This window comes from Ciceribacter ferrooxidans (assembly GCF_004137355.1).
Classification (GTDB): domain Bacteria; phylum Pseudomonadota; class Alphaproteobacteria; order Rhizobiales; family Rhizobiaceae; genus Allorhizobium; species Allorhizobium ferrooxidans.
In genome coordinates this window covers 283,500-338,889 of record NZ_SDVB01000311.1, presented here as the reverse complement: position 1 = coordinate 338,889, position 55,390 = coordinate 283,500, and the positions used below count along the sequence as shown (strand labels likewise).

Genomic DNA, 55,390 nt, shown 5'->3' with positions numbered 1-55,390 from the left:
GCGTAGCGGGCGAACACAATCGAGGTCATCCATCGAACCCGTTTACTCGTAGGTGTATCGGTCCCGTTCAGTGCCACGAGGCCGACATCCGATAAATAGTCATAAGTCAGCAATACTCGCTCGGCCTTTCAACGAGAAGTCACGATGGGGTGAGGCGATCGTTTGTGATTGTCGATTCAAGAAAAAGCCGCCGGGAGCCTGTCCCGGCGGCTCGTATTCTCATGCGAGCGGAAGTCAGGCGGCCAAATCGCGCAGGACTGTCTGCAGGATGCCGCCATTGTTCACATAGGTGACCTCGTCCAGCGTATCGATGCGGCAGATCAGCGGGATGTCCTTCACGGTTCCGTCTGAGTAGGTGATCTTGGCGATCTTCTTCTCGCGCGGCCTGATCTCCCCGTCGAGGCCCTCGATGGTTACCAGCTCATCGCCCTTCAGATTGAGGCTCTGCCAGGTGGTACCGTCCTCGAAGACGAACGGAACGACGCCCATGCCGACCAGGTTCGAACGGTGGATGCGTTCGAACGACTGGGCGATGACTGCGCGAACGCCGAGCAGGTTGGTGCCCTTGGCCGCCCAGTCGCGGGAGGAGCCGTTGCCGTATTCGACGCCGGCGAAGATGACCAGCGGGATACCCTCGGACTTGTACTTCATGGCAGCGTCGTAAATCGACATCTCTTCCTTCGACGGATAGTGGATGGTGTAACCACCTTCCTTGCCGTTCGGGCCGAGCATGTGGTTACGGATGCGGATATTGGCGAAGGTGCCCCGCATCATCACCTCGTGGTTGCCGCGACGCGTGCCGTACTGGTTGAAGTCGGCAACCCCAACGCCATGTTCCATGAGATAGGCGCCGGCCGGCGAGGCGGCCTTGATCGAACCAGCCGGAGAAATGTGGTCGGTTGTGATCTTGTCGCCGAAGAGGCCGAGCACGCGGGCTCCCACGATATTGGACACGCCGGAGCCGGTCTTACCCATGCCGACGAAGTAGGGCGGGTTCTGCACATAGGTCGACTGATCGTCCCAGGCATAGGTCTGGCCGGCCGGAACCTGCACCGCCTGCCAGTTCTCGTCGCCCTTGAATACGTCGGCATACTTCGATTCGAACAGCTCGCGGGTAACGTACTTGGCGATGAATTCCTGGATCTCGTGCGAGGTCGGCCAGACATCCTTGAGGTAGACCGGGTTGCCGTTCTGGTCTTCGCCGAGCGGCTCCTTGGTCAGGTCCTTCTGCACCGTGCCGGCGAGCGCGTAAGCGACGACGAGCGGCGGGGAGGCGAGATAGTTGGCCTGGACGTCCGGCGAGATGCGGCCCTCGAAGTTGCGGTTGCCCGAGAGTACACCTGCAGTGATCAGGCCCTTGTCATTGATCGTCTTCGAGATCGGCCCCGGCAGCGGGCCGGAATTGCCGATGCAGGTCGTGCAGCCGTAGCCGACGAGATTGAAGCCGAGCTTGTCGAGATCAGCCTGCAGGCCGGACTTGGCGAGATATTCACCGACGACCTGCGATCCCGGTGCGAGCGAAGTCTTGACCCACGGCTTGGACTTGAGGCCCTTCGCAACGGCGTTGCGGGCGAGAAGGCCGGCAGCGATCAGCACACTCGGATTCGAGGTGTTGGTGCACGACGTGATGGCGGCGATGCAGACATCACCATGTCCGAGATCGAAGCTTTCGCCTTCAACCGGGTAGCGGGCGTCGATCTGACCCGGCTTCTTGTAGTCGCTCTCAAGAGCGGTCGCGAAGTTCGGGGCGATGGTTTCGAGCGGCAAGCGGCCTTCCGGACGCTTCGGGCCGGCCATGGACGGCACGACGTCGCCGAGGTCGAGTTGGAGCGTGTCGGTGAAGACGAGGTCGGAACCGTCACCTTCGCGCCACATGCCCTGTGCCTTCGAATAGGCCTCGACGAGGGCGATACGATCCTTGCTGCGGCCGGACATGTCGAGGTAGCCGAGCGTTGCCGAGTCGACCGGGAAGAAGCCGCAGGTCGCACCGTATTCCGGACCCATGTTGCCGATCGTGGCGCGATCGGCGACCGGCAGCGTGTCGAGGCCGGGACCGAAGAACTCCACGAACTTCGAAACGACGCCCTTCTTGCGCAGCATTTGCACGACTGTCAGCACGAGATCGGTGGCGGTGACGCCTTCCTTCAGGGTGCCGGTCAGCTTGAAGCCGATGACCTCGGGCAGAAGCATGGACACTGGTTGGCCGAGCATGGCGGCTTCGGCTTCGATGCCGCCCACGCCCCAGCCCAGCACGCCGAGGCCGTTGATCATCGTGGTGTGGCTGTCCGTGCCGACGCAGGTATCCGGATAGGCGATCGTCTCGCCGTCCTCGTCCTTCGTCCATACCGTCTGGCCGAGGTATTCGAAATTCACCTGGTGACAGATGCCGGTGCCCGGAGGAACGACGCGGAAATTCTTGAAGGCCTGCTGGCCCCACTTCAGGAAGCGGTAGCGCTCCCCGTTGCGCTGGTATTCGAGCTCGACGTTTTTCGCGAAGGCCTGCGGCGTGCCGAATTCATCGACGATGACCGAATGGTCGATAACGAGATCCACAGGAACGAGCGGATTGATCTTTTCAGGATCACCGCCGAGCGCCTTGATACCGTCGCGCATGGCGGCGAGGTCGACGACCGCCGGAACGCCGGTGAAGTCCTGCATCAGCACGCGGGCCGGGCGGTAAGCAATCTCGGCCTCGGTGAGGCCCTTGTTGCTGAGCCACGCGGCAACGCTTTCGATGTCGGCCTTGGTGACCGAACGGCCGTCTTCGTTGCGCAGCAGGTTCTCAAGAAGCACCTTCATCGAGTAAGGGAGCTTCGAGACGCCTGCGAGGCCGTTCGCTTCCGCCTTGGGAAGGCTGTAATAGACGTAATCTTTGCCATTCACGGTAATCGTGGATCGGCAATTGAAACTGTCGAGTGATTTGGACACGGACATGAACCCCGCTTATTCTGATAGCCAACACATTCGTGCGGACGCCTATGCACTTCATGCACATCAGGATGCGGGTACGGCCATTTCCGCTGTCCGCACGTGAAAGTCGCAAACGCAACCCAAGTTCGGCACAAGGATGATATTCACGCCGACCGCTGGCGTGGTTGCAGGTCTTATAGATAATTTCTAAGAAGGGCACCAGACCAACGAATGGCGAATTTCTACAAATTTTTGCAGGCCCCGAAGGGCCTCCGCTGGAAGGCTGAAACATGCGGCTGAGCGCCGAAAATCTCTCCGCGAAGCGCGGCGAGGACTTTATCTTCGAGGACATTTCTTTCGCGCTCAACGCGGGCGAAGCCATGATTCTGACGGGGAGGAACGGGTCGGGAAAATCGACGCTCCTTCGGGTGTTGGCAGGCTTGCTGAGACCGGAGCGAGGTCGCGTCGATTTTGTCGTCGCGGGAGATCACGAAAGCCGCCCTGCTCGCGAGGCAAGTCATTATCTCGGCCACCGCAATGCGATGAAGCATGAGCTTACGGTGGCGGAGAACCTCGTCTTCTGGAAGCACTTCCTTGGCGACTTTGGCGGCGGCAATGGTGCGTCCGTAGAGAATGCCGCCCATGCGGTGGGCCTTGAGGGCATCACGCATCTTCCCTTCGGCTACCTGTCGGCCGGCCAGCAACGGCGCTTCGCGATGGCTAAGCTGCTGGTAGCCTACCGTCCGGTCTGGATTCTCGACGAGCCGACCGCGGCCCTGGACGCCAGCGCCGACCGTATGTTTGCCGGTCTGGTGCACGATCATCTCGCAGCCGGCGGGATTGCGATCGCCGCGACACACCAGCCACTTGGCCTCAACGCCGCCCGCGAATTGAAGATGACGGGGTTCTCCGGCGCCCCCGGAGGTGTTTGGCAATGATGGCGCTCTTCCTACGTGACCTCAAGCTTTCCGTCAGAGCCGGCGGTGGCGCACTGATCGGCGTCTTGTTCTTCATGACGGTCGTCGCCGTCATCCCGTTCGGTGTCGGACCTGATTTGAACCTGCTTTCCCGCATCGGACCGGCCATCGTCTGGATCGGAGCTCTTTTGTCCGCGCTGCTCGGACTTGACCGCCTTTTCCAGGCCGAGCGGGACGACGGTTCGCTGGATCTGATGCTGATGCAGGAGTCTCCGCTGGTCGTGACGGTCTTCGTCAAGTGTCTGGCACACTGGACTGCGACGAGCCTGCCGCTCGTCATCGCCTCGCCTTTGCTTGGCCTTTTCATGAACATGAACGAGGCCGCGATCGGGGCCGTGATGCTGACTCTCCTCGTCGGTTCGCCCGCGATCACGTTCATCGGTGCGGCAGGTGCGGCCGTGGCCGTGGCGCTTCCGCGCGGTGGCCTGCTCGTGTCCATCCTCGTGCTGCCGCTCGCCATTCCCGTTCTGATCTTCGGTGTCAGTGCATCTTACGCTGCCGTCGAAGATCCCGCCCCATTTATGCCGCCCTTTCTGTTTCTGATCGCCATCGTGCTCTTCTTCGCCGTGATTGGCCCTGTGGCCGCTGCCGTCGCCTTGCGCAATGCGTCGGATTGATTGGTATCAATTGCAGCAGAACGGCAGTCAGGTTAGAAGTGTTCTATGAACCAAGCGAGCCTTACCATCTCCAAGATCACCGACCTTGCAAACCCCACCCGTTTTCTCGCACTTGCCAGGCGCGTGATCCCCTGGCTCGCGATCTTGACCGCGCTGTTCTTCGCGATCGGCCTCTATCTGAGCTTCACGACCGAGGGTGACTATCAGCAGGGCATGACGGTGCGCATCATGTATGTGCATGTGCCGGCTGCCTGGCTTTCCATGATGTGCTACACCGTCATGGCTGTGTCGGCGATCGGAACGCTCGTCTGGCGCCACCCGCTGGCCGACGTGTCCCACAAGTCTGCGGCGCCGCTTGGCGCAGCCTTCACGTTCATCGCTCTCGTTTCCGGCTCCCTGTGGGGAAAGCCGATGTGGGGCACGTGGTGGGTCTGGGATGCCCGGCTCACCTCGGTGTTCGTGCTGTTCCTCATGTATCTTGGGCTGATCGCGCTCAACCGTGCCGTGGATGACCCTTCCAAGGCTGCGCGGCTCAGCGCCGTGCTTATCTTGGTGGGCTTCGTGAACATCCCTATCATCAAGTTCTCGGTTGAGTGGTGGAATACGCTGCACCAGCCGGCAAGCGTGGTACGCATGGGCGGTCCGACGATCGACGCGGAATTCCTCCGACCGCTGCTGGTGATGGCGATCGCCTTCACCCTTCTCTTCTTCACGCTGCACATCGCCGCCATGCGCAACGAGATTTGGCGTCGCCGGATCGCCGTCCAGCGACGACTCGCCGCACGTATGGCAGGGCGGGAGACCTCGCAATGAGCCACGACTTTTATATCTACGTGTCGTACGGCGTGACCGCTCTGGTCATTCTGGCTTTGATCGGCTGGGTCTGGCTGGATGGCCACGCACGGCAGCGTGAACTGAACGAGCTGGAAGCGGCGGGTGTGCGCCGCCGTTCGGCGGCGACAACTGGTGATCGGCAAGCATGAGTGAAGGACTGCGTGAATCCCCGGAAAAGGGCAGGAGAGGCATCGGCCGCTACGCTTTGGCAGTGGTGCCGCTGGCCGTCTTTCTGGTCATTGCCGGCACTGCTGGCAAAATGCTCTACGATCAGGATTTCAACGGCAAGAGTACGACGGAAATTCCTTCCGCTCTGATCGGAACCAAGGCGCCTGAGCTTCAGTTGCCCATGCTCGACGGGGCTCGCGTTCCTGCGCTGACGTCCCAGGTCATCGCCGGCAAGCTGACACTGGTCAATGTCTTTGCGTCCTGGTGCGTTCCTTGCCGGCAAGAGCATCCGATCCTGAAGGAGCTCGCAAAGGATCCACGACTTACCGTCGTTGCGATCAACTACAAGGACACGGGCGAGAATGCGCTGAAGTTCCTCGGCGAGCTTGGAAATCCCTATAGCGCCATCGGCGTCGATCCCAACGGCAAGGCGGCGATCGATTGGGGTGTCTACGGCATTCCGGAGTCCTACCTCGTCGACGCCGATGGGACGATTATCTATAAGCGTGTGGGTCCCTTCGATGCGCTGTCGCTCGAGAAGGGGCTATACCCTGCGATCGAGAAGGCGCTGGCAAAAGGCTGAATCAGAGGCCGGCTTGCCATACCCTGATGGCCTCGATGGGCCAGAGAAGCATCAGCACGTTCAGCGTCAAGTTGTCACGGATCAGCCATCCCACGTAGATCTCCAAGAATACAGCGATCGAGACGGTCAGCCACACGGGAGCGCGTGCGGCGAAAAGGAAGCCGACGACCATGAACAGGGTGTCCATGGTGGAGTTCAGGATGCTGTCACCCTGATAGCCGATCGCCATGGTCGCCGTGCGATATCGGTCGATGACGAGCGGGGAATTCTCCACCAGCTCCCATGCGGCCTCGATAAGGGTCGCAAACGCAAGTCGCATGGACAACGGCCGTCGTCTGAAGAGGACGAAAGCGAGAAGATAGAACAGGAAGCCGTGAATGATGTGCGACGGCGTGTACCAGTCTGCGAGATGCTGTGAGTTTCCTGCAGTGTTCACACCGGGCTCGAAGAACTTGATATAGCCGCATTCGCAGATAGGTATCCTGCCCATCAGGTGAAGGATGCCGATCTGCGCAAGGACGGTCAGGCCGACGGCGAATAGCCAGAGGCGGGTCGCTTTGTAACGATCCTGCGGATCGAGCGCGGTGATCGTCACTTCGTCCCCTCCGTCTGTTCCTCGAGTGAGTGACGCATGATCAGCGGCATTTGCGCGAGCGTGAAGAGGATCGTCATCGGCATCGTGCCCCAGACCTTGAAATTGACCCACACCTCGTCAGAGAAGTTGCGCCACACCGCCTCGTTCAGGACGGCAAGGAACAGAAAGAATATACCCCAGCGCAGTGTCAGCTTCCGCCAACCGATGACATCGAGCTGGAAGGCCGCGTTGAAGACATAGCCGAGCAGTGACTTGCCGAAGAAAAGCCCGCCGAGCAGGGCCGCGCCGAAAAGAGTGTTCACGATCGTCGGCTTCATCTTGATGAAGGTCTCGTCCTGCAGCCAAATGGAGAGCGATCCGAAGACCATTACGACGATACCCGACACGAACGGCATGACTGGCAGATGACGAAAGGCGATCTTCGAAACGATCAGAGATGCGACTGTCGCGGCCATGAACAACGCGGTTGCGATGAAGAGCGGCCCCCCCACAGTGGCGAGCACCGGGAACGTCTTCGCAAGCCATTCGCCGCGAAGATTACCAAAGAAGAAGATGAGCAACGGGCCCAGTTCGAGCGCTAGCTTGAGGAGCGGGTGGTGCTTCTCCGCGGCAGTCGGTTCTGTGTCACTATGGCTGGATGTCATTGTCTTTGCCTGTCATTCTTTCTCGCTTGAGCGATGCCCGGTCGTCTTCCCGCCTCTTGCGTCAGCTTCCGAGACCTGCAATCGCATTGGCGAAATCGTCCGCCTCGAATGGTTCGAGGTCGTCGATACCCTCGCCGACACCGATGAAATACACCGGGAGCCTGTGCTTGGCCGCGATCGCGACGAGGATACCGCCGCGCGCGGTTCCGTCCAGCTTTGTCATCACGAGCCCGTTGACGCCGGCAATGTTGCGGAAAATCTCGACCTGCGCCATCGCGTTCTGACCGGTGGTCGCATCCAGTGTTTGGAGTACGGTATGCGGCGCGTTTGGGTCGAGCTTGCCGAGCACTCGGACAATCTTCTCAAGCTCCGCCATCAGTTCCGTCTTGTTCTGCAGACGACCGGCGGTATCGATGATGAGGACGTCGGACTTCTCCGCCTTGGCCTTCTCGAACGCTTCGTAGGCCAGCCCGGCGGCGTCGGCGCCAAGCTTGGTGCCGATGAAGGTCGATCCCGTTCGGTCCGCCCAGATCTTGAGTTGCTCGATTGCGGCGGCGCGGAAAGTGTCACCGGCCGCCAGCATGACCTTGAGGCCGGAGCCTGAGAGCTTCGCCGCCAACTTGCCGATCGTTGTGGTCTTGCCGGTGCCGTTGACGCCGACGACCAGGATGACGTGGGGCTTGTGACTGAGGTCCAGCTCGAGCGGTCGTGCAACGGGCTTCAGAACCTTGGTAATCTCGCTTGCCATGATGCGGGCGACGTCTTCGCCGGTGACATCCTTGCCGTAGCGCTCGGAAGACAGCGTGTCGGCGATGCACATCGCCGTCTCGACACCGAGGTCGGCCTGGATGAGCAGGTCCTCGAGGTCCTGAAGAGTGTCTTCGTCGAGCTTGCGCTTGGTGAAGAGGGCGGTGATCTGTCCGGTCAGCTGCGAAGACGTACGGAACAATCCAGTGCGCAGACGCTGGAACCAGGAGAGCTTCTGAACAGGCTCGTCCGGCACGCGCTCCGTCGCAGTCGTACCCAGTGTAAACCCCTTCGGAAGAGCCGGTTCGGCGAGACCCGCGTGTTCCTCCTCGCCGACCGGAGGCATTGCCTCGGGCACTTCTAACTTGATCGTTGCGTCCGCATCCGACGACGACTCCGGTGCTTCGTCATGGTCGGCGGGGCGGGGGGACACACCTTCTTGCTCGGGCAGCGGGTTCTCCGCTGCGTCCTGGGACATCTGATCGACGGCGGTCTGCTCTTCCCCGATCTGCTGCAGTGACTCGTCGGAGGCCGGAGCGTCCTGTGCCTCTTCCGCAGGCGCCGCGCCGCTCGGCTTGTCCTTGCCGAAAGTGAAAACCTTCTTGATGAAGCCGAGCGCCATGAACAGTCCGTTCGAAATCAGGCAGCCGAGCGGCCAGCCAGTTGCATTTCCAGGTTCTTGCCATTGTGACCAGTGATTTTGACCGTCACAAGATCGCGTGGCGCAAGCCCGGAGGCGTCGACCAGCGAGAAGTTTTCCGTATGGCCCATGCCGTTGTTTTCGACAAGGATCGTCTGACGCGTTCCGACCATTGACGACAGATGCGCGGTATGGAGGATCAGCGCACGTTCGCGCATGCGGGCCGCTCTCTCCTTCACCACTGCACGATCGAGCTGCGGCATGCGCGCCGCCGGCGTGCCCGGACGCGGACTGTACGGGAAGACGTGGAGATGTGCGATCCCCATCTCCTCGGCAAGGCTCGCGGCATTCGCGAACATCTCCTCCGTTTCGGTCGGAAAGCCGGCGATCATGTCCGCTCCGAATGCAATGTCTGGCCTCAACGTACGGACTTTTCTTGCGAAATCGACTGCGTCCGCACGGCTGTGGCGACGCTTCATCCGCTTGAGGATCAGGTCATCCCCGTGCTGCAGGGAGAGATGGAGGTGGGGCATGAAGCGCGGTTCGTCGGCGATGAGATCGAACAAGTGACCGTCGACTTCGATACTGTCGATTGACGAGAGGCGCAGCCGCCGGATCTCCGGCACCTGCTTAAGGAGTGTCTTTGCAAGCAGGCCGAGACTCGGCCTGCCGGGAAGATCATTGCCATAGCTCGTCGCGTCGACGCCGGTCAGCACGACTTCGCCGTAGCCGTTCTCGACAAGCCTGCGAGCCTGTTCGACGACCGCCCCCATAGGAACCGAACGGGAATTGCCGCGTCCGTAAGGTATGATGCAAAAAGTGCAGCGGTGGTCACAGCCGGTCTGCACCTGAAGAAAGCCGCGGACGTGGCCGTCGATATGCGCGACCATCTGAGGCGCCGTTTCCGTGATGCTCATGATTTCGTTGACGCGAACCTTCTCCTCGACATCGACCCCGAAATCCGGCACTGCCCGATAATGCTCGGCCTTGAGCTTCTCCTCGTTGCCGAGGACGGCGTCGACTTCGGGCATTGCGGCAAAGCCCCGGGCATCAGCCTGGGCGGCGCAACCGGTCACCACGATCCGGGCATTCGGGTTTTCGCGACGGGCACGGCGGATCGCTTGGCGAGCTTGCCGAACGGCCTCGCCTGTGACCGCGCAAGTATTGACGAGTATCGTATTGCTGAGGCCGGCCTTGGCCGCTTCAGCCTTCATCACCTCGGACTCGTAGGTGTTGAGCCGGCAGCCGAAGGTAATGACGTCGATGCCGCTCACGAAGCGGATGCTCCGCTTTCGGAGGATGTGCTGCGCTGCCAGACGCCGGTCGCTGGGTCGAGCGTGCCGGACCATTCCCATTCGGCCGGGCCGGTCATGACGACGTGGTTGTCGCGTTCGCGCCATTCGATCGTCAGCGCCTGCCGGTTCGGGCTGGAGGCGACGGTAACAGTCACCCTGCGGCCCGTCCGGCCGGTGCGTGCGCCGCTGACGGCCGCCGCACATGCGGCTGAACCGCAAGCGAGTGTCAGTCCCGCTCCGCGTTCCCAGGTACGGGTCGTCATCGCGTCGGGCGCCGTCACCTGTGCCAACGTGATGTTTGCCTTTTCAGGGAACATCGGATGGTTTTCGAGAAGCGGGCCGAAACGGTCGAGATCGAACGTCATCGGATCGCGATCGACCCAGAAGACTGCATGCGGATTGCCCATCGACACGGTCGAGGGCGAATGCAGTATCGGAGCGTCGATGGGCCCGATCTGCAGCTCTATACGGCTGGTATCATGGAACTCTTCTGCGAGAGGAATGCGGCTCCACTCGAAAACGGGCTCACCCATATCGACGGAGATCGTGCCGTCCTCGTGTTCGACTGCGTTGAGAATTCCAGCGATCGTCTGAAAGGTGAAGGTTTTGCGACCGGTCTCGGCTGCAAGCGCCTGTACGACGCAACGCGTACCATTGCCACAGGCCTGCGCGCGCGTGCCGTCGCAGTTGAGAATGTCGATATACGCGTCGGTGCCGGAAAGCTTCGGATCGTGGATCGCCATGATCTGGTCGAATGTGGTTTCCGGACTGCCGGCAAGGCTGACGGCCGCTGCCGGCGAGACCCGGTCGGCACGGCCGCGCATGTCGATGACCAGGATCTTGTTGCCAAGCCCGTTCATCTTCGCGAATTCGACCGTTGCTGCCGTCATGCTGATACTTTCGATGGTTGTCGCCGCTTATATGGCGGAAAAGCGCCGGAATTACCAGTGTGCTTCATGATCGGCCGGAGCCTTGCTGGAATGAACTGTCGCTGTCCGGTACGGCCAAAAAAAGGGGGTGCGTGCGGATTCGAGGGGGCCGTTCGTCAAGTGGGGGCTGAAATACTTGACTCCGGCGCGGTTTTCCTGTTTATCGCCCGCAAATCTGCGACGAGATTGAGACTCCGAGCCGCCGACCGGGACCCGCCAAGGTATAAAGAGATCCCGGAGGTCAACACCCGACAGCGCGTTGCGCCCTCGGGTGCTTTTTGGTTTTGCGTCTTGTCTTCGATGGAGAAAAGACCAACGTTTCGGTAACTCGCGACGAAACCGAAACGATAAGGAAGAGCCGATGTTTGAAAACCTCCAGGACCGCCTTGGATCCATCCTGAATGGACTGACCGGCCGTGGCGCATTGTCCGAAGCGGATGTCTCCGCCGCGCTGCGCGAGGTGCGTCGTGCGCTTCTGGAGGCGGACGTAGCGCTCGAGGTCGTGCGCTCCTTCACCGATAGGGTTCGCGAAAAGGCTGTCGGCGCCGCGGTGCTCAAGTCGATCAAGCCCGGGCAGATGGTCGTCAAGATCGTTCACGACGAACTCATCGAAATGCTGGGCTCCGAGGGGGTTTCGATCGATCTCAATGCGCCGGCTCCCGTCGTCGTCATGATGGTCGGCCTGCAAGGCTCCGGCAAGACCACGACCACGGGCAAGATCGCCAAGCGTCTGACCGATCGCGAGAAGAAAAAGGTCCTGATGGCCTCGCTGGACACGCGTCGTCCGGCTGCCCAGGAACAGCTGCGCCAGCTCGGGGTGCAGACCGGCATCGACGTGTTGCCGATCATTGCCGGCCAATCGCCGACCGATATCGCAAGCCGCGCCGTGCAGGCCGCCAAGCTCGGCGGCCATGACGTCGTCATCCTCGACACGGCCGGCCGCACGCATATCGACGAACCCTTGATGGTCGAGATGGCTGAGATCAAGGCCAGGTCCAAGCCGCACGAGATCCTTCTTGTTGCTGATGCGCTGACTGGTCAGGATGCCGTCAATCTCGCCCGCAATTTCGACGAACGCGTCGGCATTACGGGCCTCGTTCTGACCCGCATGGATGGCGATGGTCGCGGCGGTGCCGCGCTTTCGATGCGCGCCGTCACCGGCAAGCCGATCAAGCTGATCGGCGTCGGCGAAAAGATGACGGAGCTCGAGGAGTTCCATCCGCGCCGCATCGCCGACCGCATCCTCGGCATGGGCGACATCGTTTCGCTGGTCGAGAAGGCGGCGGAGAACATCGACGCCGAGAAGGCAGCCGCCATGGCCGCCAAGATGGCCAAGGGTAAATTCGACCTCGACGATCTCGCAGATCAGCTGCGCCAGATGCAGAAGATGGGCGGCATGGGCGGCATCATGGGTCTTATGCCCGGCATGGCCGGCATGAAGGACAAGATGGCCGCCGCCGGGCTGAACGACAAGCTGTTCGGCCGCCAGATCGCCATCATCCAGTCGATGACCAAGGCCGAGCGAGCCAATCCTGATATTCTGAAGCACTCCCGCAAGAAGCGCATCGCCGCCGGCTCCGGCACGGATGCCGCCGAAATCAACAAGCTCCTGAAAATGCACCGTCAGATGGCCGACATGATGAAAATGATGGGCGGCAAGAAAGGTGGCGGCATGATGAAGCAGATGATGGGCGGCTTGGCCTCCAAGATGGGGCTCGGCGGCATGGGCGGGATGCCGGATCTGTCGAGCATGGATCCGAAGCAGATCGAAGCACTGGCCAAGCAGGCGGAAGCGGCTGGGATCAAGCCGGGTGCACTACCGGGGCTTGGTGGCGGATTGCCGGGACTGGGCGGAAAGCTCCCCGGCCTCGGTGGCGGGTTCCCGGGCCTTCCCGGATTGCCGAAGAAGAAGTGAGACGAGACATCACCATGATCGCTCCACACGTCAAGGAACAGCTCGCAAGCTACCGCCAGTCGATCGACAACATCGACGCCGCTCTCGTGCATATGCTCGCCGAACGCTTTCGTTGCACGAAGGCGGTCGGCGTTCTCAAGGCTCAATACGATTTGCCGCCGGCCGATCCGGCGCGCGAGGAATACCAGATCGAACGTCTTCGCCGCCTGGCGCAGGACGCCCATCTGGATCCGGATTTCGCAGAAAAGTTCCTGAATTTCATCATCAGGGAAGTTATCCGGCATCATGAAGCAATTGCTGCCGACATCGGCAGCAATTCGGAAAAAACCGCCTGAACAGTCGGCGGAAAAGAAAAGCCCAAGGAGTAAAGAAATGGCACTGAAAATTCGTCTCGCCCGTGGCGGTTCCAAGAAGCGTCCGTACTACCAGATCGTCGTTGCCGACGCCCGTTCGCCCCGTGACGGCCGTTTCCTCGAAAAGGTCGGCGCATGGAACCCGATGCTTCCGAAGGACAGCGAGAAGCGCATCGAACTGAACGTCGAACGCATCAAGGAATGGGTTGCAAAGGGCGCCCAGCCGACCGATCGCGTTCTGCGCTTCATGGCTGAAGCCGGCCTCGCCACCCGCGATGCCCGCAACAACCCGGAAAAGGCAAAGCCCGGCAAGAAGGCTCTCGAGCGCATCAAGGAAAAGGAAATGAAGGCCGCCGAGGCTGCCGCCGCTGCTGCCGAAGCGAGCGCCGCGGAATAATTTCCATTCCTTTGAAGTCCGACGGGCGGCAGTATCTTGCCGCCCGTTTTTCGTTTCTTTTCGCCATGCTTCGTCCTAAAAAGGCGGCATGTCGACGATCTTGGATGGCGAGTACCCATGACCACCCTCAAGAATCCCGTTCTGATGGCTACTGTTGGAGCTGCCCAGGGGCTAAGGGGAGAGGTCCGCGTCAGAGCCTATACCGCCGACCCGATCGCTCTAGGCGATTACGGCAATCTCCGCAGTCTGGATGGCCGCGTTTTCGAGATACTCGAGATTCGCGAGGCCAAGAACGTCGTGGTGGTGCGATTCCGAGGCATCAACGACCGCAATGCCGCCGAGGCGCTGAATGGACTCGATCTTTATATTGAGCGGGAAGCGCTTCCCGACGGCGAACTCGACGATGACGAGTTCTATTACGCTGACCTTGAAGGACTCGACGTTTACGACGGCGACGGAAAGCATTATGGCGCCGTGTCTGCGGTTTTCGACTTCGGGGCGGGTGACCTACTGGAAATCAAGGGACCGGGCAAACGGCCCGTCCTCATCCCGTTTTCGGAGACAGCGGTGCTCGAAATAGACCTCGAGAGCGGTCGTCTGTTAATCGATCCCGTAGCGGCCGGCCTCGAGGAGGAGAGCAAGCCGCGTAAAAAGGGGCCTGGTTCCGACGGCTCGGTCGAAGGGTGAGCGGCTGCGCATGGGCTTTCGAGCGACGATCCTTACCCTCTACCCCGAAATGTTCCCGGGTCATCTCGGTTTTTCGCTCGCTGGCCGCGCCCTGCAGCGTGGCCAATGGACGATGGAAACCGTTCAGATTCGCGACTTCGCGATCGACCGGCACCGGACGGTCGACGACACGCCGGCCGGCGGTGGTGCGGGCATGGTGCTCAAGCCGGATGTGCTGGCGCGAGCGATCGACGACGTGGCGAAGGATGACCGCCCGAGGTTGTTGATGAGTCCGAGAGGCCGGCCGCTGACACAACGACGGGTAAGGGAGCTCGCCTCGGGCGAAGGCATTGTGATCGTCTGCGGCCGTTTTGAAGGTGTCGACCAACGCGTGATCGAAGCTCGCGGTCTCGAAGAAGTCTCGATTGGCGACTATATCCTCTCGGGAGGGGAGCCGGCGGCGCTTGTCGTTCTCGACGCTGTTGTCCGCATTCTACCGGGGGTGATGGGCAACGAGCTATCCGGGGTCCACGAGAGCTTCGAAGGCGGTCTCCTGGAGCATCCGCAATATACCCGCCCTCAGGAGTTCGAGGGGCGAGAAATCCCCGCGGTGCTGACGTCGGGCAATCACGGCGCAATCGAGAAGTGGCGCCACGAACAGGCGCTTGCCCTCACGAAGGAAAGGCGAGCGGACCTTCTGGCTACCGATGCCGCATCTCAGCCGGTGAAGAAGTAATAGCCGGCGAGCATCAGTCCCAGAACCACGACGGTCCAGCGCAGCAGCGTCTGAGGAGCACGTCTGGCGACACCGACGCCGGCATATCCGCCCAGCGCTACAGCAGGCACCATGATGGCGGCGTGGAGCCACGAAATTGCGCCGGCAGACGTAAAGACGATGATTGCCACTGCGGCGATCACGATCGAGAGGAAGTTCTTCAGTGCGTTTAGACGATGATAATCGCCGCCGCTGGCAAGTCCCAGCGAGGCGAGCATCATAATGCCCATGCCGGCGCCGAAGAAACCTCCATAGAAGGACGTTGCCGTTTGCAGCGCAAGACCGAGAGGGCTCGCGGGATGGCTCTCACCCGCGTTTTTCGGTCGAAGCTTGGGTCCCGCGGCAAAGATCGCAGTCGCTGCAATCAGCAGCCACGGGACCATAGCCCTGAAAGCAGGATTCGATAGCGAAACGAGGAAGAGTGCGCCGCCAAGGGAACCTGCTGCCGAGACGAGCGCCAGCGCGACCGCACCTTTTCCAATCGCTCTCAGTTCGCGCAGATACGCAAGTGTCGAGGTGATGTAGCCAGGGAACTGAGTGATTGACGAGGTCGCGTTAGCGGCAATTGGTGGAAGACCGGCGAGTGTCATGGCTCCGAAGGTCAGAAACGTACCGCCGCCGGCGATGGCATTGACCACCCCCGAAAGGAAACCGGCGACGAACAGAAGCAAAACGACGGCCAGGCTCACGATATCACTCCTCCAGAGGCAGGTGGCATGCATATTCGTTCTCGTCGCCGCCGACAAGCTCGCCCGGAAAGGACAAATGAGGCTGCAGGGGGTGACAACCAGGTTTGTTTCGTGTAATGGCACGCGCGGAAATGGGCTTCTGCCCGTCTGCCAGCAAACAAAGGACCGCGTATCCGCTCAGATCCTCCGGGGTCAATATTCCGAGGCACGACCAAGGAATCATCGTCGAGCGCTCTGGCCGTTTCAGAAGAAATCGAGGTTAGACATGAACATCATTCAGCAGTTGGAAGCCGAACAGGCCGCCAAGATCGAAGCCAAGCGCAAGCTTCCGGAATTCTCCCCGGGCGACACGTTGCGCGTCAACGTTACCGTCAAGGAAGGCAACCGTACCCGCGTACAGGCTTATGAAGGCGTGTGCATCGCTCGTTCGGGCGCCGGCATCAACGAGAGCTTCACGGTTCGCAAGATCTCTTACGGCGAAGGCGTCGAGCGCGTATTCCCGGTTTACTCGCCGCTCGTCGACAGCGTCGAAGTTGTCCGTCGTGGTAAGGTTCGTCGCGCCAAGCTCTACTACCTGCGCGATCGTCGCGGCAAGTCGGCCCGTATCGTCGAGAACACCGGCACCCGTGCTCGCAAGCTCAATGAGAACGAACGCGCGGCGGTCGCCGAGGAAAAGGCACGCATCGAGGCCGAGAAGATCGCAGCTGCCCAGGCTCTGGCTGCCGAGAAGGCTGCTGCCGAGGCCGCTGAAAAGGCCGCAGCTGCCGAAGGCGCGGCAGAATAACATCCTGCGGGGACGGCTTTCGGCCGTTCTGCTCAATTTGAAAGGCCGGAGCATCGGGACAGATGCTCCGGCCTTTTTGTTCACGGGTAGTTTCGGTCCGTTTTGCCTGACGCAAAGCTGTTCTGCGGTACCGACTGCGCCATAGAACTGTAATTGCGCAATGTCCCGGATGCCGGGCGTCCTTGCCCTTGCATGGGCAGAAGAAGTTGTGACACTCTGCCGCTGCCACATTTTCAGGAGAATACCGATGCCGTCCAGACGCGCTCTTCTCGCCGGGCTCGCAGCCCTCGTTGTCGCGCCCCTGTCGACCTTTGCCGCCGACCTGCCGGATCTCGGCGGCAGAACGGTCGTAGTGGTGACCGAGAACGCCTATCCGCCGCTGCAATTCGTCGACCCGAAGAGCGGCCAGGCGATTGGCTGGGAATACGACGCGATGAACGAGATCGCCAAGCGTTTGAACATCAAGGTCGAGTACCAGAACACCTCGTGGGACGCGATGATCCAGGCGGTGTCGGACGGCCAGTACAATATCGGCATGACCGGGATCACCATCAAGGACGACCGCAAGGAGAAGGTCGACTTCTCCGACCCCTATATGCGCTCCGAGCAGTTCATGCTGGTGCGCGGCGACGAGACGCGTTTCAGCGACGGCAAGAGCTTCGCCGCCGTCGAGGACGCGCTGGTCGGCGCGCAGCCGGGCACCACGCCCTTCTACACCGCCGTCTACGAGGTGCTGGACGGCAACGAGGCCAATCCGCGCATCAAGTTGTTCGAGACCTTCGGCGCGACCGTCCAGGCGCTGAAGGCCGGCGACGTCGACGTGGTGCTGACCGACGGCACGGCGGGTAAGGGCTATGTCGATGCCTCGAACGGCGGGCTGAAGCTGGTCGGCGGGCCGCTCGGTTCGGAGGATTTCGGCTTCATCTTCACCAAGGGCTCCGACCTCGTCGTCCCGGTCAATGCGGCGATCGCCGCGATGAAGGCCGACGGCACGATCGACGGGCTGAACAAGAAGTGGTTCCTCGACTACAAGATGGGCGAGTGATCCTCGATGCATCCTGATGCGGGCGCGAGGCGCTGATGGGTTTCCAGACGCTTCCGTCCAGTGACGACAAGGGCGACCGGCCGTGGTGGCTGGCCGCCCTCGTTCTGATCGGCCTGGCGCTGGCCGCCGTCATCGCCTTCAACGATCTCTATGCCCAGGTCTTCACCGTGGTCGGCAAGGGCGTGTTCGTCACCATCTTCGTGACGCTCGTCGCCTTTTTCCTGGCGACCCTGCTCGGGCTCTGCATCGCCCTTCTCGGCCTGTCGGACAGCCTGGTGCTGCGCCAGATCGCGCGCTTCTATGTCGAGGTGATCCGCGGCATCCCGATCCTGGTCCTATTGTTCTACATCGCCTTCGTCGGCGCGCCGGCCTTCGTCGCGCTCTACAACTTGGCGGTCTCGCCACTCGTTTCCGCCGGCTGGCTCGAGCCGATGGTGGTGCGCGACCTCTCTCTGATGTGGCGGGCGATCATCGCACTGATGATCGGCTATTCCTCCTTCATCGCCGAGATCTTCCGTGCCGGCTTCCAGTCGGTCGACAAGGGGCAGATCGAGGCGGCGATGTCGCTCGGACTCAACCGCTACCAGCGCTTCCGGCTGATCGTCTTTCCCCAGGCGATCCGGGTGATCTTTCCACCCCTGTCGAACGACTTCGTGGCGATGGTGAAGGATTCGTCGCTCGTCTCGGTGCTCGGCGTCGCCGACGTGACGCAGATGGCCAAGGTCTATGCGGCCGGCTCGTTCCGCTTCTTCGAGACCTATTCGATCGTCACCTATGTCTACCTGGTGCTGACCATCGGGCTGTCGCTGGTGCTGCGGCGGATCGAAAAGCGCATGCGCGAGCACGGCAGTGGCGAGCGGTGAGCCCCGGAGACGGCAACTGCGCGGGTGGCAAAATCATTGCCGGGCGAGGGCGAAACTGCTATGAGGCGTGCCATGGGATCGAAATTCGGATGCCTCGCGCCTGATATCTACGTGCTGCAGGACCACAAGCGTCTGCCGGCACGCTTTTTCGCGCGTGTCTCCGGGGCGCTTATCAGCCTTCTAGGCTGAGCCTTCGCCACGTCGCCGCGCGTGCGGCGTCCTGCCCGCATTCCCTTTTCAAAACTCAGACGGATCTTCAGCCATGAGCGCACCCCGGACCCTCTACGACAAGATTTTCGACGACCACCTGGTCGACCGCCAGGAAGACGGCACCTGTCTTCTCTACATCGACCGCCACCTCGTCCATGAAGTGACGAGCCCGCAGGCGTTCGAAGGCCTGCGCATGGCGCACCGCACGGTGCACGCGCCGCAGAAGACGCTCGCCGTCGTCGACCACAACGTGCCGACCACGCCGGATCGCCATACCGGCATCAAGAACGAGGAAAGCCGCATCCAGGTCGAGGCGCTGGCGCACAACGCCGCCGAGTTCGGCGTGGAATATTATTCCGAGAACGACAAGCGCCAGGGCATCGTGCACATCGTCGGCCCCGAGCAGGGTTTCACGCTGCCGGGCATGACCATCGTCTGTGGCGACAGCCACACCTCGACGCATGGTGCCTTTGGCGCGCTGGCGCACGGCATCGGCACGTCGGAAGTCGAGCACGTGCTCGCCACCCAGACGCTAATCCAGTCGAAGGCGAAGAACATGCTGGTGCGCGTCGACGGGAAGCTCCCGGAAGGCGTGACCGCCAAGGACATCATTCTCGCCATCATCGGCGAGATCGGCACCGCCGGCGGCACCGGCCACGTCATCGAGTTCGCCGGCGAGGCGATCCGTTCGCTGTCGATGGAAGGCCGCATGACGGTCTGCAACATGACGATCGAAGGCGGCGCCCGCGCCGGCCTGATCGCACCGGACGAAAAGACCTTCGAATACATCAAGGACAAGCCGCGCGCGCCGAAGGGCGAGGCCTGGGACCAGGCGGTTGCCTATTGGAAGACGCTGCACACCGACGAGGGCGCGCATTTCGACAAGGTCGTCGTGCTCGACGCTGCCAACCTGCCGCCGATCGTCTCCTGGGGCTCCTCGCCGGAAGACGTCGTGTCGATCCAGGGCGTCGTTCCGAATCCGGACGAGATCGCCGACGAGAACAAGCGTGCCTCCAAGTGGCGTGCGCTCGACTATATGGGCCTGAAGCCGGGCACCAAGATGACCGACATCGCCATCGACCGCGTCTTCATCGGCTCGTGCACCAACGGTCGCATCGAGGATCTGCGCGCCGCCGCCAAGGTGCTGGAAGGCAAGAAGGTGGCGCCGACCGTCTCGGCCATGGTCGTGCCGGGCTCGGGTCTCGTCAAGGAACAGGCGGAAGCCGAGGGCCTCGACAAGATCTTCAAGGACGCCGGCTTCGAATGGCGTGAGCCGGGCTGCTCCATGTGCCTCGCCATGAACGACGACCGGCTGAAGCCGGGCGAGCGCTGCGCCTCGACGTCCAACCGCAACTTCGAGGGTCGTCAGGGCTACAAGGGTCGGACACACCTCGTCTCGCCCGCCATGGCCGCGGCTGCCGCCGTTGCCGGCCACTTCGTCGACATCCGCGAGTGGAAATAACGACGTCGTCGCATGGCGTTACCGGATGCCGCTCCGAACGGGGCGGCATTTGCTTTTCGCAACTTCCGAACCTGTGGCATGCTGTGTGTGCGGAGAGCGACGGAAGGGAGCAACGGCAATGGATGGCGACGGCCGGCGGAACGCGACTAAAGTACCGCGGCGGCTCCTCCTGTTGCGCCACGCGAAGTCAGATTGGCCAGGCGGGACCGAGGACTACGAACGTCCGCTTGCAAAGCGCGGACGAAAGGCGGCCTTGCTCATTGCAGACTACCTCGTGACGAAGCACATGAAGCCGGACCTGGTGCTCGTCTCTGGTGCGCGACGAACGCGGGAGACTTGGGCTATTGTCGAGAGCCGGCTGACGAAGACCGCCGAGATACGCATTCTCAAGACACTGTACGACGCGCCCGCAGAGCGCATTCTTGCCCTTCTGAGGGATATTGATCCCAGATACCGTGAAGTGTTGGTGCTCTCCCACAATCCCGGCCTCCAGGAGGCCGCACTCCTACTCGCCGGCAACGGTGAAGGGGATGCTTTGAAACGCCTGCGAGAGAAGTTTCCCACGGCAGCGCTCGCCTGCATCCTGTTCGACGTGGAAGGCTGGAGCCAGATCGGTGAGGGGAGTGGATATCTGGAGCGGTTCGTCTTACCGCGATCGCTCCCATAAATCGGAGACCGCAGAGCCTACAGGATGCGGATACGTATACCCCTACGGAGATGACGGATGAGGCGCAGCATGTCCCTCCGCGCAATCGCGACGCAGCCCTCGGTGGGTGTATAGCCGGGGTGCGCCAGATGAAAGAAGATAGCCGACCCGCGTCCTCGCTGGCGTGACGAGACGTTCCAGTCCATGATGAGGCATATGTCGTAGAGTGAATCGTCACGCATCAGCCGCTCGTGGCTCGCAGCGAAGGGGGCCGAAACCGGCCGGTTGTAGGCGGGATGTTGCGGGGCGTCACACCACAGCATGTCGGCTTTCGTCCGGATCATGGGCAGGGCGGTGGCGAGATTCTCGATTCTATCACCCCGGAAATAGCCGCTCAGCAGCCGCATCGTCGCGCGGGGGGACCCTCCATCACCTTCCCTCTTGCAAGAAACGGTGCCGGTGCGGCCCAAGGCGGCGGGCAACCGAAGGACACCGAACTGCAGGATGGCACGCGAGCGATCACGCGGCGCGGTACGAAGCACGATCGGTTGACTGCGGCCGGCAGACTGGTTGCGAAGGGACGACTTCACGAGATTTTGCCTTGCCTGTGACTCGTTGTATTCATAGCAGCGGAAACGATAACAAAGCGTCTGGTGCTGCCGAACCCGGATTTTCCATCCGGTGCGGAAAGCGGACGCAACACAAGAGGCGAAAACATGACGGCGCGGACGATTCTTCTTGTAGACGATGACGAGGACCTGCGGCAAACGCTCATCGAGCAATTGTCGCTTTATGAGGAGTTCTCTCTTCTTCAGGAAGAGACCGCTGCAAAAGGTATTCAGACGGCTCGTAACGCGCAGGTCGATCTTCTCATCATGGATGTCGGCCTTCCCGACATGGACGGGCGAGAGGCAGTGAAGTTGCTGCGCAAGAACGGATTCAAGGCGCCGGTCATCATGCTCACGGGACACGACACGGATTCGGACACCATCCTCGGGTTGGAGGCGGGCGCGAACGATTACGTGACGAAGCCATTCCGTTTTGCCGTACTGCTTGCGCGTATCCGGGCCCAACTTCGTCAGCATGAGCATAGCGAAGATGCCACCTTCACCGTCGGTCCCTATTTGTTCAAGCCGAGCCAGAAGCTGTTGACCACGGAAGACGGCAAGAAAATCCGCTTGACCGAGAAGGAGGCTGCAATCATCCGTTATCTCTACCGGGCGGGCCAGAAGGTGGTCACTCGTGACGTGCTTCTGGAGGAAGTCTGGGGCTATAATTCCGGCGTAACCACCCATACGCTCGAAACCCACGTCTACCGACTGCGCCAGAAGATCGAGCAAGATCCCTCGAATGCCGAGATTCTGGTGACGGAGAACGGTGGCTACAAGATCGTCCCCTGATTCGGAAAGACCGCAATGGCGCTGAGCGACGACATCGAACTGCTTTCATGTGTGCCCCTGTTCCAGGGGCTCGACAACGACCAGTTGCGCCTGATTGCCTTCGGTGCGGAGCATCGTACCGTCGCAGCGGGGCAGGCATTGTTCCGCGAAAGGTCTCCGGCTGAATGCGCTTATGTCGTGTCGAGAGGGCGGCTGGAATTGTCGACCTTCGGGCGAGGAGGAAAGCCGAAGGTTGAAGCGGTCGCCGAACGGGGAACGATGCTTTCCGAACTGGCGCTCGTGACCATGGTCGAGCGGAAGTACACGGCGATTGCGCTGGAGGACTGCGAGGTGATCCGTATCACCCGCGCCATGTTCCACCGCTTGCTGGAGGAGTATCCCGCCATGGCCGCAGTCGTGCAGGAGCGCATCCGGCTGTCGCTGCGCTCGCTGGTCGAAGGAAGCGCCGCACTGGCGCCACGCTTCGAATAGAAAGGTCTTCAGGCCGAAAAACGTGCCGTCACGGGAACATGATCAGACGGCCTGTCCCAGCCGCGTGCCTCCTTCAGGACCTCGATCCTGTCGAGGTGCGGTCCAAGGTCCGGGGAGGACCAGATATGATCCAGGCGGCGCCCGCGGTCGGCCGCCGCCCAGTCCTTCGCGCGATAGCTCCACCACGTGTAGAGCTTCTGAGAAGGATCCACGGTCTCGCGCATGAGGTCGAGCCACCCTCCGCGGCTGACGACCTCCAGAAGACCTTCGGTCTCGACCGGCGTATGGCTGACGATCTTCAGCATCTGCTTGTGGGACCAGACGTCGTTCTCGAATGGCGCGATGTTGAGATCTCCGACCAGGATTGCTGAAACGCCTGGCTCCGCGTCAGCTCGCAAGGCCTTCATCTCGTCGACGAAACTCAGCTTGTGCGCAAACTTGGGATTGGCAGCTGGGTCCGGCTCGTCGCCTCCCGCCGGGACGTAGAAATTATGCAGCCGGATACGTCTGCCGGCCCATTCGAAAATCGCCGAGATGTGGCGAGCGTCGCCCATTCCGCAATAGTCTTGGCGATGATCCTCGCTGAGTGGCAGTTTCGAAACGGTGGCGACGCCGTGATAGCCCTTTTGGCCGTGGACGATGATGTTGTCGTATCCAAGCTCCCGAAAGGCGTCTGCCGGGAACTCTTCATTTTGGCATTTGATTTCCTGGAGGCACAGGATGTCGGGTCTGAACTGCTCGAGGAATTGCACGACGATTGGCAACCGCAGTCGCACCGAGTTGATGTTCCACGTGGTGATTGAAAGAGCCACGGTGTTTTTCTCCTTCTCGGGGACCGCGAGCCGCCCTACGGACGTGCCTGAAGAACTTAGACGTTCTATCCGTCGTGAATAGCCGAAAGCCGGGGGCGCCAACGGGCACCACCGCTCTTCTCCACAGACAATCCGGTGATGTCAGCGTTTTTGGCTGTGAACGTCGCTGTAGGGAATTTCAAAGACGCTGGGGTCGAACGCCGTTCCCGTCTTCACATTGAAGATCATGACGGTGGTGTCCTTCGCTTGAGCGTCCGTGATGGTCCACTGGCGCAGGTCGAAGGTCTTGGGATCGAACATGAGGGTGATCGTTGAATCGCCGAACACGGTCCTGTCGCCGAGGACGATCGTGGTCAGATCCGATTCTTCCTTGACGTCGCGGACCATCTGGTGCCCGAGATCGATCCTGTCGGACAGGAGCAGGCTGAGCGGCGTCTTCGACAAGGGATAGAGATCCCAGGTCTTCAGCTTCGTGTTGCCGATGACGACGTTCTTGCCATCCGAGATCACCCGCATCGGTGAGGGCTTCTCATAGTTGAAGCGTAGTTTCCCCGGGCGCTCGATGAAGAACTTTCCGCCGGTTTGTTCGCCGCGCGGGCCGAACTGCACGAACTCGCCCATCATTGTCTTAACCGATGAAAAATGGTCGGCGATCTTCTGCGCGGCGTCCGAGGCGTTGGCAACGGCAAGAGCGGGCAGGGGCAGGGCGGCAGCCATGAGCATCGCGGCTGCGCCGGCGAGAAGCGCCCTGCGCTCGGTTTTCACGTGAATCATTGGATACTCCTTGATTTGTCCCTGCATGGCCGAGAAACGCGGCGCCATCATGACGATGCCGGTCGAGCCAGCGGATGGTTTCGGACGCCGGCGTCGGGCAGCGAGACCGCCACTAGCGCTCGATGATGTCTGCCTCTGTGGGCACGAGAATCTCGCGCTTTCCGGCGTGGTTTGCGGGTCCGATGATGCCTTCCTGCTCCATGCGCTCGATCAACGATGCTGCGCGATTGTAGCCGATCCCAAGGCGTCGCTGAATGTACGAGGTTGATGCCTTGCCGTCGCGGAGCACGATCGCCACAGCTTGGTCATAGGGATCGTCGGAGTCGGCCAGGTTTGCGGTTCCTGCAGGTCCGGAATCGTCTTCGTCCTCTTCGTCAGCCGTGATCGCGTCGAGGTATTGCGGTGCGCCCTGTGTCTTGAGGTAGGCCACGATCTCTTCGACTTCGTTGTCGGACACGAAGGGGCCGTGCACGCGTTGAATCCGGCCGCCGCCGGCCATGTAGAGCATGTCGCCCATACCGAGCAGCTGTTCGGCGCCCTGCTCACCGAGAATCGTGCGGCTGTCGATCTTCGAGGTTACCTGGAAAGAGATACGGGTCGGGAAGTTCGCCTTGATCGTACCAGTAATGACGTCGACGGACGGCCGCTGTGTCGCCATAATAACGTGAATACCAGCGGCGCGCGCCATCTGGGCGAGCCGCTGCACCGCCCCTTCGATGTCCTTGCCGGCGACCATCATCAAGTCGGCCATCTCGTCGATGATGACGACGATATAGGGAATCGGCTGGAGGTCGAACTCTTCCGTCTCGTAGATCGCCTCGCCCGTCTGCCGGTCGAAGCCGGTCTGGACGGTTCGCGTGAGAATTTCGCCCTTGGCGAGCGCCTGTTCGACGCGGCTGTTGAAGCCGTCGATATTGCGGACACCGATCTTCGACATCTTCTTGTACCGCTCTTCCATCTCCCGGACGGTCCATTTCAGAGCCACGACCGCTTTCTTGGGATCGGTGACGACCGGTGACAGCAGATGCGGAATTCCGTCGTAGACGGAAAGCTCGAGCATTTTGGGGTCGATCATAATCAGGCGGCACTTTTCCGGCGGGAGCCGGTAGAGCAACGATAAGATCATCGTATTGATGGCCACCGATTTACCGGAGCCGGTGGTGCCGGCCACCAGAAGATGCGGCATCTTGGCAAGGTCCGCGATCACCGGTTCGCCGCCGATGGTCTTACCGAGGGACATTGCCAGCTTCGCCTTGCTGGCCTCAAAATCATGACTGGCGATGAGTTCGCGCAGATAGACCGTTTCGCGGGTCTGGTTCGGAAGTTCGATGCCGATTGCGTTTCGCCCCGGGACGACGGCGACGCGGGCTGCGATAGCGCTCATGGAGCGGGCGATATCATCGGCGAGGCCAATCACGCGTGACGACTTGATGCCCGGGGCAGGTTCGAGCTCATAAAGGGTGACCACAGGTCCCGGCCGAACATGGATGATTTCACCCCTGATGCCGAAATCTTCCAGGACGCCTTCCAGCATGCGGGCGTTCTGTTCCAGCGCGTCCGCCGAGAGCGTCGCGTCGCGACCAATGCTTTTCGGTTCCGCGAGAAGATGCACGGAAGGAAGCTGAAAGCCTTCGGGACGGATGAAGGAGGTCTGTGCCTCCCTCTCGACCCGTGCGCCGGGCTTCGGACGTGCGGGAGGTGCGGCAACACGCGGCGAAGCGCGACCGCTCAAGGATGACCTGGTGTTGCTCGATGATACCTCGCTCCAGTCGTCATCGTCGCCGTCCGGCAGAATGTCTGCAGGACGGGCGTCATCGAGATCGAATGGCGGGTCATCATCGAAGTCCTGATCAGAATGATCGCCCATCATTGGAGGTGGTGCGAGAATGGTTCGTTGCCGCCCGGGACCGGCTTGCGGCACCGTCTCCATCGACGGCTCGCGGCGAGCTGCTGTGCCGACCTTGGTCCGGTGCGGTTCGTTCAGCGGGCCGAATTCGTCCTCGTTGAAGTCGTAGGGCTGATCGAACCGGTTCCGGTTGTGTTCGGGCGGCTTCAGGCCCAGCAGGCGCCGGATCCGGGCGCGGGCCGTATACCAGCTGTGGGCAATCGCACCGAGTGCAAGCCAGCCGCCATCGTCCTCGTCCGTCTCGTCTTCGAATGCAGGTTCGATCCGCGTTGCCTTCAGCGGTTGGACCGGTGCGATGTCCGGTTCATCTTCGTCCGCCTTGCCGACCAGACCGGCGGCGAAGAGCAGCGACCAGACCGCAGGGCCGGCCAAGACGACGCCGACGACCATGGAGGCCGTTCCCGTCGGATAGCTGCCGATAAACAGCCCCGGAAAGCGAAGAATGGCGTCGCCGAGAACGCCGCCAATTCCGTTTGGAATTGGCCAGGTCAAGGGGGGAGGAAAACAGCCGATCACGGCCGAGCAGAGAAGCGATCCGATTGCCCAGGCGCCCAAGCGCGCCGGAAAGCGGCGTATCGGCCGGCTGGTGATAAGCGCCAGAGACCAGGCTAGGACAGGAAGGAGAGCGATGACGCTCGCAAGACCGAGAAACTGCAGCATGAGGTCCGCGAAGGCGGCACCGCCGCGGCCGAGTATGTTTGTTGGCTCGTTGGCCGTCGCGTAGGAGAAACTGGGGTCCGAGACGTTCCATGTTGCCAGTGCCGCAACCGCGAGCATCAGCAGCACGAAAAGCGCGAAGCCGGCCAATGTAAGAAGTTGCCGGAGGAGGAACGCCGTCAAGGCGGGACGGTCGCCATGCTCTCCCATCATCACCGAGGTACCTCTGTTCATGTCGTGCCTGCCCGTTTCGAGATTCATTCGCGCGTGTGACGGCGAACCGTGGCTTTCCGGCGTTCTCGCCCTTCGCCGTACAGTAAGGGAGGGACGGTTAATGGCTCATTAACCATCGGTTGGCGACGGCGCGGCTATGCGGAATGGACAAAAGAAAAGCCCAGGTGAGAGCCTGGGCTTTGGCGGACGCTGTTGCGACCGTTTGCGAGGGACCCGCGCCGGATTGAAGCCGGCGCGGCCTTGGATTTAGCTGTGGTAGGCGGCTTCGCCGTGGGAAGCGAGATCGAGACCTTCGCGTTCCGCCTCGACGGGCACGCGAAGCCCGATGACGATGTCGACGAACTTGTAGAGGATCGCCGAAATGATACCGCACCACAGGATCGTCACGATGACACCCTTCAGCTGGTTGAGGACCTGCGCGGCCGTACCGGCATACGTGGCTGCGAAGTCGGCGGTCGAGTAGTCGACGATGCCGGCGCCACCCAGGGCGGGGTTGACGAAGACGCCCGTCAGCAGGGCGCCGATGATGCCGCCAATGCCGTGGATACCGAAAACGTCAGCGGTGTCGTCGTAGCCGAACTTGTTCTTCACGGTCGAGCAGAAGAAGTAGCAAACCGGGGAGACGACGAGGCCCATGACGATCGCGCCCATCGGACCGGCAAAGCCGGCAGCCGGGGTGATGACAACGAGGCCGGCGACGGCACCGGAAACAGCACCGAGCATGGAGGCCTTGCCACGGGCAAAGGTCTCGACCAGCGACCAGGAGAGCAGGGCTGCCGCCGTGGCGAGGAAGGTGTTGATCATGGCAAGTGCGGCATAACCGTTCGACTCGAGGTTCGAGCCGGCGTTGAAGCCGAACCAGCCCACCCACAGAAGGCCGGCGCCGATCAGCGTCATGGTCAGGGAGTGCGGAGCCATCATGTCCTTGCCATAGCCGGTGCGCTTGCCGATCATGATCGCGCCGATCAGGCCGGCGACACCGGCATTGATATGGACGACGGTACCGCCGGCGAAGTCAATCGCGCCGAAGCCGAAGATCAGGCCCGACGGGTCGGCATAGGCGCTCGGACCGCCCCAGAACCAGACCATGTGGGCGATCGGGAAGTAGACGAAGGTCAGCCACAGGATCGAGAAGAGGATGACGGCCGAAAACTTCACGCGTTCGGCGAAGGCACCGACGATGAGGCCGGGGGTGATGGCGGCGAAGGTCATCTGGAAGCAGACGAGGACGAGTTCAGGAATCGCGACACCCTTGGAGAAGCTCTCCGCCATGGTCGAGGTGTCAACGCCGGCCAGGAACATCTTGGAGAAGCCGCCGGCAAAGGAGTTCAGGCCGCCACCATTGGTAAAGGCGAGCGAATAGCCGTAGATCACCCAGACGATCATCGCAACGGCCGCGATCGTGGTGACCTGCATGAGGACGGACAGCATGTTCTTGGCGCGGACTAGACCGCCGTAGAACAGGCCAAGGCCCGGCACCGTCATGAGAAGAACGAGAAGGCTCGAGACCAGCATCCAAGTGGTGTCGCCCTTATCGACAGTCATCGCCGGCGCAGCGGCAGCGGCTTCGGCGACTGCAGGCGCGGCGTCCTGGGCGAAGGCCACGACCGGCGCCAGCAGGGCTGCCGAGGCGGCGCCAACCCGGGCGCAGGTGGAAGAAAACTTAGAAAATGACATCAGAAAGACTCCCCTAGCGGCCATTCTTTACAGGGCTTCGGAATTGGTTTCGCCGGTGCGAATACGCACGGCTTGGTCGATCGAGTAGACGAAGATCTTGCCGTCGCCGATCTGGCCCGTCTTGGCAGCGGACGCGATCGCTTCGACTGCCTTGTCCGCAAGCTCCGACGCCACGGCTATCTCAATCTTGAGCTTCGGCAGGAAGCTGACGGCATACTCGGTGCCGCGGTAAATTTCGGTGTGGCCCTTCTGGCGGCCGTAACCCTTCACCTCGGTTACGGTGAGGCCTTGTATGCCGACGGCTGTGAGGGCTTCGCGCACCTCATCCAGTTTGAACGGCTTGATAATGGCCATTACAATTTTCATCTGGCGTCCCATCCTTTGTTTGTCTTCGGCTCGGAGCCGACTCTCCTTGCCGCTGCGACATGAATTGATCAGCGACTGGCATGAGACATTCAAAGGGCGTGCCAGATTCGGGCTTCCAGATAAGTTATTGAAATGTAAAAGCTATAGCATGACCGTTCAATAAAGCGGCACAGATTGGACGCTGGTTTGATCAAATTGTAGGCAGATTCTATTTTTTGCCTTCTTTTCCATCATTTGCACGATTGCGGATCAGCCCCTCTTGCGCCACCGAAGCGATGAGGTGACCAGACCGCGAATAGAGGCTCCCGCGCGTCATGCCTCTTGCGCCCGATGCACTTGGACTGTCCTGCGTGTAAAGCATCCAGTCTCGGAGATCGCAGGGGCGATGAAACCACATCGCGTGGTCGAGGCTTGCAACCTGAAGATTGGGGTCGAAAATCGACGTGCCGTGCGCATAGAGGGAAGTATCAAGCAGCGTCATGTCGGAGAGATAGGCAAGGATGGCGGCCTGATAGCGATGATCGTCCGGAACTTCACCAACGGCCCGGACCCAGATGTGAGCTGTTGGTTCCAGCTTCTCCTTTGAGACGTAGTGGACAAGCGAAACCGGTCTGATTTCGATCGGACGGTTGCGCCCCCAGTATCGCCGCACATTCTCCGGCGCGTCGGCAAGGAAGATTTCCTTGAACTCTTTTTCACCGATCAGTTGCTCCGGTGGCGGAACTGGTGGCATCGCCACCTGATGATCGAAACCCGGTTCTTCCACCTGGAAGGAAGCCGACATCGAAAAGATTGCCTTGCCGTGCTGGACCGCAACGACACGGCGAGTGGTGAAGCTTGCGCCGTCACGGATGCGCTCGACCTGGTATATGATCGGCACGGACGGATCTCCGGGACGCATGAAATAGGCGTGGAGCGAGTGAACGAGACGATCGTCCTCGACGCAACGCTGCGCCGCCATCAACGCCTGCGCGATGACCTGGCCTCCGAAGACGCGTTGCCAGCCGTTTCGGGGGCTGCTTCCGCGAAAGAGGTTTTCCTCCAGCTTCTCGATGTCGAGGGTTTTGATAAGACCGTCCATCGCGCTGGGTTCTTCGTTTTGCTGCAGCATGCTATGAAGACCTCGCATGTAGGAAGAAGTTCAAGGCTGATCTATATAGGAGCCTTATCACACACAAGTGCTAATGGAGTGCGCGATGTTGGATATGTTGGTCGTCGGCGGCGGATATGTCGGACTTTCGGTGGCGCTGGCGGTCAAGCAGGCCGCGCCCCATCTATCCGTGGAGGTCGTCGAGGCCGCCCCGCAGGACGCCTGGAAGAAGGATCCCCGAGCCTCGGCGATCATCGCGGCCGCCATACGTATGCTGGAAGTCTTCGGAATTTGGGAGCGGATCGAGCCGGAAGCTCAGCCGATCACCAAAATGATCGTGACCGATTCGAAGACTGCCGATCCGGTCCGGCCCGTCTTCCTCACCTTTGACGGTGCGGTCGAGGATGGGCGACCGTTCGCATATATGATCCCGAATGTGGCCATGGTGGGAGCGCTGAGGGATGCCTGCGCGAAGGCTGGAGTCACAATACGGCATGGATTGCGCGCGACTGGACTGGAAAACAGCCCTGCCGCCGCGTCTGTGACGCTTTCCGACGGAACGGTGCTTTCCGCCCGGCTCGTCGTCGCCTGTGACGGCGTTCGTTCCAAGCTCCGGGACATGGCCGGGATAAAGACGGTTACCTGGGACTACGGTCAGTCGGGCATTGTCACGACCGTCGAGCATGAGCGGCCACATGAAGGCTGCGCGGAAGAGCACTTCCTTCCCGCTGGACCCTTTGCCATCCTGCCGCTCAAGGGCAACCGCTCGTCCCTCGTATGGACCGAGCGCACTGACGAGGCCAACCGGCTGGTTTCCGCCGATGATCTCGTCTTCGAGGAAGAACTGGAGCGCCGCTTCGGACATAAGCTTGGTCCGATGCGCGCCGTTGGTGACCGGCGTGCCTTCCCGCTCGGCCTGACATTGGCGCGCGCCTTCGTCGCCCCGCGCCTTGCTCTTGCCGGAGATGCGGCCCATGGCATTCATCCGATCTCCGGCCAGGGTCTGAATCTCGGCTTCAAGGACGTGGCAGCACTTGCTCAGACGGTGGTCGATGCAGACCGCATCGGTCTGGACATTGGTGATCTCAATGTCCTGGAACGGTACCAGGAGTGGCGCCGCTTCGACACCTTCCGCATGGGCGTGACGACCGATGTCCTGAACCGTCTGTTCTCGAACGACCTGTCGCCGATTCGGGCCTTGCGCGATTTCGGCCTTGGCCTCGTGGATCGGTTACCGGGACTGAAATCCTACTTCATCCATGAGGCGGCGGGAACCGGAGGAGGCGCTGAGCGGCCGCGACTTCTCGCGGGTCAGCCGTTGTGATCGACAGCGCCGTCAGTCCTCTAGGCTTCGTGCTTCCGATACGAGCATGATCGCGACACCGTCTCGTATTGGGTAGGCAAGCTTTGCCTTTTCCGAAACCAACTCGTTCTTCTGCCGGTCATAGGTAAGGCGGCTCTGGGTCAGTGGGCAGACGAGAAGCTCCAGAAGCTTCGGATCGACCGTGCTCGTTCGGCTGTCCATGCCGGTCGTCCTATTGGAGAATCGTGTCGGGGTCACCGAACTCGCGTGCGAGAGCGATCTCGGTGATCGCAATCAGCGTTTCGGCACGGCTGCGCATGTCGGGAGCCTCAAGGAGCGCTTGCTTCTCGGCCGGACCGAAGGGCGACATCATCGACAGGGAGGTCACGAGCGTCGTGTTGCTCGCGCGCTCGACACTTTCCCAGTCCGCTTCCAGCTTGTTCGCTTCAAGATAGGCGCGGAACGCGGCAAGAAGTGCATTGCGATCGATCGTTGCCTCTTCGTCCGCGTCGGAAAGATCGGCAAAAAAGGGCGCGATCCGAAAACTGCGGTAGGGACGATGATTTGCGACCTCCTCCATCAGCCGAAAGCGGCAGACGCCGCTAAGTGACGCGATATAGCGTCCATCACCCGTCTCGCCGAAAGACGTGATCCGACCGATACAGCCAACCTGGCAGAGAGCCGGTCCCGACGCCGGTTCGCCCGCGGATGTCCCCTGGAACGCCGGCTGGACGATGCCGATCAACCGGTTCCCGGCAAGCGCCGCATCGAACATTTCCAGATAGCGTGGTTCGAAGATATTGAGCGGCAACTGTCCGCCCGGCAGTAACAAAACGCCACTCAGCGGAAAGACCGACAGAATCTCCGGCAGGTCTCTTTCAGTCAGATATCTCGCGTTGCCGACTTTCATCTACGCACTCCCGGTACGGATGGAGAAACCGCCCGTACCTCTCAATATGTGGTTCGCGCGAAAGCGAACTCAAGAGGCGCACAGTCGGCCCTCAGGAAAAGAGGATCGACGAAAGCTTCCTGCGCGCCATGGCTGTCACCGGATCCTTCGGACCCCATACATCGAAGAACTGCAGGAGTTGTCGACGGGCGCCATCATCATCGAAAGCGCGATCACGGCGCATGATCATCAGCAGATGTTCCGCCGCTTCCTCGCGCCGCCCCTGCACGTTGAGGATCTTGGCGAGTTTCATGCGTGCTTCGTGATTGTCCGGGTCGAGCGCCAGTTCATGCTCAAGGGCCTGCGGGTCGCCGAGCTTGCGAGCTTCGTTGATCTGTTCCAGTTTCCGGGCGATCGCCTGCAGTTCCGGCGCCTTGGCGAGGGTCTCGGGAAGATTGGAAACGAGCTGCGATGCACGTTCATGCTGGCCGGTTCCCAACATGCATTCGGCGATCCCGGCGATCGCGCGCACGCTTTCTGGATCTGCCTGCATCACGGCTCCGAAGAGCTGTGCAGCGCCTTCGAAGTCTCCTGCGGCGACGAGTCCATCGGCCTCGTCGAGTGCCGCGGTCAGTTCTGCTTCTCCGGCATTGCCTGCGGGGCCGGCCAGCTTCTCGATGAACTGCCGGACCTGACTCTCGGGAATGGCGCCCATGAACCCGTCGACCGGCTGGCCATTGACGAAGGCGACGACGGCCGGGATCGACTGAATGCCGAGCTGCCCGGGAATGGCCGGATGATCGTCAATGTTGAGCTTTGCCAGTTTGACGCGGCCGTTCGATTCTCCAACCACCTTTTCGATTACCGGCGCCAGCTGACGACACGGTCCGCACCACGGTGCCCAAAAGTCGACAAGAACTGGCTGCTTGCGTGATTCTTCCAGAACATCCTTCGCAAAGCCTGCGGTCGTCGTGTCCCTGATGTGGCCTCGCGGTGGGGTATCTCCCAAATGAGCATGACCCGTCATCTGACCATCAAAACTGCTATAGGGATTGCCGCTGTCGCTCATCAGAATACTCCGCCGTTGATGGCCGCCCGGGACCTTCGGTGTGTCGCTAAGATCGTATGTCAGGCCGTCACTTTCAAGACAAGCGGTGTATGTCCGGTTGCTTCAAGAAAGCGCAGCAAGTCGTGTCGAGTCACCGATGTCGTCGCGTCGTTCGACAGGGGGTGACCGTTGACGATGTCCTCCTTCATGAGATCGGAATCGAGCACGAACGTGACATTGTGACCGGTATCGTTGATAGCTCCGAAGACGGTCACGGCACCCGGGATGACGCCGAGGTATTCCATGAGCTTTTCTGGCCTGCCGAACGAGACGCGACCGGACGCGCCGAGGATAGTGTGCACCGTTTTCAGGTCTACGACCGCGTTCTCCTCGACCGTCAGGAGAAAATACCGGTCCTTCTTGTCCTTGACGAAGAGGTTCTTGGTGTGGCCGCCAGGAATCTCGTCGCGAAGCGCGACGGACTCGGCCACCGTGAACACGGGCGGATGATGTTTGGTCTTGTGAGCGATCTTCAGCTCATCGAGCAACCGGAAGAGGTCGTCGGAGGTTTTTGGGCTATTCGTCATGGCAGTCTCTCGGGAAAGGTTCGAAGGGGCGGGATTGTCCGGTAGAATAGTTGATTGATACGGTCGGCGACTTGTGTTGGCAATCACAGATGTCGTCGCTCAGGCGGGGGTTTTCCCTTGTTTCCCAACAAGTTGAAAAAATTCTGGACGATTTCGTCATTTCCCTGTTGCATTTGAAAAACGGTTGGGCCATATAGCGCCCGTCGCCGCAACGCGGACGACCTGCGATCCACCGACTACCCCCGGATCGCGGTTATGAGCGGGTGTAGCTCAGGGGTAGAGCACAACCTTGCCAAGGTTGGGGTCGGGCGTTCGAATCGCCTCACCCGCTCCAATTTTTTCAAAATGAATGAGATCACGTCAGGCCGTTGGAGATGGAATAGCCGCTTGACGGCTGGTCGTCGTCCGCCGTTCGCGGTCTCCGGCACTTTCCTCAGAAGAGTTGCCGGAGGGCAAATGTGGTGTGCGTTCACCTGCCGGTGCGCCCGGTCTTCTCTGGCTTCATACCTTTGAGAAAACGTAATCCGTCTCTTGTTGCAGGAGTTCGCCCGGACGCAGAACGGCGCTCGGAAAATTCGGGTGGTTGATTGCGTCCGGCCACGTCTGGGTTTCCAGGCAGAAGCCGGCGAACGGACCATATCGGCGGCCCTCGAGCCCTGCGGCGGGCACGTTGAGCTTTGCGCCGGCATAGAATTGAACGCCCGGCTCCGTCGTCCGTACTTCCATGGCAACGCCGGAGGTAATGCTGCGAGCAATCGCTACTGTGCGCTTTTCGACACGTGCGGGCGAAAGGCAGAAGTTGTGATCGTATAGAACGCGCTCTCCATCCAGCTGGCGGTCCATCGGTGACATTGTCCGGAAGTCGAACGGCGTGCCGTCGACCGGACGAATTTCTCCAGTCGGGATCAGTCGGCCATCGACCGGCAGATAGGCGTCGGCGGCGAGTATCAGGTCGTGGCCGAAGGCATCCTCTCCACCATCGAGGTTGAAATACGAATGCTGGCAGACGTTGGCGAGTGTCGGACGATCGGTCGCCGATGTGTAGGCGACGGACAGGACACCGTGCTCCTGAAGGGCGTAGGTCGCAGTGATCGAGCAGTTTCCGGGATAGCCGGCACGGCCGTCCGGGTCCACGATTGCCAGTTCGACACGATCAGGAGCCAGGCTCACAATGTCCCAGTTCCGCCTGGCGATGCCGTCGTTGCCGCCGTGGAGGTGCCCGACGCCGTTTTCGTTGCGTTCAAGCTGGTATTCTCTGCCGTCCAACTTGAAACGTCCGTCGGCGATACGGTTGGCACATCGTCCGGGCGTGGCGCCGAAATAGGGGGAATGGAGCGGGTAGTCATCGAAAGTATCGAAGCCGAGGACAAGTGGATGGCTATGTCCTTCGAGGCGCAGATCCTGGATCACCGCACCCCAAGTGATCACCTTCATCGTCAGTCCGCCGCCCACGAGGGTCACCCTGTAGACCGGCTCGCCCGCCGCCGTCTGCCCGAAGAGTTCGCGTTCCATGGTTGCTCCGCTCGAATTGCTGTTCATTTCCGTAACAGTTCACGCTCAGCCAACCCTGCCTCCCGGGAAAGGGGTGGGTTATAGCCTCGATCACGCCGATCGGTCGATGCCGATAGCGTTCAGATTATAAGGCGTCGTCTGGTAGATCTCGTTGATCCAGTTTCCGAAAAAGAGATGCGCATGGCTGCGCCAGCGGTTCAACGGCCTCTTCGCGGGATCGTCGTCGGGGAAGTAGTTGTGCGGCACCTTGATCGCCACACCTGCGGCCACGTCGCGATTGTACTCGTCGGCCAAAGACGTCGAGTCGTACTCCACGTGGTTGAACATGTAGAGGCGGTTTGCCGTCTTCTCGTGTACGAGGCAGATACCCATCTCGTCCGATTCCATCAGAATCTCGAGCCCCGGCACCTTCTCGATGTCGGACCGGCGCACCTCAGTCCAACGCGAGACGGGAATCTGAAAATCATCGGAAAAGCCGTTCAGGTACACGGAGGACGGATTCAGAATATGGTGGCGGTAGATCCCGAAAGCCTTCTCGCTCAGGAGGTACTTCGGCACGCCGTGGAAGTGGTAGATGGCCGCCATCGCCCCCCAACACACATTCAGCGTCGAATGGACGTTGGTCGTCGTCCAGTCGAGAATCTGCTGCAACTCGTCCCAGTAGGTAACCTCCTCGAAAGGCAAGGTCTCTACCGGCGCGCCGGTAATGATGAAGCCGTCAAATCTGCGATCCCTGACTTCCTCCCACGTCTGGTAGAAGGAAAGCAGATGGTCCTCGGGCGTGTTCTTGGCTTTGTGCCCGCCGATACGAACGAGGGAAAGCTCCACCTGAAGCGGCGAGGCTCCGACGAGCCGCGCCATCTGCACCTCGGTCTTGATCTTGTTCGGCATGAGATTCAGAAGGCCGATCTGCAGGGGGCGTATGTCCTGACGGATCGCAACCGTTTCGGTCATCACGCGCACACCCTCGTGCACGAGAGTCTCAAAGGCAGGCAACGTATCGGGAATCTTGATCGGCATGTTCGAACTCGACTTTCCTTGCGGCGCAGTTGCAACCACGCATACAAAACTGCCGGCGACCTTGCAGATCGCCATTGGTCCTCGGAAAGTCCTTCGGAGCTCGCCTCGGCCCTTTAGCGATTTGTTTAACGTGGCTGCAAGCCGGCCGGCCAAATCACCACGAGTGAGGTTAAATACGCTCAAGGGCCTTTCTGGTCAACGAGAATCCGGGTGACGGCAGCCCGGACGAGGCTTCGCAGCCTCCCTTCCGTACCATGAAGGCAACTCGGTGTGGCTACCGATATTCTTTCCTTTTCCGGACGAGATGCGCTATGGCGGGCGCATGACGAAGACTACCTTTACCATCCTCCTCGGGGGGCACCTGGTTCTGACTGAGCGATTGACGTCATCCGTCTCCGGCGGGCGCTTTATCGCGGCCGACGGTGGAATGCGCCATGCGTCGATGCTCGGCATCGTCCCGGAGCTCTGGGTTGGTGACTTCGATTCTTCGCCGGAAGCCCTCGGAGAGGCCTGGCCGGATGTGGACCGGCTCCCATATCCGGCTCAAAAGGCAGAAACCGACGGTGCGCTTGCGATAGATGAGGCGATCCGGCGTGGTGCCGGCCGGTTGATTCTTGCCGGTGCGCTCGGGGGCGAACGTTCGGATCACGCCCTCATGCATCTCTTGCAGGCATTGCAGCTCGCCAAGGAAGGATATGAAACGCTCCTGACCTCCGGCGAGGAGGAGGCCTATCCTCTGCTTCCGGGAAAGGTGACGGTGGATCTGCCGCCCGGTTCGTTGTTTTCAGTTATCGGGCTGTCGCCGCTTGCCGGGCTGTCGATCGGCAATGCGCGGTATCCGCTCCAGGGCTTCTCCTTGCCGCTGGGATCGACGCGCACCATCTCGAACGTCGCCGAGGGAGCGATTACCTTGTCGCTCGACGCGGGGGAGGCAATGCTTCTGGCGCGTCCCTTTGATTTGACTGGAGCATGAACCATTGGCGCCGCCGATTCTCAAACTCGACAATATCTTCCTGTCTTTCGGCGGCACGCCGCTGCTTTCCGGAGCTAACCTGCAGGTAGAGCCGGGTGACCGCATCTGCCTTGTCGGTCGCAACGGCTCGGGAAAATCGACGTTGCTGAAAATCGCCGCCGGATTCGTGGAGCCGCAGTCCGGTGAGATTTTCCGGCATCCGAGCGCGACCGTCCGTTATCTCGAGCAGGCGCCCGATTTCGACGGATACGAAACCGTCCAGGCTTACGCCGAAGCCGGACTGGGGCCGGGAGACGATCCCTACCGGGTCGCCTATCTTCTGGAGCACCTCGGTCTGACCGGGCAGGAGGACCCCAGAAGCCTTTCGGGTGGGGAAGCCCGCAGGGTGGCACTGGCGCGTGTTCTGGCGCCCGAACCGGATATTCTGCTGCTCGATGAGCCGACCAACCACCTCGACCTGCCGACCATCGAGTGGCTCGAAGGCGAGCTTCAAAAGAGCCGCAGCGCCCTCGTGCTGATCTCCCATGACCGCCGCTTTCTCGAGAAGGTCTCGACTGCGACGGTCTGGCTCGACCGCGGCATCGCGCGTCGTCTCAACCGTGGCTTCGGTGATTTCGAGGAATGGCGTGACAAGGTCCTCGAGGAAGAGGAGATCGAACAGCATAAGCTCGGCAAGGCGATCGAGAGAGAAGAGCATTGGCTGCGCTACGGTGTTACGGCGCGGCGTAAACGCAATATGCGTCGTCTCGGCCAATTGCAGGCGATGCGCGCGGATTATCGTGGACACAGAGGACCGCAGGGGACCGTGCAGGCAAACCTCGCCGACGCGCGCGAATCCGGAAAGCTGGTCATAGAGGCGGAACGGATCACCAAGACGTATGGTGCACGTACGATCGTGGCTCCCTTCTCGATCCGCGTTCACCGTGGTGATTGCATCGGCCTCGTCGGTCCAAACGGTGCCGGCAAGACGACGCTCCTGAAGATGCTGACAGGCCAGCTGAAGCCTGACAGCGGAACCGTGAAACTCGGAACCAACCTCGAAATTGCGGTGCTTGACCAGAAGCGCGAGGATCTCAATCCCGACGACACACTGGCTCACTATCTGACCGACGGCCGGGGCGAGAATCTTCTCGTCAACGGTGAGCAGCGGCACGTTACCGGTTACATGAAGGACTTTCTGTTTCAGCCGGAACAGGCCCGCACTCCGATCCGAAACCTGTCAGGCGGTGAGCGGGCACGGTTGATGCTGGCGCGCATCATGGCGAAGCCGTCAAACCTGCTGATTCTTGATGAGCCGACGAACGACCTCGACATCGAGACGCTTGATCTGTTGCAGGAGATCGTCGCCGGCTATTCCGGTACGGTCATCCTCGTCAGCCACGATCGTGACTTCCTCGATCGCACCGTCACCTCGACGATTGCACCGGCTGACCCGGAGCAGCCGGACGGTCGCTGGATCGAGTATGCCGGCGGCTACTCCGATATGCTGACGCAAAGAAAAGGCGCCGAGGACGAACGTCGCCGTGCTGCAAGGACAGACAAAGGGAAAGTACAGGAAGGCGGCGCGAAGTCATCCGAGGAGGCAGCCCCGAGGAGTAAGGCCAAGCTCTCGTACAAGCAGAAGTTCGCGCTGGAGAATCTGCCGAAGGAGATCGCAAAGGCCGAGGGGGAGATTGCCGTTCGCGAAGCAAAAATGGCGGATCCCGGCTTGTTCTCGCGGGATGCGGCAACATTCAATCGGCTGGCAACCGAGGTTGAAAAGCTGCGAGGCGACCTTACGCGAATGGAGGAAGAGTGGCTCGAACTGGAGATGTTGCGCGAGGAACTCGAAGGCTGAAGATTAGAGAGCGGGCGGTGTCTGTGGGAGCGCTTCCAGATGCAGCAGTCTCGGAGACATGGTGTCATAGAAGGCGCCGGATCTGCCGATATAGATAAGTGTGGCCTCCTGCAATTCGCTCATTATTGACGATAGCCGTTCGACGGTTTCGGGCTCCAAGCCTTCGAGAACATCGTTGAAGACGATCCATTGCGGGCGGCGCAGCAGCAGATTGGCGAATGCAAGCAGCATCTGCTCGTCCTTTTCGAGCCGGCGGTCCCATCGGGCGTGCTCATCGAGGGACTTCGTGAGTTCGTGAAGGCCGACGCGTGTCAGCGCCGCAGCGATCTCCTCATCGGAGAACGCCGAAGCCGCGGCCGGGAACAGCAGGGCGTCACGTAGCGGTCCTTCGGGCAGGTAGTCCAGTTGCGGAACGAAGAGTATTTCCTGTTCCGGAAGGTCTATCGATCCGCCTCCCCACGGCCAGAGTCCGGCGAGAGCATCGAAGAGCAGCTTCCGATTGACGCCCTGGTCGCCGTTGATCATGACCCTTTCGCCAAAGTTGATGACGGGATCCGGTTCGCGCAGGCGAAAGGCGTGCGCGCAGCTGTTGCCGTTCGGCTTTGCGCAGATCGTCATGCTCCGGAAAGCAAGCTGTTCTGCCGTGCCGCGCTCCAGCAGGACTTCGCTTCCCTCAGGGTGAAAATCATCCATGTCGACGAGCGCTGCCCTGAAACTCATTACGCGCAGAAGGGTCGCCTTCCAGTCTGCGATAGAGTCGAAATTATTGACGTACCAGCGCAGCGCCGAGTGGACCTGATTGAAGGCGGCCGCCGACATCATCAATTCACCAAAGCTCATGGTCCCGGCGAAGTAGGCCGGAGACGCGATCAATGTCGGGACAACGAGCGCGAGCCAGCCGAAGCCGGCGGTAACCCAGGTCAGATTGGTGAGCGCCATTGCGAGCTGACGGATCAGCGCTACAACGTCATCGATCTTGGAATGGATGCGCTGGCGCTGGTTCTCCTCGCCGCGTGCAAGTGCGATCGCTTCGAGATTCTCGTTCGTGCGCATCAGCGAGAAGCGCAGGTCTGCTTCGCGGGCGTACCGTTCGGCGTTGATGCGGGTGAGGCGAAAGCCGACGAGATTGCTGGCCAGTGAGGCGATGCTTGCATAGAAGATTGCCCCCCAAACCATATATCCGGGAATCGAGAAGCTCGTATCGCCGACATGAAAAACGAAGCCGCTCGACAGCTGCCAAAGCACACCAATGAAGCTGACGAGCAAGATCGTTGCCTGGACGAGGCCGATCGTCAGCGAAGTGGTCATTTCGGAGAGCTTGCGGGCGTCTTCATGCAGGCGCTGGTCAGGGTTGACGCCGAGGGGGCTCGAAAGCGAAAGCCGATACGCTCGCCGGTCGGTCAGCCACTGGTCGACAATATCGCGCGACAGACCTTCTCGCATATAGAGCGCCGCCGTCTGATTGAGCCAGGTCTGCACGACGTTGAGCAACAGAAGGAAGCTGGCGATAAATGCAAAGTTCTTCAACTGGACGATGAATTCCGGCAGGTCGCGGCGTTCCAGCGAATTGTAGAAAGGCACGTTCCATTGGTTCAGAAGGATCTGGCCGTAGGCCGTGAGGAGAATAATCGTCAGCAAAGCGGTCGCAACGAGAAGGATCCGATTGCGCACCGGCGACCCCCAGAAGGATGTCGCCGCAATCGCAATTTGCCGTTTGAAGCCGATCTCGTAGGTCGTCTCGGCGGCTCCGGATCGTCCTAGTGGCTCTGCATTGGTCATGGGTCAGGCTCTTCCGCGCACCAGATGGCTGGATAGTACAGGCCAAGCACTTGCCGATCGGTTGATAAGCTGATTGCTGTGGCATGAAAAAGGCGGAGAGGGCAAGCTTCCGTCGGATTGGCCCATTGAAAGTCGAGACAATCCGGCTGGACAGCCGTGGTGCGCTTGCGTCATGCGAGATGCCGCGCTATTTCTGCGATGCTCTAACGGGGTGCCAAAAGGTTCTTCATGACCTACTGGCTGAGAGGTGAACACCAACCCGCGGAACCTGATCCGGCTCGAACCGGCGGAGGGATTAGACGCGTAACAGACGCCCTTTTCCCGGAAACCAACACGAAGAAGGGGCGCCTATGCGAACCATGATATCCGTTCTTTCCGGCCGCGCGCATATAGCGGCGGCGGCAATTGTAATGCTGTCGTCCGTTTCCGCTTCGGCAACCGACAAGACGTTGACGATCTATACCTATGAGAGCTTCATTTCCGAATGGGGCCCGGGCCCGAAGGTCAAGGAAGCTTTCGAGAAAACCTGCGACTGCGAGGTAGATTTTGTCGGTGTGGCGGACGGCGTTGCTCTGTTGACGCGTCTGAAACTGGAAGGCGATACGAACAAGGCCGACCTTGTTCTCGGGCTCGACACCAATCTCGTCGCGGAGGCGAAACAGACCGGCTTTTTCGACGTACATGGGGTCGACACCTCGACAGTCAAGGTTCCCGGCGGCTTCATCGACGACACCTTCGTTCCGTATGATTACGGTCATTTCGCGGTCGTTTACGACACACAGACGCTGAGGGTTCCTCCGAAGAGCATGAAGGAACTCGTGGAAGGGGATCCTTCGCAGAAAATCGTGATCGAGGATCCCCGGACGTCGACGCCGGGACTTGGTTTGTTGCTTTGGGTGAAATCGATCTACGGCGATGAGGCACCGGCCGCCTGGCAGAAGCTGAGAGGGCGCATCCTGACTGTGACGCCGGGCTGGTCGGAAGCCTACGGCCTGTTCACCAAGGGTGAGGTGCCGATGGTGCTCTCCTACACGACGTCGCCCGCTTACCATATGGTGGCTGAGGAAACTGACCGTTACCAGGCTGCGGCCTTCTCCGAAGGCCATTACATCCAGATCGAAGTCGCCGGCGTGCTCAAGAATGCGCCCGAGAAGGACCTCGCGCGCGAGTTCCTCAAGTTCATGCTGAGCCCCGGGTTCCAAGATACCATTCCGACGAACAACTGGATGATGCCTGCCGCACCGACATCGGAGCCACTGCCGGAGGCATTCGGAAAGCTGGTCAATCCCTCCAAGACGTTCCTGATGTCGCCGGAGGACGTTGCCTCCAACCGTAAGGCGTGGATAGACGAGTGGCTCGCAGCAATGACGCTCAAGTAACGACATGCTGGGAAGACGGCAGCGTTTGACGGGTTTCCTTAGCGGGGCGTTCAGTCTTGCCGCCATCGGAACGTTTGTCGGTGTCGCCATCCTGGCGCTGCTCAGCTATGGCGGGGGCAATGGCTTCGCAGTTCTTTTCTCTGATCCATTGCTCCTGTCCGTCCTGCGCTTTACCCTGCTGCAAGCGGCTCTCTCGACGGCACTCTCGGTAACGCTGGCGATTCTGGTTGCGAGATCGCTCGCTCGCCAGACGCGTTTTCCCGGACGCATATGGGTGATCCGGCTCCTGGCGGTACCGATGGGGCTTCCTGTTCTGATCGGCGCTCTTGGGTTGATCGGCATCTGGGGGCGGCAGGGCCTGCTCAACGACGGACTGCTGTTCCTTGGCAAGGCGGAGCCGGTCAGCATCTATGGCCTCGGCGGCATCTTGCTCGCGCACGTCTTCTTCAATCTGCCGCTTGCAGCACGATTGATGCTTGCCGGACTCGAGCGCTTGCCGTCCGAGTATTGGCTGATGAGTGCGACGCTTGGCATGAAGCCACGGGCGATCTTCCGCTTCATCGAATGGCCTGCGCTCCGCCCACTTATCCCCGGCATCGCCGGCCTCGTCTTCATGCTGTGTGCCACGAGCTTCACGCTTGTGCTGGTCCTCGGAGGTGGCCCTGCTGCCACGACTCTCGAAGTTGCGATCTATCAGGCCCTTCGGTTCGATTTTGATCCGGAACGGGCGGTCTCGCTTGCCTTCTTGCAGATCGCCGTTACGGCCCTTGTCCTGATGGCGATGGCGATCTTTCCTGCGCCGGAGGAGTACGGGCAGACGTTTGGCAAGCCGTCACGGCGGTTCGACGGAACGGGCCCCATAGCGCGTCTTTCGGATGGTACGGTGCTAGTCGGCGCCGTGTTGTTTCTCGCTCTTCCGCTCGGTTCGGTCGTCGTCTCGGGGCTGAGGGCCGACCTCTTCAAGCTCTTGACCGAGGCGGCATTCCTGCGGGCCGCAGCGACAAGCCTGGCAATCGCACTCGGCTCGGCGCTATCGGCGCTCGCGCTTGCGCTGGCGACAATCCACGCGCAAACGGTGATCAGTCTTTTGCGGCGTCCTTCGCTGACCATGAGCGGCGTCTCGGCATTGCTGTCGGGCGTGTCTTCTCTCGTATTGTTGGTCCCGACGGTCGTGCTCGCCACGGGCTGGTTCATGGCTTTGAGATCGATGGGGGACATCGCCAGTTTTGCACCGGTGGTCGTCGTCGGTATCAACGCGTTGATGGCCCTGCCTTTCGTCATGCGGGTCGTGGTGCCTGCACTGGAAATCCATCGCGCCGCAACGGAACGTCTGGTTGTGAGCCTGGGTATCCATGGGTTTTCAAAGCTGCGACTAGTCGACTGGCCGCTCCTCAAGAAGCCGTTGCTGACAGCTCTTTCCTTCGCCATGGCGCTCTCACTCGGTGATCTTGGGGCCGTGGCCCTTTTCGGTTCGGAGAAAGTCACGACGTTGCCGTGGCTGATTTACAGCCGTATGGGGCACTATCGCACCAACGACGCCGACGGACTCGCCCTGATTCTCGGTATGATCTGCCTGCTTCTAACCCTCGCCGGTACGACCGGCGTCCAGCCCCGGAAGGACGAGGCCGAAAATGCCGGATGAAGCTGATGCCATTGTCCTCGACAATGTCGAGCTCCGGCTAGGAATGCAGGAATTTTCGTTCGACTGCCGAATTCCGAAGGGAGCGATTACCGCCGTTGCCGGACCCTCTGGTTCGGGAAAATCGACCTTGCTTAACCTCATCGCCGGGTTCGAGACACCGAGTCATGGTCGACTGTTGATCGAAGGAGAGGATGTGCGTGGCCTCCTGCCGTCGGATCGGCCAGTTTCGCTCGTCTTTCAGGACAACAACCTCTTCGCCCACCTTGATCTGTTCACCAACGTCGGGCTCGGAATCAATCCGGCTCTCCACCTCGGAGCGAGGGAACGAGAGATGGTATCGACGGCATTGAAGCGTGTTGGTCTGGAGGGTTTCGAGCGCCGTCACCCCTCGACGCTTTCGGGAGGCGAGCGCCAGCGTGCCGCTTTCGCAAGAGCGCTCGTGCGGCGCAAACCGGTGCTGCTTTTAGACGAACCCTTTGCGGCCCTGGATCCGGGATTGCGATCGGCGATGGCGGATCTTCTTGAAGATCTGCATCGCGAAACGCATAACACCGTGGTGATTATCACCCACGATGCGGACGAGGTGGCGCGCCTTGCGCAGCACGTGCTCTTCGTCGATGGGGGACGAATTTCCTTTTCCGGTCCAGTCAACGGGTTTCTCGAGCGCCGCGACATCGAGGCCGTCAGAGCGTTTCTCGGTGGGTGAGGCGGAGTGTTGCATCTGGGTGCCGTCGCCATAATTTGGACGTGCCCCAGTGGCATTCGCAGCTCGGATGATGCATTTTCCGCATACATGCCTCGGTATCGTCTTACCGGAGAAGGCTCCTTTTCCTATATGCTGGTTGTGGTTGCCGGTTGAATGATGTTGTTTCGGGCATATCGAAGACACGAAGAACATGCAGCTGGTAATGATAGTCGAGGGCGGCAGTCATTGGTGCCAGCCGCTCGTATTGAAGGAAGGTAGCCCAGGCAGAATGCCAGCTCCGACGGACAGACACATGTGGGCGCTTGGTCCTTTTGCGAGTATGCGGGGATTGCGAGGGTCGTTGAATCTGCTCGCGGCCGTTTCGTTGACTGCGTTGCTGTCGTCGTGCCAGTCGCTGTTCGAACAGGCTTATGTCCCGGATGTCTCGCCTTCGAGCACCCCGCAGATCGTCGAAGAGGTTCAAAAGGGTGATCCGCGGGCACAGATGGGCGCGCGCGAACATCCGCGGATCGTCGCAAGTTATGGCGGCGAGTATCATGACGAGAAGACGGAGAAACTGGTGGCGCGTATTGCGGGCGCGCTGACGGCTGTTTCGGAGAACCCGAACCAGTCCTACCGGATCACGATCCTCAACTCTCCGGCAATCAACGCCTTTGCACTGCCCGGTGGGTACCTCTACGTGACGCGTGGTCTGCTTGCACTCGCCAATGACGCGTCGGAGGTGGCCGCTGTGCTGTCGCACGAGATGGCACATGTCACCGCCAACCACGGAATCGAGCGTCAACGCCGTGAAGAGGCGGAGGTGATCGCCAGCCGCGTGGTGGCGGAGGTTCTTTCGAGTGATATCGCCGGGAAGCAGGCACTCGCGCGCGGAAAGCTCCGTCTGGCGGCGTTTTCGCGTCAGCAGGAGTTGCAAGCGGATGTCATCGGCGTACGAACATTGGGCGAGGCCGGGTATGATCCCTATGCTGCGGCGCGTTTCCTCGATTCGATGGCGGCCTACAGTCACTTCACCTCGGTCGATCCCTATTCGGACCAGAGTCTCGACTTTTTGTCGAGCCACCCGAATGCCCCGCAGCGCGTGGAGCTGGCCCGCCGCCATGCGCGCGCCTTTGGACCCGAGGGAACGCACGGCGAGACGGGGCGTGACTATTACCTACAGGGAATCGACGGCCTGCTCTATGGCGACAGCCCGCAGGAGGGCTATGTCCGTGGGCAGACTTTCCTGCACGCAGGGCTCGGCATCCGCTTCGACGTTCCGGACGGCTTTCAGATCGACAACAAGGTTGAAGCGGTGCTGGCAACAGGCCCGGGCGATGTCGCGATCCGCTTCGACGGGATCGCCGACAGCGATCGCCGCAGCCTTTCCAACTACATTTCGAGCGGGTGGGTCACAGGACTTCTTCCCGAGACAATTCACGCGATTACCATAAATGGCCTCGAAGCGGCCACGGCGAAGGCCTCTGCGGAACGGTGGGATTTCGACGTCACTGTCATCCGGATCGGTCCGCAGATCTTTCGCTTCCTGACCGCGGTGCCGAAAGGCAGCCCGACCCTGGAACCGACGGCGGACAAGCTCCGGTCGAGTTTCCGTCGGATTACCCGACAGGAGGCGGCTTCTCTGAAGCCGTTGCGTGTCAGGGTCATTACCGTTGGGCAAGGCGATACGATCGGCTCACTCGCGGCACGGATGATGGGTACCGAACGGAAGCTCGAACTGTTCAAGTTGATCAACGCACTCAACACCGGGGCGACGCTCGCGCCCGGGAGCCGCGTAAAGATCATCTCGGAGTAACGCCCGGCCGAGTCGTGGCTGTCAGGTGGCCAATTCGCGAAGCTCGCCGGTGGTAGGACCGCAACTGCTCAGGGCCGTCTTCAGCTTTTCCATCGCGCGGGTTTCGATCTGGCGCACCCTTTCCTTGGAAATGCCGAGTTCGGCGCCGAGTTCTTCGAGGGTTGCACCATCTTCGGAGAGGCGACGTGCCCGAATGATCCGGGTTTCACGATCGTTCAGTCGCTCCATGGCGCATTTGAGCCATTTCGACCAGCGCTCGCCGTCGATCTTGCCGCGCACTTGTTCGTCGGGCGGGAGCTCCTCGCTCTCCAGCATTTCGAGTTGTTCGACGCCCTGTCCATTCTTGCCCATGATTGGTGTCTGCAGGGAGGCATCGCTCCCAGCCAGACGGGCATCCATCGACTGGACATCAGCCACGCTGACGCCAAGCGTGGCTGCGATCTGCTGATGAATGGCCTGATCGGTCAGGTGGCTGTCAGTCTGGGCCAGCTTCGCACGCAGCCTGCGAAGATTGAAGAAGAGCGCTTTCTGGGATGAACTCGTTCCGCCTCTGACGATCGACCAGTTGCGGAGAATGTAATCTTGCATCGAGGCGCGGATCCACCACCCTGCATAGGTGGAGAAGCGGACCTCCCGCGCCGGATCGAAGCGTGCGGCTGCTTCGAGGAGACCTATATAGCCTTCCTGGATCAAATCATTGAGCGGGAGGCCGAAGCCGCGGAATTTCGTCGCCATGGCAATGACAAGACGCATATGCGCATAGGCAATTCGATTGCGGGCGTCCCGGTCCTGGCCATTTTTCCATCTTTTGGCGAGATCAATCTCCTCCTCGCGTTCCAGATAGGGCTGAGCCATGGCAAAACGGATAATGTGTCTGTCAACGGACATGGCGTTCATTTGCGTCTCCAAAAACTGGATGGCCATGCGGGGCACGAGCACTGACGGCCTTTGATGAACGGGTAAGCGGAGCCCGGGTTCCATGAATCGAGAAAACTTTCTCGACCTGAATCCGAGGAGAATCAGCTGGAGCTGAATATCACGCACCCATTTTACGGGTTCGTCACCGGATCGGCGCATCCCGTTGAGTAGAAATGGCTCTTCTCACGCACTTGTGAAAGTAGGAAAGAGCGGTGCCCTCAGCGTGATCGTCGCGCGCGAAAATTCGGCCAGATGTTGTGTGGAAGGGGAAGGCGTGGCATCGGCAGCCCGTTCGGGCCGGGCTTGAAGACGATGCCGTAGCGCGAAAACGCGATGGCGATCAACAGCGAGAACCAGGCGCCGAACGCCAATCCAGCGGTTACATCGCTCGGATAGTGTGCTCCTACCATGACTCGCGTCATGCCGAGCCAGACGGCCAGCATGGCAAGAACGGCACGATAGCGTGGAAGGAGCAGCGCGAGAGCCATGAAGAGCGCACCGATGGTGGTTGCGTGACCCGAAGGGAAGCTCTCGAAGCGGGCATTTCCGGCAAAGGGTGAAAAGCCGAACACACCCCACTCTTCGAACTGGATCGGCCGGGCGCGGCCGATCGCGCGCTTGATCAGATTCGCCGAGAGGCCGGAAAGGGCGACGGTTGTGAAGAGATAAAGGGCAATCTGGCTTGTATAGAGCGCCTGAAAACGCTCTCTGGCGCCTTCGACCCTGCCGGCTGCCATGAACGTCGCGAAGAATATGAAGGCGGATCCGAAGAGCATCCACCCAGATTTGCCGATGTCGGTGACTGCGCGACTGACCGAACGTACCGCGCTCGGTACGTTTCCGGCCGTTGCCGCCGCGGGCATATCAAAGACCAGAAACGCCAGCACGACGAGGTTGGCACTGACGAATAGAAAAATCTGCCAGTAGGACGAAGAAGCAGGAAGTGTATTTCTTTCACGGCGGGCTTTCAGCCAAGCCGCGATTGCGCCTGCGTTTTTCTTCTCAATGGTTCTAACCTGGCGGCCCTTTGCCACAGTGCGTCCTCGAGCCGTATGGCTCTTTACGGTCCGGGCGATGTTTGGCGCCCGGTGAAGAATGTACCCATGTAGCCTGAAGGCCCGCAAAAGCCGCGCGGGCCCGGCCGTCAGATACTCATGCGGAAAGTGTCTTGAATTCTGCGAGAATGGTGTCGCCCATTTCAGAGGTTCCGACCTGCCGGCAACCCTCGGCCATGATGTCGCCCGTCCGGATACCTTTTTCCAGGACGTTCGCGATTGCCTTTTCCAGGGTGTCGGCTTCCTTGATCATATTGAACGAATAACGAAGGCACATCGCGAACGACGCGATCATCGCGATCGGATTGGCAACAGCCTTTCCGGCGATGTCGGGCGCGGATCCATGAACCGGCTCATAGAGAGCCTTGCGCTTGCCGGTCTTCACATCGGGCGCACCGAGCGATGCCGAGGGAAGCATGCCGAGAGAGCCGGTCAGCATGGCGGCGACGTCAGAGAGCATGTCGCCGAAGAGGTTGTCCGTGACAATGACGTCGAACTGTTTCGGATTGCGCACCAGCTGCATGCCGCCAGCATCGGCCAGCATGTGCTCGAGCTTGACGTCCGGGTACTTCGTCTTGTGGACGTCGGTGACGACCTGGTTCCACAGCACGCCGGACTTCATGACGTTCCGCTTCTCCATGGAGCAGACAGCATTCTTACGGGTGCGGGCAAGCTCGAACGCGACCGATGCGATACGCTCGATCTCGTAGGTGTCGTAGACCTGTGTGTCGATTGCGCGTTTCTGGCCGTTGCCGAGATCGGTGATCGTCTTCGGTTCGCCAAAGTATACGCCACCCGTGAGCTCGCGCACGATCAGGATATCGAGGCCTTCGACCAGTTCAGGCTTCAGCGATGACGCCGAAGCGAGGGCGGGATAGCAGATCGCCGGGCGAAGATTGGCGAAGAGTTCGAGATCCTTGCGAAGTCGGAGGAGACCGGCTTCCGGGCGGACGTCATAGGGAACGGCATCCCACTTCGGACCACCGACAGCACCGAAGAGTACGGCGTCTGCGGCCATCGCTTTGGCCATGTCACCTTCGGAGATCGCAACGCCGTGCGCGTCGTAGGCGCATCCGCCGACCAGTCCCTCGTCGGTCTCGAACCCAGCCTTCATCTCGCTGTTCATGTAGGCGACGATCTTGCGGACCTCGGCCATGGTCTCGGGGCCGATGCCGTCACCAGGGAGAAGGAAAAGCTTGCGCACTGTCATGGGAAACCCCTGCTTCAAATAAGTTGCGGCGTTTTATCGACAGCAGACCGCCATTTCAAGCGCGGCAAGACCGTAAGCGGTACGCCTTGGACCAAAAGCGATGAAGGCGACCGTAAGGCCGCCTTCATCGAAATTCTTGAGAGAGCTTATGCCCAGGGATGAGCAACAGCATTGGCCTTTTCGAAATTCGCGATGCTCGCCGCCTTCTCGAGTGTCAGGCCGATGTCATCGAGGCCGTTCAGCAGGCAATGGCGCTTGAACGGATCGACGTCGAACTTGATCGTGCCGCCGTCTGGGCCGGTGATTTCCTGAGCTTCCAGGTCAACGGTCAGAACTGCATTGGAGCCGCGGCCGGCATCGTCCATCAGCTTCTCGAGGTTTTCGGGGCTGACGACGATCGGCAGGATGCCGTTCTTGAAACAGTTGTTGTAGAAGATGTCGGCGAAACTGGTCGAAATCACGCAGCGGATGCCGAAATCGAGCAGGGCCCAGGGCGCGTGCTCGCGAGAGGAACCGCAGCCGAAGTTGTCTCCGGCGACCAGGATCTGCGCGTTGCGATAGGCGGGCTTGTTGAGAACGAAGTCCGCGTTCTCGGAGCCGTCTTCCTTGTAACGGGCTTCCGCGAAAAGTCCTTTGCCGAGGCCAGTGCGCTTGATCGTCTTCAGATAATCCTTCGGGATGATCATGTCGGTGTCTATATTGACGACCGGAAGCGGCGCGGCGACGCCGGTGAGCTTAACGAACTTTTCCATCATTCCTGCCTGTGATCTTCAACTTCCTGCGGGTTTCCTGCCAATAGAGGAAAACCGAGAGAAATTGAAGGAGAATCTCACTTCCACGGCGTGCGCGTCGTCCTCAGGCGCCAATGGTTGCGTCTGCTCGATACGTATATGTGGATCAGCGGGTCAGAGATCGATGATGGTGCCGCGTCCGTCATTCCACACATGCATCTCACGGCTCTTGGCCTTGGCACGGAGGGGGGCCGGTTTTGCCCGCATCGAAAGCATGCGCACGGCGAGAGAAACGGTCAGGATCGCTCCGGCGACCAGGGTAAGCGAAATCGTGAAAACGGCGGCAGCCGCGAAGACGCAAATGCCGACGAGAGCGAGGCCAATGGCGCGAAAATTTTGCATGGTCGAAGTCCTTTCCCAAATAAGGTGGTCCTTCTGCCCTATAATTGCAAGGCTTCCTGACGTTCGATCGTCTTGCATGCTCCGACAAAGCTTGGCACAAGTGCGCCCATGAGCTTGTCATCGTCTGCCAGTCTTTCGGTCCGGCTGCGCCGCTCCGTTTTGAGCGTTCCTGCCATCAATCCGCGAGCACTTGCCAAGGTTCCGGATCTCGACTGCGACGTCGTGATCTTCGACCTCGAAGACTCGGTCGCTCCGGAAAAGAAAGGGGAAGCACGCGAGAATCTCCGGCGCTTCTTTGGCGAAGTGTCGCCGTTACACGACAAGGAGTGTGTCATCCGGATCAACGGTCACGATACCGGATTCGCCGATGACGATATGGCGGCGGTCATCGCTTGCCGTCCCGACGCCGTGTTGTTGCCGAAGGTCGACGGCCCGCAGGACGTGGAACGGGTGGCCGATCTATTGGCCGAGGCCGACGCGCCGGAGGGCTTGCGCATATGGGCCATGACGGAAACGCCTCTCGGTGTACTCAATGCGGCCGCAATTGCGCGAATGGGCCGAACCGATGGTGCGCGACTTGACTGTCTGGTGGTCGGCCTCAACGATCTGCGCAAGGCGACGGCTGTGCCGGCAGGGTCCGGTCGGACTTTTCTTGTGCCCTGGTTGATGCAGGTGGTTCTGGCGGCGCGGGCCTTCGGACTGGACGTAATCGACAGCGTCGGCAATGATTTCAGCGATATTGCCGCTTTCGAAGCCGAGTGCCGGCAGGGGCGTTCCATGGGTTTCGACGGAAAAATGTTGATCCACCCCGCACAGATCGGCCCGGCGAACCGGTATTTCGGTCCGAGCACGGAAGAGATTGCGGAGGCACAGGCAATTGCCGAGGCCTTCGCTGCTCCGGCGGCGGCCGAACTCAACGTCGTCAACAGCAACGGCCAAATGATCGAACGGCTGCATCTCGATCAGGCCGAGCGGCTGTTGGCCAAGGCAAAAATTATCCAGGACAGGAAAGGCAATTCGGCATGAAACTTTATCGATTCCTCACGGGGCCGGACGATGCATCGTTTTGCCATCGGGTCACCGACGCATTGAACAAGGGCTGGGAGTTGCATGGTGCACCGAGCCTCTCCTTCAATGCCGTTACGAACCAAATGTACTGCGGACAGGCGGTGGTGAAGACGGTGCACGGCAAGGATTACGACCCGAGCATGAAGCTCGGCGAGCAATAAAGAAAGGCCCCGATCGGGGCCTTTTTCTTTGAAGACTGGACTTTCGTCAGCCGTTGGCAGCAGCGTCTTCGGCGCTTTCCTCGATCCGGGCCATGTCGTCGTCACTCAGGCCGAAGTGATGCCCGATTTCGTGGATCAACACATGGGTGATGATGTCGCCCAGGGTTTCGTCGTTTTCCGCCCAATAGTCGAGAATCGGACGGCGGTAGAGCATGATGCGGTTCGGCATCTCGCCGGTTTCCATGGTGAAACGCTCGGAAATGCCACGGCCTTCGAAGAGGCCCAGCAGATCAAAAGGAGTTTCGAGCGCCATATCCTCGAAGACTTCGTCGGTCGGAAAGTCGGCGATCTCGATAATCAGGTTGTCGGTGAGTGCACGGAATTCTTCCGGCAGATGGCTATAGGCTTCGATCGCCAGTGATTCAAACGTGCTGATCGTCGGTGCGTGGCGTTCACGCCAATCTTCGGTCTGATCCATCCGGGCCATCGGAACTCCTTGTCTGTCCAGTCATATAGGACCTTTGCCGGCACTTTTCGAGGGAAAATCCGGACAAGGAATAAATTCTTATGAAATGCGGTTGACTCTTTACTGAAGCTCTGGAATCCATAGGAACATATAGAGAACAAAAACGGAGTTGGACGTCATGGCTGGGAAGGCTGTGGCGCGGGAGACGCTTTTTGCCCTGCGTCAGACCATCGCTCATATCGAGGGACGAACTGTAGTCGATCTGGATGCCGCGCGCGGGGAAACAGAGATGCCCGGACTTGCAGTGCGAACCTCCGGGAGAGGTGGCATGAAGATATTGCCGTTCGGTCTTCAGGCAATGGATGAACCCATGGAAGGCGGACTTCCCCTTGATGCCGTAACCGAAATTCGCAGCGATCGGCTGGGTGATGCCGGAGCGGCAAGTGGTTTCATGCTGGCGCTTTCCGCTCGTCTTCTGGTGCATTCCTCTTCCGGCGCAGGGCCGGCCCGCATTCTCTGGATTGGCGATGAGACCGTCGCTAGGGAGGCCGGTCTTCCCCATGCCGCAGGTCTGCGGGATTACGGACTTGATCCGCGGCATCTCCTGTATGCCAGACCAAGGCGGATCGAGGATGGGCTCTGGCTTGCCGAGGCAGGTCTTGCAAGTGGCGTCTTCTGTGCCGTCATTCTGGAAGCTTGCGGCAATCCTCGTCGTTTCGGCCTGACGGAAAGCCGCCGTCTCAGTCTCAAGGCGCATTCCACTGGCCGGCCCCTGCTGTTGTTGCGGCAGGGAGGGGAACAAGAGGCCGGCAGCGCCGTCTTTCGCGTTCGCATTCGCCCGTCATTGGCGCAATCCCGTCGTATTCCCGATGGTTCCGTACTCGGCGGCAGCATCGCCAACCCCGTTTTCCGGGTCACCCTGGAAAAGAGCCGACTTCCGGCACCTGTCGACATCCATCTGGAGTGGAACCCCTATGACCGTCTGTTTTCCCTCACCACCCCTCTCCCTGTTCCAGCAGACAACAAGCAGACGAATTTTGGCGCTATTCTTTCCCCATCTGCCGACGGACAGGATCGCACGTCGTTACTGGGGGGCGTCGTGGCGTTCGACAGGGCGTCCTGACCATCCACCTCTCGTTTGCACAGGGCGGATGAAGAATGCCATGCGGCTGACGGCTGTCGACGAGATCGGTGTCGCCATCGGGCTGAAACCCGGTCAGGGTCTGGCGGAAGCGCGGGCGATTTGTCCTGCTCTTGATGCCGTTATAGCCGATGAGGCTGCCGAGCGCCGATTTCTGGAAGGAATTGCCGACTGGTGCGACCGCTATACGCCGCTGGTCGCCATCGAGGGCGGGGACGGCCTTTTTCTCGACATCACCGGCTGTTCCCATCTTTTGGGCGGCGAAGAATTGTTGCTTGGAGATATTCTGAAGCGCCTGTTCGAGATGGGGCTTGATGCCCGTGGAGCGATTTCCTCCACGCCCGGGTTGTCCTGGGCAATGGCGCGCTTTGGCGGCAATGGCACTGTCGCCGAAAGGCACACCAAATCTGTCCCGGCCTCCTTTCCGGTGGCCGCATGCCGGTTGCCGGAGGAGACGGTATTGGCGCTTCGAAAGACGGGGCTCAAGCGGGTGGGGGATCTGCTTGCTGCTCCACGGGCACCGCTTGCTCGCCGGTTCGGTCCCTTGCCATTGTTGCGGCTCGACCAGATGCTCGGACGGGAGGATGAGCCGATCTCGCCGCGCCGCCCAGTTGCGGACCTCTCCGTCGAGCGGTGTCTTGCCGAACCCCTTCAGTGCGAGGAAGCCATCCTTCAACTCGTCCAACGGATGGCTGTGACGTTGAAAACGGAACTCGAGGCACGTTGCCAGGGTGGTCGCCGCTTCGAATTGCTTCTTTTCAGGGTCGACGGAAGGGTCTTCCGAATTGGTGTGGGCAGTTCCGTCCCTTTGCGCGATCCGACAGGCATTTCCTGCCTCTTTTCCGAGCGCCTTGTCGCCCTGCATGACGATCTGGATACAGGTTATGGTTTCGAGATCATGCGACTCAATGTGCTGCAGGCAGAGACGCTCCACCGCTTGCAGTCGGATTTTGTCGGCGGTGCTCCCGTCGAAACCGCATTGGCAACTTTTGTCGATCAGGCGGTCGCCCGTTTTGGTCCGGATTGTCTCGTGCGGCCTGTCTTGCAAGAAAGCCATGTGCCGGAACGAGCATCGCTTCTTCCGTCGGTCACCGATCTTATGGGGATCGTCTCCCCGCCGGACGTCGGGCAGAAGGAAGCTGGGACGGGCTGGCCGGTCAGGGCGAGGCGGCCGATCCGTCTACTGAAGGTTCCGGAAATTATCGAGGCAGCGGCCGAGGCTCCGGAAGGCCCCCCCATGAGTTTCCGTTGGCGGCGATGTCTTCATCGTGTCCGACGGGCCGAAGGTCCGGAGAAACTCGCCATGGAATGGTGGATCGATGGTGAAGAGGCTCCCGCCCGGAACTATTTCCAGGTCGAGGATGACGAGGGTCATCGCTACTGGTTGTTTCGTGAGGGCGCCTATGTCTCGAATGCCGAGATGCCACGCTGGTTCATGCACGGAGTTTTTGCATGACGGCCGCACCCGCCTTTTTCGAGATCGGAACACGAACGAATTTTTCCTTTCTGGAAGGGGTGTCTCATCCGGAGGAACTCGTCGAGGCGGCCAGACGGCTTTGCCTTCCAGGCCTCGGTGTTGCGGATCGAAACACCGTTGCGGGGGTGGTGCGCGTGCATGCCCAAGCCAAGGAGACGGG

General features: G+C 60.5%; 57 protein-coding genes, 1 tRNA gene and 2 riboswitches (2 of these 60 only partly in view). Of the genes, 30 read left to right on the top strand and 28 right to left on the bottom strand.

What is annotated here, in order from left to right; all coding sequences use genetic code 11:
* On the bottom strand, positions 1-29 hold the 5' portion of the coding sequence (locus tag EUU22_RS21740; RefSeq protein ID WP_129334154.1) for a DUF1223 domain-containing protein. The gene continues 721 nt to the left of window position 1, outside the view; 29 of the gene's 750 nt are visible here — the first part of the coding sequence; it begins with the start codon at positions 27-29; its stop codon lies beyond the left edge, outside the window.
* 205 nt (positions 30-234) lie between these two features.
* A complete protein-coding gene (gene acnA, locus EUU22_RS21735; protein ID WP_129334153.1) occupies positions 235-2,928 on the bottom strand; it encodes an aconitate hydratase AcnA in 2,694 nt (897 codons plus the stop codon).
* 272 nt (positions 2,929-3,200) lie between these two features.
* On the opposite strand from acnA, the gene ccmA reads away from it, so the two are divergent.
* From ccmA to EUU22_RS21710, 5 genes are read left to right on the top strand one after another with little or no spacing between them, the layout of a single operon-like run.
* Entirely contained in the window at positions 3,201-3,848 is a 648-nt protein-coding gene (gene ccmA, locus EUU22_RS21730; protein WP_129334052.1) for a heme ABC exporter ATP-binding protein CcmA, read from the top strand.
* Complete coding sequence (gene ccmB, locus EUU22_RS21725) at positions 3,845-4,504, top strand: heme exporter protein CcmB (protein ID WP_129334051.1); 660 nt, start codon at positions 3,845-3,847, stop codon at positions 4,502-4,504. The genes ccmA and ccmB overlap by 4 nt, the downstream gene beginning before the upstream one ends.
* Positions 4,505-4,549: 45 nt before the next feature.
* Positions 4,550-5,317: a heme ABC transporter permease gene (locus tag EUU22_RS21720; protein WP_129334050.1), complete on the top strand. Its 768-nt coding sequence runs from the start codon at positions 4,550-4,552 to the stop codon at positions 5,315-5,317.
* Positions 5,314-5,487: a heme exporter protein CcmD gene (gene ccmD, locus EUU22_RS21715; RefSeq protein WP_129334049.1), complete on the top strand. Its 174-nt coding sequence runs from the start codon at positions 5,314-5,316 to the stop codon at positions 5,485-5,487. Before EUU22_RS21720 ends, ccmD begins: the two co-directional genes overlap by 4 nt.
* Positions 5,484-6,089, top strand: coding sequence for a DsbE family thiol:disulfide interchange protein (locus EUU22_RS21710; protein ID WP_129334048.1), 606 nt, complete (start codon positions 5,484-5,486; stop codon positions 6,087-6,089). The genes ccmD and EUU22_RS21710 overlap by 4 nt, the downstream gene beginning before the upstream one ends.
* A 1-nt stretch (position 6,090) precedes the next feature.
* Here the strand turns inward: EUU22_RS21710 and EUU22_RS21705 are convergent, their stop codons facing one another.
* The 5 genes from EUU22_RS21705 to dapF form a co-directional block, all read right to left on the bottom strand.
* Complete coding sequence (locus tag EUU22_RS21705; protein ID WP_129334047.1) at positions 6,091-6,684, bottom strand: DUF2585 domain-containing protein; 594 nt, start codon at positions 6,682-6,684, stop codon at positions 6,091-6,093.
* Complete coding sequence (locus tag EUU22_RS21700) at positions 6,681-7,328, bottom strand: septation protein A (protein ID WP_129334046.1); 648 nt, start codon at positions 7,326-7,328, stop codon at positions 6,681-6,683. Before EUU22_RS21700 ends, EUU22_RS21705 begins: the two co-directional genes overlap by 4 nt.
* A 61-nt stretch (positions 7,329-7,389) precedes the next feature.
* Positions 7,390-8,697 (bottom strand): signal recognition particle-docking protein FtsY, encoded by a 1,308-nt coding sequence (ftsY, locus tag EUU22_RS21695; RefSeq protein ID WP_129334045.1) that lies wholly within the window; start codon positions 8,695-8,697, stop codon positions 7,390-7,392.
* Positions 8,698-8,714: 17 nt separating this feature from the next.
* A complete protein-coding gene (mtaB, locus tag EUU22_RS21690; protein WP_129334044.1) occupies positions 8,715-9,989 on the bottom strand; it encodes a tRNA (N(6)-L-threonylcarbamoyladenosine(37)-C(2))-methylthiotransferase MtaB in 1,275 nt (424 codons plus the stop codon).
* Positions 9,986-10,900, bottom strand: a complete 915-nt coding sequence (gene dapF, locus EUU22_RS21685; protein WP_129334043.1) for a diaminopimelate epimerase — start codon at positions 10,898-10,900, stop codon at positions 9,986-9,988. The genes mtaB and dapF overlap by 4 nt, the downstream gene beginning before the upstream one ends.
* Positions 10,901-11,300: 400 nt before the next feature.
* Between dapF and ffh the strand changes: the two genes are divergently transcribed.
* Genes ffh through trmD form a run of 5 tightly spaced genes read left to right on the top strand, consistent with a single transcriptional unit; the run spans position 11,301 to position 15,006 of the window.
* Complete coding sequence (ffh, locus tag EUU22_RS21675; protein ID WP_129334041.1) at positions 11,301-12,854, top strand: signal recognition particle protein; 1,554 nt, start codon at positions 11,301-11,303, stop codon at positions 12,852-12,854.
* A 14-nt stretch (positions 12,855-12,868) separates the two neighbouring features.
* A complete protein-coding gene (locus EUU22_RS21670; protein WP_112690617.1) occupies positions 12,869-13,189 on the top strand; it encodes a chorismate mutase in 321 nt (106 codons plus the stop codon).
* A gap of 37 nt (positions 13,190-13,226) precedes the next feature.
* Entirely contained in the window at positions 13,227-13,604 is a 378-nt protein-coding gene (gene rpsP, locus EUU22_RS21665) for a 30S ribosomal protein S16 (RefSeq protein ID WP_129334040.1), read from the top strand.
* A 36-nt stretch (positions 13,605-13,640) separates the two neighbouring features.
* Positions 13,641-14,291, top strand: a complete 651-nt coding sequence (gene rimM / locus EUU22_RS21660; protein ID WP_129334039.1) for a ribosome maturation factor RimM — start codon at positions 13,641-13,643, stop codon at positions 14,289-14,291.
* 10 nt (positions 14,292-14,301) lie between these two features.
* The gene (gene trmD / locus EUU22_RS21655) at positions 14,302-15,006 is read left to right on the top strand and encodes a tRNA (guanosine(37)-N1)-methyltransferase TrmD (RefSeq protein ID WP_129334038.1); all 705 of its coding nucleotides are present in this window, start codon (positions 14,302-14,304) and stop codon (positions 15,004-15,006) included.
* Here trmD and EUU22_RS21650 read toward each other — a convergent pair.
* Positions 14,988-15,767 carry a sulfite exporter TauE/SafE family protein gene (locus EUU22_RS21650; protein WP_439329175.1) on the bottom strand — a complete coding sequence of 260 codons (780 nt, stop codon included), beginning with the start codon at positions 15,765-15,767 and terminating at the stop codon, positions 14,988-14,990. The two genes, trmD and EUU22_RS21650, sit on opposite strands and share 19 nt — an antisense overlap.
* A 232-nt stretch (positions 15,768-15,999) precedes the next feature.
* Between EUU22_RS21650 and rplS the strand changes: the two genes are divergently transcribed.
* From rplS to EUU22_RS21620, 5 genes are all read left to right on the top strand, one after another.
* The gene (gene rplS / locus EUU22_RS21645; protein ID WP_129334036.1) at positions 16,000-16,518 is read left to right on the top strand and encodes a 50S ribosomal protein L19; all 519 of its coding nucleotides are present in this window, start codon (positions 16,000-16,002) and stop codon (positions 16,516-16,518) included.
* 247 nt (positions 16,519-16,765) lie between these two features.
* Positions 16,766-17,563, top strand: a complete 798-nt coding sequence (locus tag EUU22_RS21640; RefSeq protein ID WP_129334035.1) for a transporter substrate-binding domain-containing protein — start codon at positions 16,766-16,768, stop codon at positions 17,561-17,563.
* A gap of 35 nt (positions 17,564-17,598) precedes the next feature.
* Positions 17,599-18,426: an amino acid ABC transporter permease gene (locus EUU22_RS21635; RefSeq protein WP_129334034.1), complete on the top strand. Its 828-nt coding sequence runs from the start codon at positions 17,599-17,601 to the stop codon at positions 18,424-18,426.
* 262 nt (positions 18,427-18,688) lie between these two features.
* Positions 18,689-20,098, top strand: a complete 1,410-nt coding sequence (leuC, locus tag EUU22_RS21625) for a 3-isopropylmalate dehydratase large subunit (RefSeq protein ID WP_129334032.1) — start codon at positions 18,689-18,691, stop codon at positions 20,096-20,098.
* A 118-nt stretch (positions 20,099-20,216) separates the two neighbouring features.
* A complete protein-coding gene (locus tag EUU22_RS21620; RefSeq protein WP_129334031.1) occupies positions 20,217-20,765 on the top strand; it encodes a SixA phosphatase family protein in 549 nt (182 codons plus the stop codon).
* 17 nt (positions 20,766-20,782) lie between these two features.
* On the opposite strand, the gene EUU22_RS21615 is transcribed toward EUU22_RS21620, so the two are convergent.
* A complete protein-coding gene (locus tag EUU22_RS21615) occupies positions 20,783-21,334 on the bottom strand; it encodes a L,D-transpeptidase family protein (protein ID WP_245485222.1) in 552 nt (183 codons plus the stop codon).
* Between the two features lie 126 nt (positions 21,335-21,460).
* Here EUU22_RS21615 and EUU22_RS21610 point away from each other — a divergent pair, with 126 nt between their 5' ends.
* Together EUU22_RS21610 and EUU22_RS21605 are read left to right on the top strand one after the other, a co-directional pair.
* Positions 21,461-22,144 (top strand): response regulator transcription factor, encoded by a 684-nt coding sequence (locus EUU22_RS21610; RefSeq protein ID WP_112690630.1) that lies wholly within the window; start codon positions 21,461-21,463, stop codon positions 22,142-22,144.
* A 15-nt stretch (positions 22,145-22,159) separates the two neighbouring features.
* Positions 22,160-22,615 (top strand): cyclic nucleotide-binding domain-containing protein, encoded by a 456-nt coding sequence (locus EUU22_RS21605; protein ID WP_129334030.1) that lies wholly within the window; start codon positions 22,160-22,162, stop codon positions 22,613-22,615.
* Between the two features lie 8 nt (positions 22,616-22,623).
* Here EUU22_RS21605 and EUU22_RS21600 read toward each other — a convergent pair whose 3' ends face one another.
* The 6 genes from EUU22_RS21600 to tesB form a co-directional block, all read right to left on the bottom strand.
* Entirely contained in the window at positions 22,624-23,427 is an 804-nt protein-coding gene (locus EUU22_RS21600) for an exodeoxyribonuclease III (protein WP_129334029.1), read from the bottom strand.
* 141 nt (positions 23,428-23,568) lie between these two features.
* Positions 23,569-24,201 (bottom strand): outer membrane lipoprotein carrier protein LolA, encoded by a 633-nt coding sequence (locus tag EUU22_RS21595; protein ID WP_439329181.1) that lies wholly within the window; start codon positions 24,199-24,201, stop codon positions 23,569-23,571.
* A 112-nt stretch (positions 24,202-24,313) separates the two neighbouring features.
* Positions 24,314-26,998 (bottom strand): FtsK/SpoIIIE family DNA translocase, encoded by a 2,685-nt coding sequence (locus EUU22_RS21590; RefSeq protein WP_129334150.1) that lies wholly within the window; start codon positions 26,996-26,998, stop codon positions 24,314-24,316.
* 246 nt (positions 26,999-27,244) lie between these two features.
* Positions 27,245-28,675 (bottom strand): ammonium transporter, encoded by a 1,431-nt coding sequence (locus tag EUU22_RS21585; RefSeq protein ID WP_129334028.1) that lies wholly within the window; start codon positions 28,673-28,675, stop codon positions 27,245-27,247.
* A gap of 27 nt (positions 28,676-28,702) precedes the next feature.
* Positions 28,703-29,053: a P-II family nitrogen regulator gene (locus EUU22_RS21580; protein ID WP_162699073.1), complete on the bottom strand. Its 351-nt coding sequence runs from the start codon at positions 29,051-29,053 to the stop codon at positions 28,703-28,705.
* Between the two features lie 196 nt (positions 29,054-29,249).
* Entirely contained in the window at positions 29,250-30,152 is a 903-nt protein-coding gene (gene tesB, locus EUU22_RS21575) for an acyl-CoA thioesterase II (protein WP_129334027.1), read from the bottom strand.
* Positions 30,153-30,237: 85 nt separating this feature from the next.
* On the opposite strand from tesB, the gene EUU22_RS21570 reads away from it, so the two are divergent.
* Positions 30,238-31,455: a ubiquinone biosynthesis hydroxylase gene (locus EUU22_RS21570; RefSeq protein WP_129334026.1), complete on the top strand. Its 1,218-nt coding sequence runs from the start codon at positions 30,238-30,240 to the stop codon at positions 31,453-31,455.
* Between the two features lie 12 nt (positions 31,456-31,467).
* Here the strand turns inward: EUU22_RS21570 and EUU22_RS21565 are convergent, their stop codons facing one another.
* The 4 genes from EUU22_RS21565 to EUU22_RS21550 all read right to left on the bottom strand — a co-directional run bounded on the left by EUU22_RS21565 (position 31,468) and on the right by EUU22_RS21550 (position 33,958).
* Positions 31,468-31,656, bottom strand: a complete 189-nt coding sequence (locus tag EUU22_RS21565; protein ID WP_129334025.1) for a Trm112 family protein — start codon at positions 31,654-31,656, stop codon at positions 31,468-31,470.
* Between the two features lie 10 nt (positions 31,657-31,666).
* A complete protein-coding gene (locus tag EUU22_RS21560; RefSeq protein ID WP_129334024.1) occupies positions 31,667-32,344 on the bottom strand; it encodes an LON peptidase substrate-binding domain-containing protein in 678 nt (225 codons plus the stop codon).
* A 91-nt stretch (positions 32,345-32,435) separates the two neighbouring features.
* Positions 32,436-33,392: a thioredoxin gene (gene trxA / locus EUU22_RS21555; protein ID WP_129334023.1), complete on the bottom strand. Its 957-nt coding sequence runs from the start codon at positions 33,390-33,392 to the stop codon at positions 32,436-32,438.
* A gap of 59 nt (positions 33,393-33,451) precedes the next feature.
* Positions 33,452-33,958, bottom strand: a complete 507-nt coding sequence (locus EUU22_RS21550) for a prolyl-tRNA synthetase associated domain-containing protein (RefSeq protein ID WP_129334022.1) — start codon at positions 33,956-33,958, stop codon at positions 33,452-33,454.
* A gap of 259 nt (positions 33,959-34,217) precedes the next feature.
* Between EUU22_RS21550 and EUU22_RS21545 the strand changes: the two genes are divergently transcribed.
* Positions 34,218-34,292 (top strand) — tRNA-Gly (locus EUU22_RS21545).
* Positions 34,293-34,459: 167 nt separating this feature from the next.
* Here the strand turns inward: EUU22_RS21545 and EUU22_RS21540 are convergent.
* Together EUU22_RS21540 and metA are read right to left on the bottom strand one after the other, a co-directional pair.
* Positions 34,460-35,470: an aldose epimerase family protein gene (locus tag EUU22_RS21540; protein ID WP_129334021.1), complete on the bottom strand. Its 1,011-nt coding sequence runs from the start codon at positions 35,468-35,470 to the stop codon at positions 34,460-34,462.
* A 90-nt stretch (positions 35,471-35,560) separates the two neighbouring features.
* Positions 35,561-36,490, bottom strand: coding sequence for a homoserine O-acetyltransferase MetA (gene metA, locus EUU22_RS21535; protein ID WP_129334020.1), 930 nt, complete (start codon positions 36,488-36,490; stop codon positions 35,561-35,563).
* A gap of 93 nt (positions 36,491-36,583) precedes the next feature.
* A riboswitch (SAM riboswitch) is annotated at positions 36,584-36,661 on the bottom strand.
* Positions 36,662-36,812: 151 nt separating this feature from the next.
* Between metA and EUU22_RS21530 the strand changes: the two genes are divergently transcribed.
* Together EUU22_RS21530 and EUU22_RS21525 are read left to right on the top strand one after the other, a co-directional pair.
* Positions 36,813-37,463, top strand: a complete 651-nt coding sequence (locus EUU22_RS21530; RefSeq protein ID WP_129334019.1) for a thiamine diphosphokinase — start codon at positions 36,813-36,815, stop codon at positions 37,461-37,463.
* Between the two features lie 4 nt (positions 37,464-37,467).
* Positions 37,468-39,300, top strand: a complete 1,833-nt coding sequence (locus tag EUU22_RS21525; protein ID WP_129334018.1) for an ABC-F family ATP-binding cassette domain-containing protein — start codon at positions 37,468-37,470, stop codon at positions 39,298-39,300.
* Between the two features lie 3 nt (positions 39,301-39,303).
* Here EUU22_RS21525 and EUU22_RS21520 read toward each other — a convergent pair whose 3' ends face one another.
* Positions 39,304-41,079, bottom strand: a complete 1,776-nt coding sequence (locus EUU22_RS21520) for an ABC transporter ATP-binding protein/permease (RefSeq protein ID WP_129334017.1) — start codon at positions 41,077-41,079, stop codon at positions 39,304-39,306.
* A 197-nt stretch (positions 41,080-41,276) separates the two neighbouring features.
* A riboswitch (TPP riboswitch) is annotated at positions 41,277-41,391 on the top strand.
* A 98-nt stretch (positions 41,392-41,489) separates the two neighbouring features.
* Between EUU22_RS21520 and thiB the strand changes: the two genes are divergently transcribed.
* From thiB to EUU22_RS21500, 4 genes are all read left to right on the top strand, one after another.
* A complete protein-coding gene (gene thiB, locus EUU22_RS21515) occupies positions 41,490-42,458 on the top strand; it encodes a thiamine ABC transporter substrate binding subunit (protein WP_245485236.1) in 969 nt (322 codons plus the stop codon).
* A 4-nt stretch (positions 42,459-42,462) separates the two neighbouring features.
* On the top strand, positions 42,463-44,100 hold the full coding sequence (thiP, locus tag EUU22_RS21510) for a thiamine/thiamine pyrophosphate ABC transporter permease ThiP (protein WP_129334016.1): 1,638 nt from the start codon (positions 42,463-42,465) through the stop codon (positions 44,098-44,100).
* Positions 44,090-44,806, top strand: coding sequence for a thiamine ABC transporter ATP-binding protein (locus tag EUU22_RS21505; RefSeq protein WP_129334015.1), 717 nt, complete (start codon positions 44,090-44,092; stop codon positions 44,804-44,806). The genes thiP and EUU22_RS21505 overlap by 11 nt, the downstream gene beginning before the upstream one ends.
* A gap of 319 nt (positions 44,807-45,125) precedes the next feature.
* Positions 45,126-46,601: a M48 family metalloprotease gene (locus EUU22_RS21500; RefSeq protein WP_205687949.1), complete on the top strand. Its 1,476-nt coding sequence runs from the start codon at positions 45,126-45,128 to the stop codon at positions 46,599-46,601.
* A 21-nt stretch (positions 46,602-46,622) separates the two neighbouring features.
* Here the strand turns inward: EUU22_RS21500 and EUU22_RS21495 are convergent, their stop codons facing one another.
* The 5 genes from EUU22_RS21495 to EUU22_RS21475 all read right to left on the bottom strand — a co-directional run bounded on the left by EUU22_RS21495 (position 46,623) and on the right by EUU22_RS21475 (position 50,917).
* On the bottom strand, positions 46,623-47,498 hold the full coding sequence (locus EUU22_RS21495; protein WP_129334148.1) for an RNA polymerase factor sigma-32: 876 nt from the start codon (positions 47,496-47,498) through the stop codon (positions 46,623-46,625).
* Positions 47,499-47,737: 239 nt separating this feature from the next.
* Complete coding sequence (gene lpxE, locus EUU22_RS21490) at positions 47,738-48,553, bottom strand: lipid A 1-phosphatase LpxE (RefSeq protein ID WP_245485219.1); 816 nt, start codon at positions 48,551-48,553, stop codon at positions 47,738-47,740.
* 118 nt (positions 48,554-48,671) lie between these two features.
* Complete coding sequence (leuB, locus tag EUU22_RS21485) at positions 48,672-49,784, bottom strand: 3-isopropylmalate dehydrogenase (RefSeq protein WP_129334013.1); 1,113 nt, start codon at positions 49,782-49,784, stop codon at positions 48,672-48,674.
* A 146-nt stretch (positions 49,785-49,930) separates the two neighbouring features.
* Entirely contained in the window at positions 49,931-50,536 is a 606-nt protein-coding gene (gene leuD, locus EUU22_RS21480; RefSeq protein ID WP_129334012.1) for a 3-isopropylmalate dehydratase small subunit, read from the bottom strand.
* A gap of 153 nt (positions 50,537-50,689) precedes the next feature.
* A complete protein-coding gene (locus EUU22_RS21475) occupies positions 50,690-50,917 on the bottom strand; it encodes a hypothetical protein (protein WP_129334011.1) in 228 nt (75 codons plus the stop codon).
* 108 nt (positions 50,918-51,025) lie between these two features.
* Here EUU22_RS21475 and EUU22_RS21470 point away from each other — a divergent pair, with 108 nt between their 5' ends.
* Together EUU22_RS21470 and EUU22_RS21465 are read left to right on the top strand one after the other, a co-directional pair.
* Positions 51,026-51,943 carry an HpcH/HpaI aldolase/citrate lyase family protein gene (locus EUU22_RS21470; protein WP_165351254.1) on the top strand — a complete coding sequence of 306 codons (918 nt, stop codon included), beginning with the start codon at positions 51,026-51,028 and terminating at the stop codon, positions 51,941-51,943.
* Positions 51,940-52,146, top strand: a complete 207-nt coding sequence (locus EUU22_RS21465; protein ID WP_129334010.1) for a DUF1737 domain-containing protein — start codon at positions 51,940-51,942, stop codon at positions 52,144-52,146. Before EUU22_RS21470 ends, EUU22_RS21465 begins: the two co-directional genes overlap by 4 nt.
* Before the next feature lie 46 nt (positions 52,147-52,192).
* Here the strand turns inward: EUU22_RS21465 and EUU22_RS21460 are convergent, their stop codons facing one another.
* Positions 52,193-52,633, bottom strand: coding sequence for a metallopeptidase family protein (locus tag EUU22_RS21460; RefSeq protein WP_129334009.1), 441 nt, complete (start codon positions 52,631-52,633; stop codon positions 52,193-52,195).
* Positions 52,634-52,790: 157 nt separating this feature from the next.
* Here EUU22_RS21460 and EUU22_RS25890 point away from each other — a divergent pair, with 157 nt between their 5' ends.
* The 3 genes in view from EUU22_RS25890 to EUU22_RS21445 are tightly spaced (each overlapping or abutting the next) and all read left to right on the top strand, a layout consistent with a single transcriptional unit that may run on beyond the window.
* Positions 52,791-53,735, top strand: a complete 945-nt coding sequence (locus tag EUU22_RS25890; RefSeq protein ID WP_245485218.1) for an ImuA family protein — start codon at positions 52,791-52,793, stop codon at positions 53,733-53,735.
* The gene (locus tag EUU22_RS21450; RefSeq protein ID WP_280956511.1) at positions 53,650-55,209 is read left to right on the top strand and encodes a Y-family DNA polymerase; all 1,560 of its coding nucleotides are present in this window, start codon (positions 53,650-53,652) and stop codon (positions 55,207-55,209) included. Before EUU22_RS25890 ends, EUU22_RS21450 begins: the two co-directional genes overlap by 86 nt.
* On the top strand, positions 55,206-55,390 hold the beginning of the coding sequence (locus EUU22_RS21445; RefSeq protein WP_129334007.1) for an error-prone DNA polymerase. It continues 3,127 nt past the right edge of the window; only the first 185 of its 3,312 coding nucleotides appear in the window; it begins with the start codon at positions 55,206-55,208; the stop codon falls past the right edge of the window. Before EUU22_RS21450 ends, EUU22_RS21445 begins: the two co-directional genes overlap by 4 nt.

What these genes read in the sequence shown, in the direction of transcription:
- EUU22_RS21610 (WP_112690630.1), top strand. Translation starts at nt 21,461, where the DNA reads ATGACGGCGCGGACGATTCTTCTTGTAGACGATGACGAGGACCTGCGG.
- rplS (WP_129334036.1), top strand. Translation starts at nt 16,000, where the DNA reads ATGAACATCATTCAGCAGTTGGAAGCCGAACAGGCCGCCAAGATCGAA.
- EUU22_RS21495 (WP_129334148.1), bottom strand. Translation starts at nt 47,498, where the DNA reads ATGAACGCCATGTCCGTTGACAGACACATTATCCGTTTTGCCATGGCT.
- EUU22_RS21465 (WP_129334010.1), top strand. Translation starts at nt 51,940, where the DNA reads ATGAAACTTTATCGATTCCTCACGGGGCCGGACGATGCATCGTTTTGC.
- thiB (WP_245485236.1), top strand. Translation starts at nt 41,490, where the DNA reads ATGCTGTCGTCCGTTTCCGCTTCGGCAACCGACAAGACGTTGACGATC.
- EUU22_RS21580 (WP_162699073.1), bottom strand. Translation starts at nt 29,053, where the DNA reads ATGGGACGCCAGATGAAAATTGTAATGGCCATTATCAAGCCGTTCAAA.
- leuC (WP_129334032.1), top strand. Translation starts at nt 18,689, where the DNA reads ATGAGCGCACCCCGGACCCTCTACGACAAGATTTTCGACGACCACCTG.
- EUU22_RS21565 (WP_129334025.1), bottom strand. Translation starts at nt 31,656, where the DNA reads ATGGACAGCCGAACGAGCACGGTCGATCCGAAGCTTCTGGAGCTTCTC.
- EUU22_RS21530 (WP_129334019.1), top strand. Translation starts at nt 36,813, where the DNA reads ATGACGAAGACTACCTTTACCATCCTCCTCGGGGGGCACCTGGTTCTG.
- EUU22_RS21650 (WP_439329175.1), bottom strand. Translation starts at nt 15,767, where the DNA reads ATGCATGCCACCTGCCTCTGGAGGAGTGATATCGTGAGCCTGGCCGTC.
- trxA (WP_129334023.1), bottom strand. Translation starts at nt 33,392, where the DNA reads ATGAGCGACAGCGGCAATCCCTATAGCAGTTTTGATGGTCAGATGACG.
- rpsP (WP_129334040.1), top strand. Translation starts at nt 13,227, where the DNA reads ATGGCACTGAAAATTCGTCTCGCCCGTGGCGGTTCCAAGAAGCGTCCG.
- EUU22_RS21505 (WP_129334015.1), top strand. Translation starts at nt 44,090, where the DNA reads ATGCCGGATGAAGCTGATGCCATTGTCCTCGACAATGTCGAGCTCCGG.
- EUU22_RS21570 (WP_129334026.1), top strand. Translation starts at nt 30,238, where the DNA reads ATGTTGGATATGTTGGTCGTCGGCGGCGGATATGTCGGACTTTCGGTG.
- EUU22_RS21720 (WP_129334050.1), top strand. Translation starts at nt 4,550, where the DNA reads ATGAACCAAGCGAGCCTTACCATCTCCAAGATCACCGACCTTGCAAAC.
- EUU22_RS21540 (WP_129334021.1), bottom strand. Translation starts at nt 35,470, where the DNA reads ATGGAACGCGAACTCTTCGGGCAGACGGCGGCGGGCGAGCCGGTCTAC.
- EUU22_RS21585 (WP_129334028.1), bottom strand. Translation starts at nt 28,675, where the DNA reads ATGTCATTTTCTAAGTTTTCTTCCACCTGCGCCCGGGTTGGCGCCGCC.
- EUU22_RS21710 (WP_129334048.1), top strand. Translation starts at nt 5,484, where the DNA reads ATGAGTGAAGGACTGCGTGAATCCCCGGAAAAGGGCAGGAGAGGCATC.
- EUU22_RS21640 (WP_129334035.1), top strand. Translation starts at nt 16,766, where the DNA reads ATGCCGTCCAGACGCGCTCTTCTCGCCGGGCTCGCAGCCCTCGTTGTC.
- EUU22_RS21520 (WP_129334017.1), bottom strand. Translation starts at nt 41,079, where the DNA reads ATGACCAATGCAGAGCCACTAGGACGATCCGGAGCCGCCGAGACGACC.
- EUU22_RS21620 (WP_129334031.1), top strand. Translation starts at nt 20,217, where the DNA reads ATGGATGGCGACGGCCGGCGGAACGCGACTAAAGTACCGCGGCGGCTC.
- trmD (WP_129334038.1), top strand. Translation starts at nt 14,302, where the DNA reads ATGGGCTTTCGAGCGACGATCCTTACCCTCTACCCCGAAATGTTCCCG.
- leuD (WP_129334012.1), bottom strand. Translation starts at nt 50,536, where the DNA reads ATGGAAAAGTTCGTTAAGCTCACCGGCGTCGCCGCGCCGCTTCCGGTC.
- EUU22_RS21700 (WP_129334046.1), bottom strand. Translation starts at nt 7,328, where the DNA reads ATGACATCCAGCCATAGTGACACAGAACCGACTGCCGCGGAGAAGCAC.
- metA (WP_129334020.1), bottom strand. Translation starts at nt 36,490, where the DNA reads ATGCCGATCAAGATTCCCGATACGTTGCCTGCCTTTGAGACTCTCGTG.
- EUU22_RS21470 (WP_165351254.1), top strand. Translation starts at nt 51,026, where the DNA reads ATGAGCTTGTCATCGTCTGCCAGTCTTTCGGTCCGGCTGCGCCGCTCC.
- EUU22_RS21475 (WP_129334011.1), bottom strand. Translation starts at nt 50,917, where the DNA reads ATGCAAAATTTTCGCGCCATTGGCCTCGCTCTCGTCGGCATTTGCGTC.
- tesB (WP_129334027.1), bottom strand. Translation starts at nt 30,152, where the DNA reads ATGCTGCAGCAAAACGAAGAACCCAGCGCGATGGACGGTCTTATCAAA.
- ccmA (WP_129334052.1), top strand. Translation starts at nt 3,201, where the DNA reads ATGCGGCTGAGCGCCGAAAATCTCTCCGCGAAGCGCGGCGAGGACTTT.
- ffh (WP_129334041.1), top strand. Translation starts at nt 11,301, where the DNA reads ATGTTTGAAAACCTCCAGGACCGCCTTGGATCCATCCTGAATGGACTG.
- EUU22_RS21460 (WP_129334009.1), bottom strand. Translation starts at nt 52,633, where the DNA reads ATGGCCCGGATGGATCAGACCGAAGATTGGCGTGAACGCCACGCACCG.
- leuB (WP_129334013.1), bottom strand. Translation starts at nt 49,784, where the DNA reads ATGACAGTGCGCAAGCTTTTCCTTCTCCCTGGTGACGGCATCGGCCCC.
- EUU22_RS21635 (WP_129334034.1), top strand. Translation starts at nt 17,599, where the DNA reads ATGGGTTTCCAGACGCTTCCGTCCAGTGACGACAAGGGCGACCGGCCG.
- dapF (WP_129334043.1), bottom strand. Translation starts at nt 10,900, where the DNA reads ATGACGGCAGCAACGGTCGAATTCGCGAAGATGAACGGGCTTGGCAAC.
- EUU22_RS21500 (WP_205687949.1), top strand. Translation starts at nt 45,126, where the DNA reads ATGCGGGGATTGCGAGGGTCGTTGAATCTGCTCGCGGCCGTTTCGTTG.
- ftsY (WP_129334045.1), bottom strand. Translation starts at nt 8,697, where the DNA reads ATGGCGCTCGGCTTCATCAAGAAGGTTTTCACTTTCGGCAAGGACAAG.
- EUU22_RS25890 (WP_245485218.1), top strand. Translation starts at nt 52,791, where the DNA reads ATGGCTGGGAAGGCTGTGGCGCGGGAGACGCTTTTTGCCCTGCGTCAG.
- EUU22_RS21550 (WP_129334022.1), bottom strand. Translation starts at nt 33,958, where the DNA reads ATGACGAATAGCCCAAAAACCTCCGACGACCTCTTCCGGTTGCTCGAT.
- EUU22_RS21670 (WP_112690617.1), top strand. Translation starts at nt 12,869, where the DNA reads ATGATCGCTCCACACGTCAAGGAACAGCTCGCAAGCTACCGCCAGTCG.
- EUU22_RS21590 (WP_129334150.1), bottom strand. Translation starts at nt 26,998, where the DNA reads ATGAACAGAGGTACCTCGGTGATGATGGGAGAGCATGGCGACCGTCCC.
- EUU22_RS21560 (WP_129334024.1), bottom strand. Translation starts at nt 32,344, where the DNA reads ATGAAAGTCGGCAACGCGAGATATCTGACTGAAAGAGACCTGCCGGAG.
- EUU22_RS21595 (WP_439329181.1), bottom strand. Translation starts at nt 24,201, where the DNA reads ATGATTCACGTGAAAACCGAGCGCAGGGCGCTTCTCGCCGGCGCAGCC.
- thiP (WP_129334016.1), top strand. Translation starts at nt 42,463, where the DNA reads ATGCTGGGAAGACGGCAGCGTTTGACGGGTTTCCTTAGCGGGGCGTTC.
- ccmB (WP_129334051.1), top strand. Translation starts at nt 3,845, where the DNA reads ATGATGGCGCTCTTCCTACGTGACCTCAAGCTTTCCGTCAGAGCCGGC.
- ccmD (WP_129334049.1), top strand. Translation starts at nt 5,314, where the DNA reads ATGAGCCACGACTTTTATATCTACGTGTCGTACGGCGTGACCGCTCTG.
- EUU22_RS21605 (WP_129334030.1), top strand. Translation starts at nt 22,160, where the DNA reads ATGGCGCTGAGCGACGACATCGAACTGCTTTCATGTGTGCCCCTGTTC.